43 protein-coding genes (1 of these 43 only partly in view) are annotated in these 47,546 nt (G+C 69.4%); 29 read left to right on the plus strand and 14 right to left on the minus strand.

Features of this window, described 5'->3' with window-relative positions:
- The 13 genes from ACOMD9_RS07415 to ACOMD9_RS07475 form a co-directional block, all read left to right on the plus strand.
- A protein-coding gene (locus ACOMD9_RS07415) for an asparagine synthase-related protein (RefSeq protein ID WP_421413252.1) crosses the window boundary here: on the plus strand, positions 1 to 766 show its final stretch. 851 nt of this gene lie to the left of the window's left edge; 766 of the gene's 1,617 nt are visible here — the last part of the coding sequence; its start codon lies off the left edge, out of view; the stop codon is at positions 764 to 766.
- Between the two features lie 3 nt (positions 767 to 769).
- Complete coding sequence (locus ACOMD9_RS07420) at positions 770 to 1,441, plus strand: GNAT family N-acetyltransferase (RefSeq protein ID WP_421413254.1); 672 nt, start codon at positions 770 to 772, stop codon at positions 1,439 to 1,441.
- Entirely contained in the window at positions 1,438 to 2,364 is a 927-nt protein-coding gene (locus ACOMD9_RS07425) for a GNAT family N-acetyltransferase (protein ID WP_421413256.1), read from the plus strand. Before ACOMD9_RS07420 ends, ACOMD9_RS07425 begins: the two co-directional genes overlap by 4 nt.
- Positions 2,365 to 2,369: 5 nt before the next feature.
- Positions 2,370 to 3,812 (plus strand): polysaccharide deacetylase family protein, encoded by a 1,443-nt coding sequence (locus tag ACOMD9_RS07430; protein WP_421413259.1) that lies wholly within the window; start codon positions 2,370 to 2,372, stop codon positions 3,810 to 3,812.
- Positions 3,813 to 3,843: 31 nt separating this feature from the next.
- Positions 3,844 to 5,163 (plus strand): hypothetical protein, encoded by a 1,320-nt coding sequence (locus ACOMD9_RS07435; protein ID WP_421413262.1) that lies wholly within the window; start codon positions 3,844 to 3,846, stop codon positions 5,161 to 5,163.
- The gene (locus ACOMD9_RS07440; protein WP_421413263.1) at positions 5,123 to 6,256 is read left to right on the plus strand and encodes a glycosyltransferase family 4 protein; all 1,134 of its coding nucleotides are present in this window, start codon (positions 5,123 to 5,125) and stop codon (positions 6,254 to 6,256) included. Before ACOMD9_RS07435 ends, ACOMD9_RS07440 begins: the two co-directional genes overlap by 41 nt.
- Positions 6,253 to 7,509, plus strand: coding sequence for a glycosyltransferase family 4 protein (locus tag ACOMD9_RS07445; RefSeq protein WP_421413266.1), 1,257 nt, complete (start codon positions 6,253 to 6,255; stop codon positions 7,507 to 7,509). The genes ACOMD9_RS07440 and ACOMD9_RS07445 overlap by 4 nt, the downstream gene beginning before the upstream one ends.
- Entirely contained in the window at positions 7,506 to 8,102 is a 597-nt protein-coding gene (locus ACOMD9_RS07450) for a sugar transferase (protein WP_421413268.1), read from the plus strand. Before ACOMD9_RS07445 ends, ACOMD9_RS07450 begins: the two co-directional genes overlap by 4 nt.
- Positions 8,095 to 8,811 carry an acetyltransferase gene (locus ACOMD9_RS07455; protein WP_421413270.1) on the plus strand — a complete coding sequence of 239 codons (717 nt, stop codon included), beginning with the start codon at positions 8,095 to 8,097 and terminating at the stop codon, positions 8,809 to 8,811. Before ACOMD9_RS07450 ends, ACOMD9_RS07455 begins: the two co-directional genes overlap by 8 nt.
- A complete protein-coding gene (locus ACOMD9_RS07460; protein WP_421413357.1) occupies positions 8,811 to 10,007 on the plus strand; it encodes a DegT/DnrJ/EryC1/StrS family aminotransferase in 1,197 nt (398 codons plus the stop codon). The genes ACOMD9_RS07455 and ACOMD9_RS07460 overlap by 1 nt, the downstream gene beginning before the upstream one ends.
- A gap of 48 nt (positions 10,008 to 10,055) precedes the next feature.
- Entirely contained in the window at positions 10,056 to 12,020 is a 1,965-nt protein-coding gene (locus ACOMD9_RS07465; RefSeq protein WP_421413273.1) for a polysaccharide biosynthesis protein, read from the plus strand.
- Between the two features lie 102 nt (positions 12,021 to 12,122).
- On the plus strand, positions 12,123 to 13,976 hold the full coding sequence (gene glmS / locus ACOMD9_RS07470; protein ID WP_421413276.1) for a glutamine--fructose-6-phosphate transaminase (isomerizing): 1,854 nt from the start codon (positions 12,123 to 12,125) through the stop codon (positions 13,974 to 13,976).
- Positions 13,977 to 14,129: 153 nt separating this feature from the next.
- Positions 14,130 to 15,428, plus strand: coding sequence for an O-antigen ligase family protein (locus ACOMD9_RS07475; protein WP_421413279.1), 1,299 nt, complete (start codon positions 14,130 to 14,132; stop codon positions 15,426 to 15,428).
- Between the two features lie 3 nt (positions 15,429 to 15,431).
- Here ACOMD9_RS07475 and ACOMD9_RS07480 read toward each other — a convergent pair whose 3' ends face one another.
- From ACOMD9_RS07480 to ACOMD9_RS07495, 4 genes are all read right to left on the minus strand, one after another.
- Positions 15,432 to 16,046 carry an alpha-ketoglutarate-dependent dioxygenase AlkB family protein gene (locus tag ACOMD9_RS07480; RefSeq protein ID WP_421413281.1) on the minus strand — a complete coding sequence of 205 codons (615 nt, stop codon included), beginning with the start codon at positions 16,044 to 16,046 and terminating at the stop codon, positions 15,432 to 15,434.
- A 56-nt stretch (positions 16,047 to 16,102) separates the two neighbouring features.
- A complete protein-coding gene (locus tag ACOMD9_RS07485; protein WP_421413284.1) occupies positions 16,103 to 17,029 on the minus strand; it encodes a LysM peptidoglycan-binding domain-containing protein in 927 nt (308 codons plus the stop codon).
- On the minus strand, positions 16,975 to 17,847 hold the full coding sequence (locus tag ACOMD9_RS07490) for an acyltransferase (RefSeq protein ID WP_421413285.1): 873 nt from the start codon (positions 17,845 to 17,847) through the stop codon (positions 16,975 to 16,977). Before ACOMD9_RS07490 ends, ACOMD9_RS07485 begins: the two co-directional genes overlap by 55 nt.
- Before the next feature lie 73 nt (positions 17,848 to 17,920).
- Entirely contained in the window at positions 17,921 to 18,826 is a 906-nt protein-coding gene (locus ACOMD9_RS07495; RefSeq protein WP_421413288.1) for a LysR family transcriptional regulator, read from the minus strand.
- A gap of 147 nt (positions 18,827 to 18,973) precedes the next feature.
- On the opposite strand from ACOMD9_RS07495, the gene ACOMD9_RS07500 reads away from it, so the two are divergent.
- Positions 18,974 to 19,675: a CoA transferase subunit A gene (locus tag ACOMD9_RS07500; RefSeq protein WP_421413291.1), complete on the plus strand. Its 702-nt coding sequence runs from the start codon at positions 18,974 to 18,976 to the stop codon at positions 19,673 to 19,675.
- A gap of 51 nt (positions 19,676 to 19,726) precedes the next feature.
- On the plus strand, positions 19,727 to 20,389 hold the full coding sequence (locus tag ACOMD9_RS07505; RefSeq protein WP_421413293.1) for a CoA transferase subunit B: 663 nt from the start codon (positions 19,727 to 19,729) through the stop codon (positions 20,387 to 20,389).
- A 193-nt stretch (positions 20,390 to 20,582) separates the two neighbouring features.
- Here the strand turns inward: ACOMD9_RS07505 and ACOMD9_RS07510 are convergent, their stop codons facing one another.
- The 5 genes from ACOMD9_RS07510 to ACOMD9_RS07530 form a co-directional block, all read right to left on the minus strand.
- Positions 20,583 to 21,350 carry a VOC family protein gene (locus ACOMD9_RS07510; RefSeq protein WP_421413295.1) on the minus strand — a complete coding sequence of 256 codons (768 nt, stop codon included), beginning with the start codon at positions 21,348 to 21,350 and terminating at the stop codon, positions 20,583 to 20,585.
- Positions 21,351 to 21,433: 83 nt separating this feature from the next.
- Entirely contained in the window at positions 21,434 to 22,600 is a 1,167-nt protein-coding gene (locus ACOMD9_RS07515; protein WP_421413296.1) for an acetate/propionate family kinase, read from the minus strand.
- Complete coding sequence (locus tag ACOMD9_RS07520) at positions 22,597 to 23,571, minus strand: bifunctional enoyl-CoA hydratase/phosphate acetyltransferase (RefSeq protein WP_421413298.1); 975 nt, start codon at positions 23,569 to 23,571, stop codon at positions 22,597 to 22,599. Before ACOMD9_RS07520 ends, ACOMD9_RS07515 begins: the two co-directional genes overlap by 4 nt.
- A 115-nt stretch (positions 23,572 to 23,686) precedes the next feature.
- Positions 23,687 to 23,959 (minus strand): GrxA family glutaredoxin, encoded by a 273-nt coding sequence (locus ACOMD9_RS07525; protein WP_421413300.1) that lies wholly within the window; start codon positions 23,957 to 23,959, stop codon positions 23,687 to 23,689.
- 118 nt (positions 23,960 to 24,077) lie between these two features.
- Complete coding sequence (locus tag ACOMD9_RS07530) at positions 24,078 to 24,908, minus strand: inositol monophosphatase family protein (protein WP_465249804.1); 831 nt, start codon at positions 24,906 to 24,908, stop codon at positions 24,078 to 24,080.
- Positions 24,909 to 25,011: 103 nt separating this feature from the next.
- Between ACOMD9_RS07530 and hybE the strand changes: the two genes are divergently transcribed.
- Together hybE and ACOMD9_RS07540 are read left to right on the plus strand one after the other, a co-directional pair.
- Entirely contained in the window at positions 25,012 to 25,425 is a 414-nt protein-coding gene (gene hybE, locus ACOMD9_RS07535; RefSeq protein ID WP_421413302.1) for a [NiFe]-hydrogenase assembly chaperone HybE, read from the plus strand.
- A 76-nt stretch (positions 25,426 to 25,501) separates the two neighbouring features.
- Positions 25,502 to 26,275, plus strand: coding sequence for a 3-hydroxybutyrate dehydrogenase (locus tag ACOMD9_RS07540; protein WP_421413304.1), 774 nt, complete (start codon positions 25,502 to 25,504; stop codon positions 26,273 to 26,275).
- A gap of 49 nt (positions 26,276 to 26,324) precedes the next feature.
- Here the strand turns inward: ACOMD9_RS07540 and ACOMD9_RS07545 are convergent, their stop codons facing one another.
- Together ACOMD9_RS07545 and ACOMD9_RS07550 are read right to left on the minus strand one after the other, a co-directional pair.
- A complete protein-coding gene (locus tag ACOMD9_RS07545) occupies positions 26,325 to 26,864 on the minus strand; it encodes a response regulator transcription factor (protein ID WP_421413306.1) in 540 nt (179 codons plus the stop codon).
- Between the two features lie 39 nt (positions 26,865 to 26,903).
- Positions 26,904 to 28,175, minus strand: a complete 1,272-nt coding sequence (locus tag ACOMD9_RS07550) for an ATP-binding protein (RefSeq protein ID WP_421413309.1) — start codon at positions 28,173 to 28,175, stop codon at positions 26,904 to 26,906.
- Between the two features lie 169 nt (positions 28,176 to 28,344).
- Here ACOMD9_RS07550 and ACOMD9_RS07555 point away from each other — a divergent pair, with 169 nt between their 5' ends.
- The 4 genes from ACOMD9_RS07555 to ACOMD9_RS07570 all read left to right on the plus strand — a co-directional run bounded on the left by ACOMD9_RS07555 (position 28,345) and on the right by ACOMD9_RS07570 (position 35,439).
- Entirely contained in the window at positions 28,345 to 29,577 is a 1,233-nt protein-coding gene (locus ACOMD9_RS07555) for an efflux RND transporter periplasmic adaptor subunit (RefSeq protein WP_421413310.1), read from the plus strand.
- On the plus strand, positions 29,574 to 32,714 hold the full coding sequence (locus tag ACOMD9_RS07560; RefSeq protein ID WP_421413313.1) for an efflux RND transporter permease subunit: 3,141 nt from the start codon (positions 29,574 to 29,576) through the stop codon (positions 32,712 to 32,714). The genes ACOMD9_RS07555 and ACOMD9_RS07560 overlap by 4 nt, the downstream gene beginning before the upstream one ends.
- A gap of 174 nt (positions 32,715 to 32,888) precedes the next feature.
- Entirely contained in the window at positions 32,889 to 34,478 is a 1,590-nt protein-coding gene (gene prfC / locus ACOMD9_RS07565) for a peptide chain release factor 3 (protein ID WP_421413316.1), read from the plus strand.
- Positions 34,479 to 34,674: 196 nt separating this feature from the next.
- Entirely contained in the window at positions 34,675 to 35,439 is a 765-nt protein-coding gene (locus tag ACOMD9_RS07570; protein WP_421413318.1) for a TatD family hydrolase, read from the plus strand.
- On the opposite strand, the gene ygfZ is transcribed toward ACOMD9_RS07570, so the two are convergent.
- On the minus strand, positions 35,440 to 36,492 hold the full coding sequence (ygfZ, locus tag ACOMD9_RS07575; RefSeq protein WP_421413320.1) for a CAF17-like 4Fe-4S cluster assembly/insertion protein YgfZ: 1,053 nt from the start codon (positions 36,490 to 36,492) through the stop codon (positions 35,440 to 35,442).
- A gap of 162 nt (positions 36,493 to 36,654) precedes the next feature.
- Between ygfZ and ACOMD9_RS07580 the strand changes: the two genes are divergently transcribed.
- From ACOMD9_RS07580 to ACOMD9_RS07605, 6 genes are all read left to right on the plus strand, one after another.
- On the plus strand, positions 36,655 to 36,852 hold the full coding sequence (locus ACOMD9_RS07580; RefSeq protein ID WP_421413323.1) for a hypothetical protein: 198 nt from the start codon (positions 36,655 to 36,657) through the stop codon (positions 36,850 to 36,852).
- Positions 36,853 to 36,870: 18 nt separating this feature from the next.
- Positions 36,871 to 37,293 (plus strand): OsmC family protein, encoded by a 423-nt coding sequence (locus tag ACOMD9_RS07585; RefSeq protein WP_421413325.1) that lies wholly within the window; start codon positions 36,871 to 36,873, stop codon positions 37,291 to 37,293.
- Between the two features lie 28 nt (positions 37,294 to 37,321).
- Positions 37,322 to 39,349 carry an excinuclease ABC subunit UvrB gene (uvrB, locus tag ACOMD9_RS07590; protein WP_421413328.1) on the plus strand — a complete coding sequence of 676 codons (2,028 nt, stop codon included), beginning with the start codon at positions 37,322 to 37,324 and terminating at the stop codon, positions 39,347 to 39,349.
- A 208-nt stretch (positions 39,350 to 39,557) separates the two neighbouring features.
- Entirely contained in the window at positions 39,558 to 41,063 is a 1,506-nt protein-coding gene (locus ACOMD9_RS07595; protein WP_421413330.1) for a fumarate hydratase, read from the plus strand.
- Between the two features lie 150 nt (positions 41,064 to 41,213).
- Entirely contained in the window at positions 41,214 to 42,629 is a 1,416-nt protein-coding gene (gene cls, locus ACOMD9_RS07600) for a cardiolipin synthase (RefSeq protein WP_421413332.1), read from the plus strand.
- Between the two features lie 64 nt (positions 42,630 to 42,693).
- Positions 42,694 to 43,611, plus strand: coding sequence for a LysR substrate-binding domain-containing protein (locus tag ACOMD9_RS07605; protein WP_421413335.1), 918 nt, complete (start codon positions 42,694 to 42,696; stop codon positions 43,609 to 43,611).
- Between the two features lie 55 nt (positions 43,612 to 43,666).
- Here the strand turns inward: ACOMD9_RS07605 and ACOMD9_RS07610 are convergent, their stop codons facing one another.
- The gene (locus tag ACOMD9_RS07610; protein ID WP_421413337.1) at positions 43,667 to 44,758 is read right to left on the minus strand and encodes a bifunctional nicotinamide-nucleotide adenylyltransferase/Nudix hydroxylase; all 1,092 of its coding nucleotides are present in this window, start codon (positions 44,756 to 44,758) and stop codon (positions 43,667 to 43,669) included.
- A gap of 134 nt (positions 44,759 to 44,892) precedes the next feature.
- Between ACOMD9_RS07610 and ACOMD9_RS07615 the strand changes: the two genes are divergently transcribed.
- Entirely contained in the window at positions 44,893 to 45,813 is a 921-nt protein-coding gene (locus ACOMD9_RS07615; protein ID WP_421413339.1) for a YihY/virulence factor BrkB family protein, read from the plus strand.
- Between the two features lie 49 nt (positions 45,814 to 45,862).
- Here the strand turns inward: ACOMD9_RS07615 and ACOMD9_RS07620 are convergent, their stop codons facing one another.
- Positions 45,863 to 46,909 carry a Glu/Leu/Phe/Val family dehydrogenase gene (locus ACOMD9_RS07620; RefSeq protein ID WP_421413342.1) on the minus strand — a complete coding sequence of 349 codons (1,047 nt, stop codon included), beginning with the start codon at positions 46,907 to 46,909 and terminating at the stop codon, positions 45,863 to 45,865.
- A 218-nt stretch (positions 46,910 to 47,127) separates the two neighbouring features.
- On the opposite strand from ACOMD9_RS07620, the gene ACOMD9_RS07625 reads away from it, so the two are divergent.
- Positions 47,128 to 47,400 (plus strand): acylphosphatase, encoded by a 273-nt coding sequence (locus tag ACOMD9_RS07625; protein WP_421413345.1) that lies wholly within the window; start codon positions 47,128 to 47,130, stop codon positions 47,398 to 47,400.
- The last annotated feature ends 146 nt before the right edge of the window (positions 47,401 to 47,546 follow it).

Consider the following 47,546-nt stretch of genomic DNA (forward strand, 5'->3'; position numbering starts at 1 on the left):
TGCCAACATGCAGGACTGGCTGGCCGTCAAGCGGCTCACCGAGCGTGGCGAGGTCGAGTCGGGGGCGCTCTTCGTCCCCGGGCACTGTTGCGTGACCGGCTTCGTGCCGCCGGCACTCTTCGCCGCCGAGCGCGAGTCCCGCACGCTGGCGGCGGGCGAGCTCGCCGAGGCGCTGCGCGATCGTCACTTCGTGCTGCGCCAGGGCGAAGGCAGCCAGGCGTGTTTCCACGACCAGGTGCTGCCGCGCCTGGCCGGGAGCTATCCGCTGGACGAGGCCCTGTCGGCCGATGCCTTCCTGCAGGCGTTCGTGCTGTTCGGCTGGCAGGAGCGCCAGGCCAAGTTCATCGTCAACACGGTGCGCTCCTTCGAGTATTTCGGCCACGACTGGTGGATGCCGCTCTACGACCGCGAGTTCATGGCGTTCTGGCAACACGTCCCGCTCCGCTGGCTCGACGGCCGCCAGGCTTATGTGGCCTTCGTCGACCGCGAGTTCGCGGCGGTCAGCGGCATCGACACTCCGCTGGGCAACGCCGCTCAGCAGTCGCGCCGGAGCCTGCGCGCACGCCTGACCCGCCTGGCGGCCTTCCGCCGAGGGCCGGGGGCCCGCGTCAAGCGAGCCGTGAAACGGCTGGTGCCGGGCCTGGCCCGGGGCAACACCCTCGCTTCCGGCGGCCGTTTCCCGCCGGAAACCCTCGAGCGTCTCAGGGCCCGCGGCTACTCCCACAACGGGGTGGCGGCGCAGCTCTTCCTCGAGAGGTTCTCCTGAGCCATGGCCCTTTCCCGGTTGATACGTCGCCTCCAGGGGCCGGTCGCTGCGGCTGCCATGCTGGCGCGCAATCTGCTCCGTGCCCGGAGGCTGGCCCCGGTGGAGCCCAGGACCCAGGGGGACTACCGCTTCGAGGGCATGGGCCGCCGCCACCTGGCCGGGGCGCTGGCCCTCTATGCCGGGCTGCATGACGGCAAGCCGCTGGACCCGGCACGCCGGCTGCTCTACCGCCTCGCGGGGGGGCGCCTGGGCGTGGTGGCCCTGGACCCGGAGCGCCGGGTGGTGGCTGCGGGCTTCTACGGCTTCAGCCCCCGGGACCTGCACGAGGGCCGGGTGCACGCCGCCTTCAGCGGCGTGCTGCCTGCCCACCGCGGGCGAGGGCTGGCCACCGAGGTGCGCCGCACCGCGATCCTGCACTTTCGCGCCAACGGCCTGACCGGCTACTCGTCACGCATCTCCGCGGACAATGTCGCCTCGCTCAAGGCCAGCCACAAGCTGGGCTTCCGCGTGGTGGACCGCTACACGGATGCGGCGAGGGGCGAGGCGCGCTGTTACCTGGTCTGCGACTTCGACAATGACTTTCGCGACTCCAACCCCCGTGATGCCGACCCCACCGGCTCCACAGCAGCCGACAGGGACTCGCGGCTGAACCCGGCAAAGGATTCTGCACGATGAAGAGCGATCCCCTGTTCCATCCGGGATGGATACGTTTCAACGAGCAACGATGGGGCCTCACCGCCGAGACGGTGACGCTGGCGCCTGACAGGGGGGATGCCTGGCGGCTCGACACGGTGCTCTACCGCAACGCTCGCGGTCGCCTGGTGACGCCGCCGCGCAATCCCCACCTGCCGGTCGATTTCCGCTGTGCCAGCGAGCGCCCCGCATCGGTCAACCGGCGCAAGCGCCTGGCCCTGACCCGGCTGGCCGAGTGCCTGCGCGAGAACGGGCTGGGCGGCAGCCTCAGCCTCTCCTCGGTCGCCGACGACGTGCGCCCCTTCGAGTGGGCGCGGATGACGGCACGCCCGCGCTTCACCTACCACCTGGATATCGCCGACCGCGACCAGCGCATCGACCCCAGCGCGCGCAAGAAGGCACGCAAGTGCCGGCGCCTCGACTACGACTGCGAGATCACCCACGACTACGCCGCCGTGGCCGGCTGCCTGGCCGGTCCCGAGGCACGCCGCGGGTTCGACTACCGCCTGGGGGCCGACGAGCTCGAGCGCCTCGCCGGGCTGATGGGGCCCGACCACTTCGTCTGCTTCCTGGCCCGCAACGCCCGCGGCGAGCCGATGGGGACCCGGGTCTGTCTCTACACGCCCGGTGGCCACGCCCTGGCGTGGTCGGCGGGCATGAAGACCGAGGCCATGAAGGATGGCGTCAACAACCTGGTGGCCGAGGAGGCGCTGGCGTTCTTCGCGGACAAGGGCTGCACGGTCTTCGACTTCATCGGCGCCAACATCCCCCCGGTGGCCGAGATGAAGGAGGCCTGGGGCGGACGCCTGGTCTGCCACTACGCGATCAGCCAGCGCGGCGTCCGCCAGCTGGCTCGGGAGGCCTACATCACGGCCCGCACCCTGCTGAAGAGGGAATCCAAGTGAACGACATGACTGCACCGCATGGCTCACTCCCGGCACCCGATCCGGGTGCCTCCCCGATACCCCGTTCCGCCGAGGTAGAGGCGGCCGGCACGGCATGGGCCGATGCCGATCCGCTGCTCGCCTGGCTGGAGCAGGTGCTCGACGAGCGCTTCGGGCTGCCCCTTCGCCTGGAGCGCGATGGCCCCGAGCGACTGGTGCTGTCCCTGGTCGGGGCGCCGGGGCGGCTGCTGTTCGACCGACTGCAACCGGCCTTCTTCCTCCCCGGGGGCGACCTGCCCCACACCCACTGGGACGCTGCCGCCGAGGGCTTCACCGCCCCCCTCGACTCGCCGCTGCCGGCGCCGGGCGCGGAGGGCCTGCCGCGCCCGCTGGTGGAGCCGGCGCCGGGTGGCCTGACCATCCACTACGACATCCTCGGGCTCGCCTACTGGATGCTCAGCCGTCAGGAGGAGGTCGGCGCCGAGCAGCGGGATCGTCACTGCCGCTTCCCAGCCGGCGCCTCCCACGCCGGCCGGCACGGCTACCTGGATCGGCCGGTGGTCGACGAGTGGCTGGCGGTGCTCGGCCAGCTGATCCGCTGCCAGTGGCCGGGCGTGACCCTGCGGCGCCACAGCTTCCGGGTGCGACCCACCCACGATGTCGATCGCCCCAGCCGCTACGGCTTCGCCCGCGACGTCAAGCTGGCCCGGGTGATGCTGGGTGACACCCTGCTGCACCACCGTCCCCAGGCGCTGCTGCTCGGGCCCTGGGTGCGCCTGACCACGCGGCGCCGGCTGCACCCCCTCGATCCGCTCAACACCTTCGACTGGCTGATGGACGTCTCCGAGCAACACGGCCTGACCAGTGCCTTCTACTTCATCTGCGGCCGCACCGACCCGCGCAAGGATGCCGACTACGAGCCGGAGCACCCGGCGATCCGCGAACTGCTCAGGAACATCCATGCCCGCGGCCACGAGGTCGGGCTGCACCCCAGCTACCACACCTTCCGCAACCCCAAGGAGCTGGCCAACGAGGCCGTGCGGCTGCGCCGGGTGTGTGCCGAGGAGGGGATCGAGCAGCCCGAGTGGGGAGGGCGCATGCACTACCTGCGCTGGCAGACCCCGCTGACGCTGCAGGGCCTGGCCCAGGCGGGGATGGACTACGACAGTACCCTGGGCTATGCCGAGGCACCGGGTTTCCGCTGCGGCACCTGCTTCGACTACCCGGCCTTCGATCCGGTCAGGCGCGAGGCACCGCCACTGCGGATCCGCCCGCTGATCGCCATGGAGTCCTCGGTGATCGCGCCCCTCTACCAGGGGCTGGGGACGGGCGAGGCGGCCTTCGAGCGCTTTGCCACCCTCAAGTCCCGCTGCCGTGCCCTGGGCGGGACCTTCACCCTGCTGTGGCACAACTCCGAGCTGACCACCACCGCACAGCGCGCGCTCTACGAGCGCGTGCTGGCCGCATGAGGAGGGCTGTCGTGTCCCGGGAGACCGCCACATGATCCTGTCCGGTGACATCCTGGCCGCGCGCGCCTCGAGCGTCGGCTTCTTCGTGCTCTTCCCGGGGTTCATGATCTACCACACCCTGGTGGCCCTGGGGCTGATCCCGGCCTTCCTCGGTGGCCTGTTCGGGATCGTCACGGTGGTGATGTTCGGCATCTACATGCCGTTGCTGCCGTCGCAGCGCCACCGGATGTTCTCCTGCACGCGGGGCTTCGCGCTGCTGGTCGCGGCCTTCCTCGCCTATGTGCTGTGCTGGTCGCTGGCCAGCTACGGCCTGCAGGGGGGCGGGGCGCTGCGGGCGGCCATGATCCAGTCGCTGGAGACGATGGTGCTGTGGCTGGTGCTGTTCGTGATGGGCTACCGGGTGCCGCTGGATTCGCCGGCCCTGGCCCGGGCCTTCCGGGCCGCCTTCCTGGTGACTGCCGGCTACCTGCTGTTCTTCGTGGCCACCACCGGCCAGCTGATGTTCTTCGCCCGGCAGATGCTCGAGGCCGACGGCGGCGAGGGCGTCTCCACCTACCAGGGCTATGCCCGCAGTGCGCTGGTGATGCTGGTGTTCCTGATCGCCGTGAGCCGTACCGCCTCGGCCCGGGCCGCCCTCATCGCCATGGGGGGATTCGTGATGTTCGTCCTCGGCGCCCGCTCGGAGCTCTACGCCTACCTGGTCCTGGCCACGCTGCTGCTGGTGGTGTGGGCGGGCATGAGCGCCAGGTACCTGCTGACGCTGCTGGCGGTGCTCGCCCTGGCCGTGCTGGTGGTGGTCAACCAGTTCGAGGCGATGTCGGGGACGCGCCAGCTGCAGGTGCTGGACCTCTCCGGGACCAGTTCCTGGCTGGCGCGCCAGCACCTCGAGCAGCGCGCCCTGACGCAGATCGCCGCCAGCCCCTGGCTGGGGCAGTTCGGCGGCCACGTCACGGCTGCAGGGGGGACCGGCGGCTATGCCCACAGCATGCTCTCGGCCTGGGTCAACTACGGCCTGATCGGCTTCGTGCTCTACGTCGGCATGACCGCGGTGGCCTTCCTGGGGGCGGCATACCGCATGGTCTATCGCCGCGACACCGCCGCCTGGTGGGTGTTCGCCTTCTCCATCAACTTCGTCTGCCTGCTGCTGGTCGTGCTCGCCAAGCCGGTGTTCTGGCCGCTGCCGGCACTGGGCTGGGGGGCCTTCGCCAACGCCCTGGCCCGCACCCGGCTGGCCGCCGACGAGGATGACAGCCGTCACGACGACAACGCGCAGCAAGAGGCTGCCGATGAAACACAAGGACGAGACGATCATGAAAGTGGCACACCTGACCTCCGCCCATCCGCGCCATGACACGCGGATCTTCCTCAAGCAGTGTCGGTCACTGGCCGCTGCCGGCCATGAGGTGACCCTGGTGGTGGCCGACGGCCGTGGCGAGGAACGGCGCGAGGGTGTCCGGATCATCGATGTCGGCCACCTGGCGGGACGGATGAACCGCATCCTCAGGACCACGCGCCGGGTCCATGATCGGGCCCGCACGCTGGACGCCGATGTCTATCACCTCCACGACCCGGAACTGATGCCGGTCGGCCGCCGGCTCAAGCGCCAGGGCAAGACCGTGGTCTACGACGCCCACGAGGACCTGCCACGCCAGGTGCTGGCCAAGCACTACCTGGGCGGCCTGTCCCGCCGGCTGCTCTCGCGCGTGACGGAGGTCTACCAGCGCCTGGTGTGCCGGCGGTTCGATGCCATCGTCGCCGCGACACCCCACATCCGCGACGGCTTCCGGACCTTCCACCCGCAGGTGGTCGACGTCAACAACTTTCCCATGCAGGGGGAGCTGAGCGGGGCGCCCGACCCGACCCTGGCGTCCTCGCCCGAGGAGCCCCCGGCGGTCTGCTACGTGGGCGGCATGGCGCCGATCCGCGGCATCCGCGAGATCGTGCGTGCCATGGAGTCGGTGAAGCAGCCGTGCCGCCTGGAGCTGGCGGGCAGCTTCAGCCACCTGGCCGTGGAGCAGGAGGTGATGACCTATGCCGGCTGGGAGCAGGTCGAGGCCCACGGCTACCTGGACCGCGACGGGGTCCGCCGGGTGATGGGGGGGGCGCTGGCGGGCCTGGTCACCCTGCACCCGGTCATCAACTACCTCGATGCGCTGCCGGTGAAGATGTTCGAGTACATGAGCGCCGGCCTGCCGGTGATCGCCTCGGACTTCCCGCTGTGGCGGGAGATCATCGAGGGGAGTGACTGCGGGCTCTGTGTCGATCCCCTCGACCCCGTGGCCATCGCCGGTGCCATCGACTTCCTGGTGGCCAATCCCGTGCGTGCCCGCGAGATGGGAGCCAACGGCCAGCGTGCGGTGGCCGAGCGCTACAACTGGCAGCAGGAGGAGCAGAAGCTGCTGGCGACCTACCAGGCGCTGGCCCGCGGTGGAGTGTCGGCATGAAGCACGTCTGGATACTCAACCACTATGCCAAGCCCCCGGAGGCGGCCGGCGGCGCGCGCCACTTCCAGCTGGCCCGTCACCTGCCGGGCCACGGCTGGCGCGCCACCCTGATCGCCTCCAGCGTGGACCATCCCGGCGGCCACCAGCGCCTGGACAACGGCGAGCAGGCGCGGCTGGAGACCCGCGACGGGGTGCCCTTCCTGTGGCTGCGCACCGCGAGCTACCGCGGCAACGGCGGCGGACGCATGAAGAGCATGCTCGAGTACGCGCGGCAGGCGGTGCGTCCCGGACGGCTTGCCGGGATCGACCGTCCCGACCTGATCATCGGCTCGAGCGTCCACCCCTTCGCCGCCCTGGCCGGCTGGTGGCTGGCCAGGCGCCATCGGGTGCCCTTCGTCTTCGAGGTGCGGGATCTCTGGCCGCAGACCCTCATCGACATGGGGCGGCTGCGGGAGGGCAGCCTGGTCACCCGGGCCATGCGGACACTGGAGACCTTCCTCTATCGCCGTGCACGGCGCGTACTGACGCTGCTGCCTCGGGCGCGGGACTACATCGTCCCCCGGGGCGTGCCCGCCGAGCGGGTGGTATGGCTCTCCAACGGGGTCGACCTGGACGACTACCCGGACCCCGTGCCGCCGCCGGTTCGCCCCCCCGAGATGCCGCTGTCGCTGATGTACTTCGGCGGTCACGGCGAGGCCAACGGCCTCGAGGTGCTGGTGGCCGCCATGGGGCGGGTCCGGGAAGCCTGCGAGCGCAGCGGCGGGGCGGTACCCGTGCAGCTGCGCCTGATCGGCGATGGGCCGGCCAAGCCGGCGCTGCAGCGCCAGGCCACCGAGCTCGGCCTGGACGGTCGCTGGGTGCGCTTCGAGCCGCCGGTCCCCAAGCGCGAGATTCCCCGGCTGGCCCGCGAGGCCGATGCCTTCGTGATCACGGTGCGCGACCTGCCCCGTCTGTACCGCTTCGGCATCAGCATGAACAAGCTGTTCGACTACATGGCCGCGGCGCGGCCGGTGGTCATCGCCTCGGGCGCGGTGAACGACCCGGTCGCCGATGCCGGGGCCGGCATCACGGTACCCCCGGAGGATCCCGCGGCCCTGGCCGAGGCGATCCTGGGCCTGGCGGCATTGCCGGCCGAGGAGCGCGAGGCCCTGGGGCGCGCCGGGCGGGATCACATGGAGGCCGCCTACGACTACCGGATCCTGGCCGGCCGGCTGGCCGGCGTGATGAACGACGTCATGGAAGAAGCGCAATGAAACGACTGCTCGATATCCTCCTGGCCCTGGTCGCCCTGATGCTGCTCTCGCCGCTGCTGGCGGCGGTGGCACTGCTGGTGCGGCTCACGCTGGGCTCGCCGGTGCTGTTCCGCCAGACACGCCCCGGGCTGAACGGCCGGCCCTTTCCCATGATCAAGTTTCGCACCATGCGCGAGGCCGTCGATGCCCGGGGCAACCCCTTGCCCAACGAGGAGCGCATGACCCGCGTCGGCCAGTGGCTGCGTGCCAGCAGCCTCGACGAGCTGCCCGAGCTGTGGAACGTGCTGCGCGGCGACATGAGCCTGGTGGGGCCGCGGCCGCTGCTGATGGAGTACCTGCCGCTCTACGACGCCCACCAGCTCCGCCGCCACGAGGTCAGGCCCGGGGTGACCGGCTGGGCCCAGGTCAATGGGCGCAACGCCCTGACCTGGGACGAGAAGTTCGATCTCGACGTGTGGTACGTGGATCACCGCTCGCTGTGGCTCGACCTGCGCATCCTGCTGCTCACGGTGAAGAAGGTGGTGGTGCGCGAAGGCATCACCCATGACGGGGATGTGGCCATGCCGCGCTTCCGGGGAGGTCGAGGTGAGTAACCGTGGACACCTGGCCATCCTCGGTGCCAGCGGCCACGGCAAGGTGGTGGCCGATATCGCCATGCAGAGCGGCTGGCGCGAGGTGACCTTCTACGACGATGCCTGGCCCGACAGGACCCGCCTCGAGCACTGGTCGGTACGGGGCGACATCGAGGGGCTGCTGACCCGGCTGTCACGCTTCGATGGCGTGGTGGTGGCCATCGGCAACAACGCCGTCCGCCAGGCCAAGCTCGAGCGCCTCGCCGATGCCGATGCGCGACTGGCCACCCTGGTGCATCCGCGGGCCACGGTCAGCCCGCTGGCGCGCCTCGGGGCCGGCACGGTGGTGGTCGCCGGGGCGGTGGTCAACGCCTTCGCCGAGCTGGGCCCGGGCAGCATCGTCAATACCGGCGCCACCGTGGGGCACGACTGTCGCCTGGACGCCTGCGTGCACGTGGCTCCGGGCGCCAACGTGGCCGGCGACGTGAGCGTGGGACGCGGCAGCTGGATCGGCGTGGGAGCCGCGGTGAGGCAGGGCGTGCACATCGGCGAGGCGGTGATGGTGGGGGCCGGGGCCGCCGTGGTCGCCGACATCGCCGATGGCCTCACCGTGGCCGGGGTGCCGGCCCGCCCGCTCTCCGCCGACGCCGCTTCCGCTTCGCTTACGGCCCCCCGGGACGCCTCGACGAGGCGCCGGCTCGGCCTGGCTTCATCGCAAGGGAGATCATGATGCTCAACGGACCCTTTTCCCCCTGGCCCGCCTTCACCGACGAGGAAGTCGCCGCCGTGACGCGGGTGCTGCGCTCCAACCGGGTGAACTACTGGACGGGCCGGGAAGGCCGCGACTTCGAGCGCGAGTTCGCCCGTTTCGCCGACACCGAGCATGCGATTGCCGTGGCCAACGGCACCACCGCCCTGGACCTGGCGCTCAAGGGGCTCGGCATCGGCGAGGGCGATGGGGCGGGGCGCGACGAGGTGATCGTCGCCTCACGCACCTTCCTCGCCTCGGCCTCGAGCATCGTCACCGCCGGGGCGGTGCCGGTGTTCGCCGACGTCGATCGCGACACCCAGAACATCACCGCCGAGAGCGTCGCCACGCAGATCACCCCGCACACCCGGGCGATCATCGCCGTGCACCTGGCGGGCTGGCCCTGCGAGATGGACGCGCTGATGGCGCTGGCCGAGCGGCACGACCTGCACGTCATCGAGGACTGCGCCCAGGCCCACGGCGCCACCTACCGCGGGCGCAGCGTGGGCAGCATCGGCCATGTGGGCTGCTGGTCGTTCTGCCAGGACAAGATCATGACCACCGGCGGGGAGGGCGGCATGGTGACCACCAGCGACCGTGCACTCTGGCAGCGCATGTGGGCCTACAAGGATCACGGCAAGAGCTGGGAGGCGGTCCACGAGCGCGAGCACCCGCCGGGGTTCCGCTGGCTGCACGAGAGTTTCGGCACCAACTGGCGCATGACCGAGATGCAGGCCGCCATCGGCCGGATCCAGCTCGCACGGATGCCGGGGTGGAAGGCCGCTCGCCGGGCCAATGCCCGGCGCATCCGGGAGGCCGCGAGCCAGTGCCCGGGACTGCGCGTCCCCGGGATACCCGGCCACCTCGAGCACGCCGCCTACAAGGCCTACGTCTTCGTCGAGCCGGGGTGCCTGGCGGCAGGCTGGAGCCGCGACCGCATCATGGCCGAGATCAATGCCCGCGGCGTGCCGTGCTTCTCCGGTTCCTGCTCCGAGGTCTATCGCGAGAAGGCCTTCGACGGCACCGGCTGGCGGCCGGCCCGGCCGCTGCCCGTCGCCCGGGAGCTTGGCGACACCAGCCTGATGTTCCTCTGCCATCCCACCCTCACCGAGGCCGAGATCGACAGGACCTGCGCGGTGCTGGGCGAGGTGATGCAGCAAGCCGGTGACAGAGGATAAGCGCCTACCGGGCGGGGAATCCCCCCGCCCCGTCATGGAGGGACGACCATGAGAGACCTGTTGCAACCCCTGTTTCGCCTGTCGCGACCGCGCAAGCGCACCATCCAGCTGCTGGCGGACTGCGCGCTGATCGCGCTGAGCTTCCTGCTGGCGATGCTGCTGCGCCTCGAGGACTGGGCGCCGCTGGCCGAGGCGCGGACCTGGGCGGCCCTGCTGGTGGTGATCCCGGTGAGCCTGGCGATCTTCGTCCGGCTGGGCTTCTACCGGGCGGTGATCCGCTACATGGGCCACAAGGCGAGCCGCGCGGTCTTCATCGGGGTGATCGTCTCGGCGCTGTCGCTGCCGCTGGCCAGCTACCTCTTCGCGCTGGGCATCCCCCGTTCGGTGCCCTTCATCTACACCATGCTGGCGCTGATGACCATCGGCGGGGTGCGTTTCGGCCTCCGGGCGCTCTACCTGCGCAGCCAGATCATCCACAAGCCGCGGGTGGTGATCTACGGCGCCGGGGCCGCGGGGCGCCAGCTGGCGGTGTCGCTGCGCCATGGCCAGGAGTACCTGCCGATCGCCTTCGTCGACGATGCCACGGGCCTGCAGAATACCTTCATCGAGGGGCTCAAGGTCTATCCGCCGCGCCAGCTCGGCTACCTGGCGGATACCTACGGCGCCCAGCGGGTGCTGCTGGCCATGCCCAGCGCGAGTCGGGCACGCCGCCGAGAGATCCTTGCCGAGCTGGCGCCCCAGGGCTTCCCGGTGCAGACCATTCCCGGCGTCGCCGACATGGTGGCCGGCCGCGCACGCATCAGCGAGGTGCGTGACGTGGCGGTGGAGGACCTGCTGGGCCGTGACCCGGTACCGCCCAACCCGGCCCTGATGGACGCCAACCTGCGCGGCAAGGTGGTGATGGTCACGGGGGCCGGCGGCTCCATCGGTTCCGAACTGTGTCGCCAGATCCTGCGCCACGGGCCGAAGCGCCTGCTGCTGCTCGAGACCTCCGAGTTCGGTCTCTACAGCATCGAGCAGGAACTGCGCCAGCTCGCCACGACGGAAGGACTCGCCGTGTGCATCAAGCCGCTGCTCGGCTCGGTGCAGCACCGCTCCCGGCTGGAGGCGGTGATGAAGGCCTTCGCCGTCCAGACCGTCTACCACGCCGCCGCCTACAAGCACGTGCCGATGGTCGAGCACAACGTGGTGGAGGGCATCCGCAACAACGTCTTCGGCACCCTGGAAACCGCCCGTGCCGCCGTCGCCGCCGGGGTGGAGACCTTCGTGCTGGTCTCCACCGACAAGGCGGTGCGTCCCACCAACGTGATGGGGGCCAGCAAGCGCCTGGCGGAGCTGGTGTGCCAGGCGCTTGCCGATCATCAGGAGGCGACCCGCTTCTGCATGGTGCGTTTCGGCAACGTGCTGGGCTCCAGCGGCTCGGTGGTACCCCTGTTTCGCCGCCAGATCCAGGCCGGCGGTCCGATCACCGTGACGCATCCCGAGATCACCCGCTACTTCATGACCATCCCCGAGGCCGCCCAGCTGGTGATCCAGGCCGGCGCCATGGCCCGGGGTGGCGACGTCTTCGTGCTCGACATGGGCGAGCCGGTGAAGATCGCGGAGCTGGCCCGGCAGATGGTGCGCCTCTCGGGCCTCAGGGTCTGCGACGAGGGTCAGCCCGACGGCGACATCGCCATCGCCTACAGCGGCCTGCGCCCGGGGGAGAAACTCTACGAGGAGCTGCTGGTGGGGGACGACGTCTCGCCGACCTCCCACCCGCGCATCATGACCGCCCAGGAGGTGTGCTGGAGCTGGCCGCGGCTGGACGCCTTCCTCGAGCGCCTGTTCGACGCCTGTCGCGCGTTTCGCCATGACACCATCCGCGAGCTGCTGCTGGAGGCGCCCGCCGCCTACCGGCCCCGGGGCGAGATCGTCGACCTGGTCTGGCTGGAGAGGGGCCCCGTGGTCGCCGACACGTCCTCGCCGTCTCCGGTCACTCGCCTGCGCCCGGCGGCAGAGCGCCAGGCCTGACACGACGCTGCGGCCGGGGCGGGAGGACCCGCCGCGCGGCGTCTCGACGCATCACATCACGTCCCGGGATCGGCCCGGGGCGCTGTTCAAGGAGGAGCCAACATGTGTGGCATCGTTGCAGCCGTGGGGTCGGACAATGTCCTGCCCGTTCTAATGGAAGGCCTGAGGCGACTCGAGTACCGGGGGTACGATTCCGCCGGGGTGGCCCTGGTGGAGCAGCCCGGCAAGCTGGGTCGTGCCCGCGAGGTGGGCAAGGTGGCGGCCCTGGAGCAGGTGCTGGCCGGGGTGCCCCTGGTGGGCATGACCGGCGTGGCCCACACCCGCTGGGCGACCCACGGCCAGCCCAGCCAGGTCAATGCCCATCCCCATGTCTCGGGACGGATCGCCGTGGTGCACAACGGCATCATCGAGAATCACGGGGCGCTCAGGGCGCAGCTGGAGGCCGAGGGCTACCCCTTCACCTCCGAGACCGATACCGAGGTGGTGGCCCACCTGATCGAGCGCGAGCACCGCGACGGCGGCAGCCTGGTCGATGCGGTGTCACGGGCGGTCGACCTCCTCGTGGGCGCCTATGCCCTGGGGGTGATCCATGCCGACGAACCCGGCCGGGTGATCGGTGCGCGCCAGGGGAGTCCACTGGTGCTGGGCGTCGGCGACCAGGGCCACTACCTCGGGTCCGACCCGCTGGCGCTGCTGCCGGTGACCGATCGTTTCATCTACCTGGAGGACGGGGACCTGGTGGTCGCCACCCGTGGCGGCTGGGAGGTGCAGGCGCGCTCCACGGAGGGAGACCGGCGGTTGGTGAGTCGCCCGGTGGTCCGCTACGAGCACGACGATCTGTCGGTCGGCAAGGGCGAGTTCGACCACTACATGCTCAAGGAGATCCACGAGCAGCCGGTGGCCGTGGCCAATGCCCTGGAGGGGCGGCTGGGCGATGACAAGGTGCGCATCGAGGCGCTGGGGCCCGGGGCCGAGGCGCTGCTCGCCGCCACCCGCCAGGTGCATATCGTGGCCTGCGGCACCAGTTACCATGCGGGCCTGGTGGCGCGTTACTGGCTGGAGGAGCTGGCCGGCGTGCCCTGCCAGGTGGAGGTCGCCTCCGAGTACCGCTATCGCGAGGTGGTGGCCTCGCCGGGCACGCTGTTCCTGACGCTCTCCCAGTCCGGCGAGACCGCCGATACCCTGGCCGCGCTGCGCCACGCCTGCACCCGCCAGGGCGAGGCGGCCTTCATCGGCAGCCTGGCGATCTGCAACGTGCCCGGCAGTTCCCTGGTTCGCGAGTCGGACCTGGCCGTGATGACCCATGCCGGCCCCGAGATCGGCGTGGCCTCCACCAAGGCCTTCACCACCCAGCTGGCCGCCCTGATGCTGGTGACCCTGGCGCTGCGCCAGGTGCGCGGTGGCGAGGCCGGGCTCACCGCCCGCCTGGTGCATCGCCTGCGCTACCTGCCGACCCTGCTCGGGGACGCCCTGGCCCTCGACGCCGACATCGCCACGCTCGCCGGTCGCTTCCTGGATCGCCGGCACACCCTGTTCCTGGGTCGCGGGGCGCAGATGCCCATCGCCCGGGAGGGGGCGCTCAAGCTCAAGGAGATCTCCTACATCCATGCCGAGGCGTATGCCGCCGGCGAGCTCAAGCATGGCCCCCTGGCGCTGATCGACGCGAGCATGCCGGTGGTGGCGGTGGCGCCCATGGATGGCCTGCTCGAGAAGCTCAAGTCCAACCTGCAGGAGGTGCGCGCCCGTGGCGGCGAGCTGCTGGTATTCGCCGACCCCGATGCCGGGCTGCACGCCGAGGCGGGCATGACGGTGGTCTGCGTGCCGGCGTGCTGTCGCTACCTGGCGCCCATCGTCTACGCCCTGCCGTTGCAGCTTCTCGCCTACCATGTGGCGGCGGCCCGCGGGACCGACGTCGACCAGCCACGCAACCTGGCGAAGTCGGTGACCGTGGAGTAGGGCCGTTCTCCCGCTTGCAGCGCGTGCCCCGTCGACCGCGACGGGGCACCGCCGTCCGCCTATGATGGTCTCAGGGAGTCCCGGGCATTCGCGGACGCTGCCGTTCTCGAATGCCGAGGGACACCAGGAGATTCAGCGGATGACACAGCGGCCATGATCGACGACGGACATCATCGTGCAGCAGCGCAGCCGTTCGTTCGGTTGACCCATGCCCGGCCAGCCCAGTGCCATGCCCGCCTCGCGAGCATGGCACTGGCGTTTCTCGGGGTCGCGTTCCTCGTCCTGCCGTGGTGGACGCTGGCCGCCGTGCCGCTGCTGCTGGGGCTGGCCGCGTGGCCCCGGAGCGGGCGCCCGCCGACCCCCTTTCCCGGACGCCGGGACCTCTGGGTCCTGGCGGTACTGATCCTGTACGGGCTCGGCTGGGTACTGGCGGGGCCCTGGCACGGCGAGGGGGTGCGGGGGCTCAAGGAGGCCTGGCCGGCATGGCTGGCCGCGCTGGCACTGGTCGCGCTGTCCCGGTTCCGGCTGTCGTCGGGCTGGCTGTGGGGTGGCTTCGCCGTGGGCAGCCTGGCCACCGGCGGGTGGGCCGTGTGGCAACGCCTCGTCGAGGGCGTCAGGCGTGCCGACGGGCACGAGCCGCTGCACGCCATCCTGTTCGGCAACCTGGGCCTGCTCGCCGGCCTGATCTGCCTGGCGGGGCTGGGCTGGGCCCTCGGCCGTGAACGGCACCGAGGCTGGGCGCTGCTGCTCGCCGCGGGTGGGGTCGCCGGGCTGACGGTCTCGGCACTCTCCGGCTCCCGGGGAGGGTGGATCGGCCTGCCGCTGGCGCTCTGGGTGCTCTATCGCGGCCATGGCCCCCGGCTGGCGGTGCGCTGGCAGCTGGCCGGGTTCGGCGTGCTGGCGCTGCTGCTGGCGGGCCTCTATGTCGTGCCGCAGACCGGGGTCGAGCGGCGCATCGACAATGCCGTCGGCAGCCTGGAGCAGTACCTGGAGGGGAACCGGGAGATGACCTCGGTGAGCGCCAGGCTGGAGATGTGGAAGGGGGCCATGCACCTGGTCGTCGAGCGTCCGCTGGCCGGCTGGGGGGCGCGGGGGTATCGACAGGCGATGCGCGAACGCAGTGCGGCCGGACACCAGGCACCGACGCTGGGACGCTACTGGCACGCCCACAACGACCTGCTCGATGCCTGGGCGAAGCGTGGCCTGCCGGGGCTGGCCACCCTGCTGGCACTCTACCTCCTCCCCCTGGGGCTGTTTGCCGGGGGGCTGCGCAGCGAGTCGCGGGAGCGCCGGGCCCTGGCGATGGCCGGCGTCATGCTGCCGGTGACCTTCGTCGGCTTCGGGCTCACCTACAGTTTCCTGGCCTACCCCGCGGGGGGGCTGGTCTACGGCCTGCTGCTGGTGGCCCTCTGGGGGCTCTACCGGCAGACGCCGTTGCCGCCCGGGGAGTGACGCTCAGGTGACGATGCGTCGAAAGGTCAGGCTGATGCGCAGCCCGGGCAGCCGACGCGGCAGCAGCGCATGCTGCAGTCGCCGCTGCACGCCGGGTCCCATGACCAGCAGGCTGTCGTGGGGGAGCCAGGCATTGAAAGCCTCGGCCTCCCGCCGCTTCCAGCGGAAGCGCAGCGGGCGTGCGCTGCCCAGGCTCAGTGCGGCGATCAGCGGGTCGGGGCCGAGTTCCCGCTCGTCGTCACTGTGCCAGCCCATGCGCTCCTCGCCGTCGGCATAGCGATTGAGCAGCACGCTGTTGAAGTCGGCCACGATACCGGCCCGGGCGAGCCGGGCGGTGACGGCGTCACGGATGCGCAGGACCTCGGGGTGCCAGGGCTCGGGCGGGAAGTCCCGTCCCGAGTAGCGATACCGGGCGTCACCGTCGCCCATCCACACCTGGCGACGGGGGATCGGGTGCTCGCGCCCGTAGAGTCGCAGGCGGGGCCGCTGCCAGGCGAGCGTACGGTCGAGACACGCCAGCGCCCGGCCGGCATCTGGCTCGCCGAGCAGGGCATCGAAGCGGATGAGCAGGGGGGCGTCGAGCAGCGTTGCGCCGCCGAGCGGTCGGCAGTCGAGCATGGTGCCAGCATGCCACGGGCCGGGAACGGCCGCCAGGTGCTGCCGGGCCGGTCGCGTCAGCGCAGTACCCGGCGCGGGTCGATGGGCTTGCCGCCGTGGCGCAGGTCGAAGAGCAGGTCGAAGCGCTCGGTGGCGTTGCTGTACCCCACCTCGCAGACCTCGTCGCCCCGGCTGACCCGGTTGCCGTTGCTCACCAGGGGGCGCTCGCACAGGGCGTACACGCTCTGCACGTTGTCGGGGTGATGCACGATCACCACCTGGCCGAGCTGGCGCATGCTGTCGGCGAAACGGACTTCGCCGTCGGCGACCGACCTGGCCCGGGCGCCTCGCCCGGTCGCCAGCAGCATGGGTTGCAGGGTGCCGCGGCTGTCGGCACCGAAGCGGCGCACGACCCGGTAATCCTCCAGGGGCCAGGGCCAGTTGCGGGCCGAGGCGGGCAGGTCGCCGGGATCCGGGAGGCTGGCTCGCGCCGGGTTCGCGGCGGCATCGCGGCTGCTGGCGCCACCCGTGCCGGCGCTGTTCCGGGCAACCGAGGAGCCGCCGGTGAGCGGAACCTGGAGGATCTGCCCGATCCGCAGGGCGGTGGGCTCCACCCCCGGGTTGGCGGCCTGGATGCGCGAGGCCCGGGTATTGAAGCGCCGGGCGATGCCGGCGTAGGTGTCGCCGGGGCGCACCTGGTAGCGATAGGGCCCCCCCGAGGGGGCGCGCTCCTGGTGGGTCGGCATCAGCAGCCGCTGGCCCACCGCCAGCCGGCGGGGGTCCACGCCGGGGTTGAAGCGCTGCAGCCGCTCCAGCGGTACGCCGCCGCGCCGGGCGAGCGCACCGAGGGTGTCGCCGCGCTGCACCGTGACCCAGTTCCCGGCCATGCCGGTATCATGGTGACGCTCCACCTCGCCACCGCGACCGGCGCAGGCGGCGAGCAGCATGCTCAGGATGAGTGCGAGAGCGAGGCGTCCTTTTCCTGCCACAGGGCGTTCAGCCATGAGTGGAAGCGTTCCTTGTAGTCCGGATCGTCGTGATAGTCGCCCTCCACCATCCAGGCGGGGACCTCCAGGCGCCTGGCGTCCAGGGTCACCGGGCCCTCCCGGCCGCAGAGGTAGCCCCAGAAGGTGGGCCGCGGGTTGGCGTAGTGCAGGGTCACGTCGAGGATACCACCCAGGCGGTCGCCGAGCAGGCCCAGTACCTGGGCGATGCCGCCGGCCTTGGGGCGCAGCAGGTGGCGGTAGGGCGAGGCCTGGGCGGCATGCTTGGCGGGGGTGAAGCGGGTGCCCTCGACGAAATTGTAGATGGCGATGGGGCGCTCCCGGGCATGGCGACACATGCGCTCGGTGGCCTCGCGGTCACGGCGTGCCAGGTGGGGGTTGCGCTCGCGCTGCTCGCGGCTCAGGCGCCGTAGCATGGGGAACTCCATGGCCCAGAAGGCCAGGCCGACGACGGGAATCCAGATCAGCTGGCGCTTGACGAAGAAGTGGGGCATGGGGATGCGGCGATGCAGGGCGAAGAAGAGCAGGAAGATATCGGTCCAGCTGCGATGGTTGGAGAGCACCAGCCACCACTGCTCGCGGTCGAGCCCCTCGGGGAGGTGGATGTCGAGCCGTGGCTTCAGCCAGTGGCGCATCCACCAGAGGTTGGAGCCCACCCAGTTCAGTGCCACCTCGTTGAGGCCTTTCAGCACCAGGCGGCGCAGGGGGCGTCCCGGGGTGATCAACTTGACCAGGGTGAGCAGGATGAGGGGGACCCCCCAGACCAGGGTAGTGATGGTCAGTAGCAGGATGCTGACGAGCCCCTTGAGGGAGGACATGCCATGACTCCTCGACAGGATGGCCAAAGCGGCAATGCTAATGGATCGGTCGCGGGCTCACCAGCCGCTCGACTCAACGCCGGGGGACAAGTTCCGGCGTGCGGATCGTCTCCGACAGCACTTCCTGCAGGGCCAGGGCGGCCACCGAGAGCTCGTGGGTGCCGTAGGTGAGCACTCCCACGGCACGCTCGATCACCGGGTCCGCCAGGGGCACGCAGCGGGCGCCGAGCTCCTGCATCTGCCGGATGCACAGGGAGGGGATGGCGCTGACCCCCAGGCCGCTGGCGACCATGCGTCCCACCGTGGCCAGCTGGTGGCTCTCGAAGGCGGTGGGCAGGACGATGCCGCGTCCCTCGAGCTGCTGCTCGAGCAGCCGGCGCACCATGGAGGGGCGCTGCAGGGTGATGAAATCATGGGTCAGCAGGGTCGCCCAGTCGAGCCGGTCGCGGTCGGCCAGCCGCGAGTCCTGCGGGACCACGGCGACGAAGCGGTCGACGAACAGGGGGGTGAAGGTGAGGCTGCCGGTGGCCTCGGGTTCGAAGGCGATGCCGAGCTCCACCTGGCGGTTGCGCACCATGTCGATCACCTGCTCGTTGATCACGTCGTGGACGGTGATGTTGACCCGCGGATAGCGGTGGCGGAAGGCCATCAGCGCCGGTGGCAGCAGGTTGCTGGCAAAGGAGGGCATGGTCGCCACCGCCAGCCGGCCCAGCTGGAGGGTGAAGCGCTGGCGCAGCAGTTCCTCGGTGTTGTCCCACTCGGCGAGCAGGCGCTTGCCCAGGGGCACCAGCGACTCACCCTCCGGGGTCAGTCGCACGCTGCGGGTGCTGCGGATCAGCAGGCGCCCCCCGAGGCTCTCCTCCAGCCCCTTGATCGCCAGGCTCAACGCCGGCTGGGAGAGGTGCAGGTGCTCGCAGGCCTGGGTGAAACTCAGTGTCTGGGCCACGGCGAGAAAGGCGCGAAGCTGCTTGACGGTCATGGCATGCTACCAAGGTCAAATTTATTGGCTTATACAATCAATCGATAAGAAAAACAAACTTAACAAATATATCCAGGCGAACAACACTGGCAGGACATCGTCACAACATCCAGGCAAATCCACTCGACAACAACACGAGGCGCCACTATGGCCGGATTCGACAAGCGCGTGTACTCCTACGAAGAGGCAATGGACGGCATCGACAGCGGCATGACCGTGATCGCCGGCGGCTTCGGGCTCTGCGGCATTCCCGAGAACCTGATCGGCGAGATCAAGCGCCGCGGTGTCAAGGACCTGACGGTCTACTCCAACAACTGCGGTGTCGACGGCTTCGGCCTCGGCCTGCTGCTCGAGGATCGCCAGATCAGCCGGATCTTCGCCTCCTACGTGGGCGAGAACGCCCTGTTCGAGCAGCAGATGCTCAACGACGAGATCGAGGTGGTGCTCACCCCCCAGGGCACCCTGGCCGAGAAGATGCGTGCCGGCGGAGCGGGCATCCCCGCCTTCTACACCGCCACCGGCTATGGCACCCCCATCGGCGAGGGCAAGGAGGTCCGCGAATTCCACGGGCGCCACTACATCCTCGAGGAGTCGGTGGTCGGCGACTTTGCCATCGTCAAGGGCTGGAAGGCCGACCGCTACGGCAACGTCGTCTACCGCGACACCGCCCAGAACTTCAATCCCCTGGCCGCGACCGCCGGGAAGATCACCGTGGTCGAGGTCGAGGAGATCGTCGAGCCGGGCGAACTGGCGCCGGACCAGATCCATACCCCGGGCATCTATGTCGACCGCATCATCCAGGGCACCTTCGAGAAGCGCATCGAGAAGCGCACCGTGCGCGAAGCCTGATCACCGACGCTCTCGACGACCGCTTCTCCACCGAACACAAGAGGCAACAAGATGGCACTGACTCGCGAACAGATGGCGCAGCGTGTGGCGCGCGAACTCGAAGACGGCTTCTACGTCAACCTGGGTATCGGGATCCCGACGCTGGTGGCCAACTATGTCCCCGAAGGCATCGACGTGATGCTGCAGTCGGAGAATGGCCTGCTCGGCATGGGGCGCTTCCCCACCGAGGAGGAGGTGGACCCCGACATGATCAACGCCGGCAAGCAGACCGTCACCGCCCGGCCGGGCGCGGCGATCTTCGACTCGGCGGAATCCTTCGCCATGATCCGTGGCGGCCATGTCGACCTGACGGTGCTGGGTGCCTTCGAGGTCGACCAGGAGGGCAACATCGCCTCCTGGATGATTCCCGGCAAGCTGATCAAGGGCATGGGCGGCGCCATGGACCTGGTGGCCGGAGCCGAGAACATCATCTGCACCATGACCCATGCCTCCAAGCACGGGGAGTCCAAGCTGCTCGAGAAGTGCACCCTGCCGCTGACCGGGGCCGGCTGCATCAACCGGGTGCTCACCGACCTGGCCTACCTCGAGATCGAGAACGGCGCCTTCGTGCTCAAGGAGCGCGCCCCGGGCGTCTCCGTCGAGGAGATCGTCGAGAAGACCGCCGGCAAGCTGGTCGTCCCGGATCACGTCCCGGAGATGACCTTCGAGGCCTGATCTCCTGACCCGGCATGCCGCTGCGGCCCGGACGCCTGTCGTCCGGGCCGCGTTCGTTCCGGGGGCGGAAGATGACGGGGGCTCGGCTGTCGAAAAAGTGACCGTTGCATGGTCAGGCCGTCGGGAGAGGCTTTCCCGAGGCTCTTGCACAGCGTTATCCACAGATTCTGTGGATGAATGCGGCGGGGTCGGCTCAGGACATCTCGCAGCGGGTATGATGGGGCAGCAGCAGCTCCGCGGCACGCTCCTGGTTGGCGCTGACCTGCTTCTGCACCAGCGCCAGGCCACCCAGCTCGATGCGGTGCTCATCGCCGTCGGCGAAGGCCAGCCGCCGGGAGCAGGTGGGGTAGAAGCGATAGTCGAGCAGTGGCGAGACAGGGAAGATCCCGTGGTGGCGATCGGAGTTGCCGACCAGCCCCACCTGGCGCATCTGCAGGTCGAGGTCGATGAGGTCATGGCCCAGTCGCTGGCAATCGAAGCCGGCGTGGTGCATGCGCGGGCCCATCACCGCGAGCCATCCGGCCAGCGGATGGGCCTGGCAGAGGGTCTGGTAGGTCGACCAGTCGGGCATCGGCCAGGGCCGGCCCCGACACAGCAGGTTCTGGCCGCGACGCTCCTCGCGCGGGGCCTGGGCCACCAGCGCCTCGAGGCTCTCGCGGGGATGGCGCGACAGGGTGCCGAGCTGCAATTCGGCGAGCACCAGCCAGGCAGCGTCATCGGGCGGGGAGAGCAGCGACACCAGCAGGCCCCGGTCGGCCATGGCATGACGGTGCTGGCGGCGGTAGCCGAAGTGGGCCAGGGTCGGCAGCAGGGCGTCCATGCCGTAGGGGCCGTGATTGAGGGTGAGGATCGCGAGGTACTCTGCCGGCGCCTCCACCGGCCAGAGTCGCAACCCGCCGATGTCCGGGTGCTGGTGGACATAGTCCAGCCACAGTTGCTGGACGAACTCTTCCCGCTGCATCTTGCACTTCCCTCTGTCGTGATGCCTCCGGCCCCAGGGTGGGCGTTCAGCCGAAAGTATAGGCAGAGGGCTTCCGGGAGCTTTCAACGAGGGGAAGACGCTCCCAGGCAGATACGGGTGGCGCGGGCGATCTCGCCCTCCTCGTCGGTGGGGATCACCGCCAGGGCCGGCCCTCTTCCGCGGTCGATGCGCAGGTCGTGGCGGCGGTTGGCCGCCGTGTCGAGGGTGACGCCGAGCCAGTCCAGGCGTTTCGCGGTGCGCAGGCGGATCTCGTCGGCGTGCTCGCCGATCCCGGCAGTGAAGACCAGGGCGTCGAGCCCGCCGAGCAGTGCCACCAGGGCGCCGATCTCGCGCAGCAGGCGTTCGATGAACAGCGCCACGGCTTCCCGGGCGTTGGGGTGGTCGCTCTCCAGCAGGTCGCGCATGTCCGCGGAAATCCCCGAGACGCCGAGCAGGCCGCTGTCGCGATAGAGCAGACGTTCGACCTCGGCCGCGCTCAGGCCGCGCTGCTGCTGGAGGTGGAGCACCACGCCGGGGTCGAGGCTGCCGCAGCGGCTGCCCATCATCATGCCGTCCAGGGCGGTGAAGCCCATGGAGGTGGTCAGGCTGTGCCCGCCCTGCAGGGCGCAGAGGCTGCAGCCCTGGCCCAGGTGGGCGATCACCACCCGACCCCGGGCACGCGTCTCGCCCACCACGTCCGGCAGCCTGCGAGCCACATGGGCGTAGGAGAGCCCGTGGAAGCCATAGCGGAGGATGCCCTCGTCGGCCAGCTGGCGCGGCAGGGCGAAGAGCTGGTGGATCCGGGGCTGGCTGCGGTGGAAGGCGGTGTCGAAGCAGGCCACCTGGGCGAGGCGGGGATGCCGCTCGCGCAGGGTGCGGATGATCGCCAGCGACTGCGGCTGGTGAAGCGGGGCCAGGGGCTCCAGGCTCGCCAGGTAGGCCAGCCGGGCGTCGTCGAGGCGCACGGGATCGGCCAGTTCGGTGCCGCCATGAACCACGCGGTGGCCGACCCCGGCCAGCCCGGCGAGACATCCCCGCTCCTCGAGCCAGGCGAGCAGCGCCTCGGCCACGCCGCCGTGATCGCTGGAGGGCGGCGCGAAGCCGGAGGGGTCGAGCTCGCCGTCGAGCAGGCGCAGGGTGGGGAGCTGGCCGACCCGCTCGACCAGCCCCCGCAGCTCGCCGCCGCCCTCCCCGTAGAGGCCGAACTTGAGGGTGGCGGAGCCGGCATTGAGCACCAGGATCCGGCTCATGGGCCGGCCCCGTCGGCGCGACCCGCCCGGGCCAGGTGCATGGCCAGGGCGGCGGAGGCGAGCCGGGTCTCCACGTCGTCGGACCGACTGGTGAGCATGATCGGCACCCGGGCGCCGGCCACCAGCCCGGCGGCCTGGGCCCCGGCGAGGTGGATGAGCAGCTTGGCGATCATGTTGGCCGCCTCCAGGTCCGGGGCGACCAGGATGTCGGCGCAGCCCGCCACCTGCGAGTCCAGCCCCTTCTGGCGTGCGGCGGTCACGGAGACGGCGTTGTCGATGGCGAGCGGCCCGTCGAGCACGCCCCCCTCGATCTGGCCACGCTCGCTCATCTTGCACAACGCCGCGGCCTCGATGGTGGAGGGCAGGGTGGCGCGCACGGTTTCCACCGCCGAGAGCAGGGCCACCCTCGGGCACTCGATGCCCAGTGCCCGGGTCAGGTCGATGGCGTTCTGGATGATGTCGCGCTTGGCGGCCAGGTCCGGGGTGATGTGCAGGGCGGCATCGCTGATCAGCAGCGGCCGTGGATAGCTCGGCACGTCCAGCGCATACACATGGCTCATCATGCGCTCGGTGCGCAGGCCCGACCGGCGGTTGACCGCCGCGGCCATCAGCTCGTCGGTGTGCAGGGCCCCCTTCATCAACGCTTCGGCGTCGCCCCCGGCGGCGAGCATCACGGCCCGCTCGGCGGAGGCGTGACTGTGGGGGGTGTCGATGAGCTCGAGCTCCCCGATGGACTCGCCCAGTGCCTCGGCGGTGGCCTCGATGCGCTCCCGGGGCCCGACCAGCAGGGGGATGATGATGCCCTCGCGCCAGGCGGCCAGGGCCCCGGCCAGGGAGGGGCCGTCGCAGGGATGGACGACCGCGGTACGCAGCGGTGCCAGTGAGCGGGTGCTGTCGATCAGGCGGCGATGCTGTTCGCCGGTCTGGTGCCAGTGGGCTTGCGGATCCTGCCGGTGAAGGGGGCGATCCATGGCGTGCTCCGGTGGTGACGAGGGACGTCCCAAGGGTAGCACTCGCGCATGGCCCGGTGTCGTCCCCATGTCACCGCCTGGCCGACATCGGGGTGCCGCCGCCCCGCGGGGCCGGTCAGGCGCCGGCCGTCTCCAGCAGGCTGTTGTCGCGCGCGTAGCGGTCGAATTCGGTGAAGCCGCCGACATGCGCCTGGTCGACAAAGATCTGCGGCACGGTGCGCACCGGCTTGCCGATCGTCTTCTCCATGTCGGCCTTGGTGATGCCCTCCTTCTGGATGTCGACGTAGCGGAAGCCGTCGATGGCCTTGGCGGACTCGAGTCGTTCGGCGAGCTGCACCGCACGCACGCAGAAGGGGCAGCCGGGGCGACCGAAGATGACGACGAACATGAGCGATCTCCTGGTGCTCGTCACGAGCACGGACGAATAGTGAGCAGGAAAAGGAAAAATCAGGGCGCCATTGTGACCGATGCCGCCCATTCTGGCCAATAGGGGAGGACTTGGCGTGTCATTGCGGGGGGCTATCGTCGGCACGACGCAGCAGTTCCCCGAGCTCGTGGTGGATGCCGGGACTCGCCACCAGCAGGTTCTCGCCGTGGAGGTCCTCGGGGATGCCCTCGGGGCAGGGGTAGAGGTGGCCGGTGCGGGCGCCGGCCTCGCGGGCGATGAGCCAGCCGGCGGCGCAATCCCAGGGCGATACGCTCTCGTAGTAGGCATCGAGCCGGCCGCAGGCCACGTCACAGAGGTCGAGTGCCGCCGAGCCGTTGCGTCGCACGTCCTGGCAGTGGTCGAGGACGGCAGCGAGCCGACGCAACAGCGGGGGGCGGGCGTCGCGGTGGTACGGGAACCCGGTGCCCACCAGGCTGCGTCGCAGGTCGTCGGTGCGGCTGGCCCGGATCGGGGCCTCGTTGCACCAGGCACCCTGGCCGTCCAGGGCGGTAAAGGTCTCGCCGAGGAAGGGGGCATGGACCACGCCGAGCCGGGTGCGGCCCTCGTGCACCCAGGCGATGGAGACGGCGACATGGCGCAGGCCATGGGCGAAGTTGACGGTGCCGTCGATGGGGTCGACCACCCAGAGCGGTTCGGGACGGGCCAGTCGGCTGGGGTCCGGTGCCAGCTCCTCGCTGAGGCGTGCCTCGTGGCCGAAGTGCTGCTCGAGCCGTTCGGAGATCCGGGTGTCCACTGCCACGTCGACGTCGGTGACGAGTTCGTGTCCGTGCTTGTAGCGATGGCCGAAGGCCTGGCTGCTGCGGGCCTCGACGATCATCCGCCCGGCCTCGCGGGCGATGTCGACGGCGATCCCGAGGCGCTGGAGATGCGTCATGGCGGCTTCACTCATGGGAGTCGTCTCGGCTGATGGGGCCCGTTCATGCTAGCAGCTGGCAGCCGTGCTGCCGAACCCCGGGGCGGTCGGTATACTGGGCGCCCCACAGGAGGAAACGATGCAGCCCCCGAGCCCCGAAGAGTATGCCCGGCTGCGCGAGCTGGCCGCCGCCTGGACGCGCAGCCACCTCAAGGCCGCCAAGCGCGATCCGCGCTTCAATCCCGTGCTGGTGGCCGATGCCCTCTGTTTCCAGCGCCATGGCGACCAGCTGCTGGGCGCCCTGGTCACCCCCCTGTCGCTGTCGCTGGTCGTGCTGCCGGACGCGGAGGCGTCGCCGCCCCCGGAGGGCGAGGCTACCCGGGGCCTCTCGCTGCCGTCCGGCGATTATCGCTTTCATGCCCGGCGGCTTGGCGACGGCCACTGGCTGTGGGCCTGCGAGCTCCTCGACGACCTTTCCGATGTCGCCTCGAGGGAGTCGGCCAGCCGCCTCGCCCAACAGCTGATGGAGCGAGTCATGGCCCCGCGGGAGTGAGCTGGCGCCGGCGGGTCCCGGGCCTTATGCTGGAGGCCGATTCGTTCATCCGACACGACACGCCAAGGAGTCACGCATGACATCGACCGCGTCTTTCACCCCCCGCGTCGCCCTGGTCACGGGTACCAGCAGCGGCATCGGCGAGGCCGTGGTGAACCACTTCTGCGAGCTGGGGCACCAGGTGCTGGCGGTGGATTTCAATCCGGCCGGCCAGGAGGTCGCCGAGGCGGCCGGGGCGGCCTTCTTCCAGGCCGACCTGACCGATGGCGAGGCCTGCAAGGCGGCGGTGGCCGAGGCGATCAAGCGCTTCGGTCGCGTCGACATCCTGGTCAACAACGCCGGTATCCAGCACGTCTCGCCGATCGAGGAGTTCCCCGAGGCCAAGTGGCGCCAGATCATCGACCTGATGCTGACCGCGCCCTTCCTGCTCAGCCAGGCGGCCTGGCCCTCCATGCGCCAGAACGGCTGGGGCCGCATCATCAACATCGCCTCGGTGCATGCCCAGGTGGCCTCGCCCGGCAAGTCGGCCTACATCAGTGCCAAGCATGGGCTGATCGGCCTGACCCGGACCGCGGCACTGGAGGGTGGGTCCCAGGGGATCACCGCCAACGCCATCTGCCCCGCCTACGTGAAGACGCCGCTGGTCGACAACCAGATCGCCGACCAGGCCAGGCTGCACGGCATGGAGGAGCAGGAGGTGATCGAGCAGGTGATGCTCAAGAATGCCGCCGTCAAGCGCCTGATCGAGCCGGGCGAGGTGGCCGGGCTGGTGGCCTATCTCGCCTCGGATGCCGCCGGTGCCGTCACCGGCGCGAGCTGGAACATCGACCTGGGGTGGACGGCGCAATGACCCGGACAAGCCGCGATGTCGGCCACCAGCCGATCTCAGGGGGCAAAGGTTAGCGCCGCACCGGGCGCTTCTGCAGCTTGCGCTGCAGGGTGCGGCGGTGCATCCCCAGGGCGCGGGCGGTGGCGGAGATGTTGCCGTCGTGCTCGTGCAGCACCTTCTGGATGTGCTCCCAGGTGATGCGGTTGATCGATGGCGGGTTGTCCGCCACCTCGGTGTCGGGGTCCCCTTCCTGCTTCTGGAAGGCGGCCAGTACCTCGTCGGCATCCGCCGGCTTGCACAGGTAGTTCACCGCGCCGAGCTTGATCGCTTCCACCGCGGTGGCGATGCTCGAGTAGCCGGTCAGCACCACCACCCGGCACTCCGGTACCACCTCGAGGAGGTCGGGAAGCAGCTTGAGGCCCGATTCGTGCTCCAGCTTCAGGTCCAGGGTGGCCAGTTGCGGCGAGTGCCTGCGGGCCAGCACCATGGCCTGCTCGGCATCATGGGCCACCAGGACCTCGTAGCCGCGACGGGTCAGGGCGCGGTCCAGCACATGGCAGAACATCTCGTCGTCATCGATGATCAGCAGGCGTTGTGTGGTCTCTTGCATGGAGTCCTCGCAGGGGCGTCGTCGAGTCGGTGCAGCGGGTCAGTCCGCGGGTTCTCTGCGTGGCAGGGTCACCTCGGTGAGGGTCCCGCCCTCGGGATGATTGTACAGGCTGACGCCGCCGCCGAAGCGGTTGATGGTGGCGTGGGTCAGGAACAGGCCGATGCCCATGCCCTTGCTCTTGGTCGAGACGAAGGTCTCGCCGAGCTGGTCGGCGATCGACATGGCCACGCCGGGGCCGTGGTCGCGGATGTCGATGACCACGTCCTCGGCATTCCAGTCGAGGCGGATGGTGATGTCGTCGGGGTTGGCATCGGCGGCGTTGTTGAGCAGGTTGGTCAGCGCCTGGTCGAGGGTCGGATCGACGGCCAGCCAGGGACGACCGCGACGCTCGGCGACCTCGAGGCGGTGGCTGACGTCGGGGCGCAGGACCAGCCAGCGCTGCACCACCTCGGCGAGCCACATCTCGGCGTCGAGAATCTGCGGCTCGGCCATGCGTCGCCGGTCGGCGCTCGCCACCAGGTGACGCAGCCGCGACTTGCACGTATCGACCTGGCGGCGCAGCAGGTCGATGTCCTTCTCCAGCACGGCGTTGCCGCGCGCCTCGTCGCGCATCTCGGCGAGCAGCACCGCCATGGTGGAGAGGGGGGTCCCCAGCTCGTGGGCGGTGCCGGCCGCCTGGGTGGCCACGGCCAGCACCTGCTCATTGCGCAGCACCGCCTCGCGGGTGCGGGAGAGGGCCTGGTCACGGCTGCGCAGGGCATGGGCCATCTTGTAGATGAAGAAGGTCACCAGGCTGGCGGAGAGGGCGAAATTGAGCCACATGCCCAGCACGTGCAGGTTGAGCGGGCCGCTGGCATGGCCGTGACCCAGCTGGGGCACCGGATGGTAGAAGCCCATCAGGAAGGTGTAGGCCGCCATGGCCGTGGCGGCAATCGCCCAGGCGTGGCGCCAGGGCAGGGTGGCGGCGGCGATGGTCACCGGCACCAGGTAGTAGTTGATGAAGGGGTTGGTCGAACCGCCGGTGAAGTAGAACAGCAGCGTCAATCCGGCCACGTCGGCCAGCAGGTGGGCGAGGTATTCGCTGTGGGTGACCGCCCGCGGGCGTCCCAGGCGCCACCAGGTGACGACGTTGATCATGGCCATGGCGATGATCACCGCGATCACCGCCGGCACCTCCAGCTCGAAGCCGAGGAGCTCGATGCCGATGATGATGGCGGCCAGGAAGCCGGTCCAGGTGATGCCGCGAACGATGGTCAGGCGTACCAGGTTGCGGTTGGGGGTGGACAGCGGCAGGGGCAGGGCGGCGGGCATGGTGTCTCCATGGTTCATGGCCGGTCGATGATAACCGATCTCGACCGGACCGCCGACACGGCCGATGGTGGTGATGCGCCGATTTGTCGCGTCCGGTGTTCGCGACGTCAAAGTTGTTCGTAATAAGGTTATATTGTCACAGGTTTCTCTGCACCGGTGTTGCACATCCATGTTCAAGCGCATGCTCCCCCTGGCCATCCTGGCACTGGGCGTGGCGGTCTTCGTGCTGCTGCGCGCCACCCGTCCCGAACCCGATAGCGTCGCCCCCAGCGAGCGCAGCTGGCGCGTCGAGACCCTGGCGATCTCCCTCGCGGAACGGCAGCCGACCCTGCCGCTGTTCGGCGAGGTGGTCTCGCCGTCCTTGACCGTGGTGGTGGCCCCGGTGGCCGCTCGGGTCGCCGAGCGGCCGGTACGCGACGGCCAGCGGGTGACGCGGGGGGCGTTGCTGGTGGCGCTCGACGACGCCGACGTCTTGCCGCTGGTGGCCCAGGCCGAGGCCGACGTGGCGGATTTCGAGGCCCAGCTCGAGGCCGAGCGGATCCGCCACGACAATGACCGTCGGGCGCTGGTCCGTGAGCGGGAGCTGCTGGAAAACGCCCGCCGCCAGCTCGAGCGCAACGAATCGCTGGTGACTCGCAACCTGGCTTCCCGTGCGGACGTCGATGCCGCCCGTGACGCCCTGACCGGTGCGCAGCTCACGGTCACGGCCCGTGAGGGCAGCCTGGCCGAGCATCCCGCCCGCCTGGCGCGCCTGGAAGCCGGCCTGGCCAGGGCGATGGCGGCCCTGGCGATCGCCCGGCGCGATGCCGAGCGCAGCCGCGTCACCGCCCCCTTCGATGGCGTGGTGACGCGGCTGCAGGTCGCCCCGGGCGACCAGGTGGCGGCGCGGGCGGCGCTGCTGTCGGTGTATCCCCTGGATGACCTGGAACTGCGCGCGCGGCTGCCCCGACGTTACCAGCGAGAGCTGCTGGCGGCACTCGATGCAGGCCAGCGGCTCGAGGCCAGGGACGACAACGGCAACCGCTTCACACTGGTCGGGCTAGCCGGTGAGGGCGACCCCTCCGGCACCGAGGCGATCCTGCGCCTGGCGGGTGAGGCCGGTGACCTGCGCCCCGGCAGCCTGGTGCCCATCGTCCTCGAGCGGCCAGCCGTCGGCGAGTCGCTGGCCGTGCCCTACAGCGCCCTCTACGGCGACGACACCCTCTACCTGATCGATGACGAGCAGCGCATGCAGCGCATCAGGGTGACCCGCCACGGCGAGGTGACCGGTCCGGGCGGGGAACCCTGGCTGCTGGTCTCGGGCGAGGCCCTGGCGCCAGGGCGCCGGGTGGTGGTCACCCACCTGCCCAATGCCATCGAGGGACTGCGCCTCGAGGACGCCGGCCACGGGGAGGAGCGATGAGTGCACGACGAGGCGTGATCGGCTTCTTCGTCCATCACCGGGTGGCGGCCAACCTGGTGATGCTGGTCATGCTGCTCGGGGGGCTGCTGGGCCTGTCGCGGATGAACATCCAGTTCTTTCCGACCTTCGCCCTCGATGTGGTCAGCGTGCGTACCGCCTGGAGCGGTGCCTCCGCGGAGGACGTGGAACAGGGGATCACCAACCCGCTGGAGCAGCGGCTGCGCGGTATCGACGGTCTCAAGCGGATGACCTCCACCTCGGCCCAGGGGGTCTCGAGCATCACCCTGGAATTCCACGAGGGCAGCGACCCGGTGCTGGCGCTGGACGACGTGCGCCAGCAGGTCGACGGTTTCACCAACCTGCCGACGGAGGCCGAGTTGCCCCGGGTGTCGCGGGCCGAGCGCTTCGAACCGGTGGCGCGCCTGCTGCTGCATGGTCCGGTGGGCGAGGAGGAGCTGCGCCACCTGGCCCACCGCTTCGAGGACGAGCTCCTGCAACGTGGCATCGACCGCGTCTCCATCGATGGCTTGCCCGAGCGCCAGATCAGCATCGAGGTTCCCGCCGAGCGACTGCATGGCCTGGAACTGAGCCTCGAGCAGATCGCCACGCGGCTGCAGGGCATGTCCCGGGACCTGCCGGCGGGCCTGCTGGGGCAGCAGGACAGCACGCGCGAGCTGCGCGCGGTGGAGCAGCGCCGCGACCCCCTGGCCTTCGCCGATGTGCCCATCCTCAGCGGTGACCGCGTCCACCTGCGCCTGGGCGACATCGCCACGGTGCGCAGCGAGCCCCGCGAGCAGCAGGTCACCCTGCAGCGGGACGGCAACCCGGCGGTGGAGCTGATGCTGCAGCGCGCCGAGCAGGGGCACTCCCTGGAGGCCGCCCGGGTGCTGGAGGCCTGGCTCGAGGAGGTACGCCCGACCCTGCCGCCCACGGTCGAACTGGAGGTGCACGACGAGACCTGGCAGCTGATCGACGAGCGCATCCGCCTGCTGGTCAGCAATGGCCTGGGCGGCTTGCTGCTGGTGCTGCTGCTGCTGTACTTCTTCCTGCCCTCGCGGGTGGCCCTCTGGGTGGCCATCGGGATTCCCACCGCCTTCCTGGCCGCCATGGCGGTGTTCTGGGGGATCGGTGGCACCATCAACATGATGTCGCTGTTCGCGTTGATCATGGCCCTGGGCGTGATCGTCGACGATGCCATCGTGGTGGGGGAGGATGCCGATGCCCACTTTCGCATGGGCGAGCACCCGCGCCACGCGTCCGAGGGGGCCGCCAAGCGCATGCTGTGGCCCGTGCTCGCCTCCTCGTTGACCACCGTGGCGGCCTTCATGCCGCTGCTGCTGGTGGGGGGAGTGATCGGCAACATCCTCGGTGACATTCCGGTCATCATGATCTGCGTGCTGATCGCCTCGCTGCTGGAGTGCTTCGTGGTCCTGCCGGCCCACCTGCGCAACGCCTTCATGCCGGCCAGGCGCGAGCGTCGGCACCCGCTGTCTCGGCCCCGGCAACGCTTCGAGGCGGCCTTCGATCGCTTCCGGCAGGGGCCCTTCCGGCGCTTCTCCGCGCTGACCCTGCGTCACCGCGCCGCCACCCTGGCCACGGCGCTGGCGGTGACCCTGTTTACCCTGGGGCTGCTGGCCGGTGGTCGGCTGGACTTCAACTTCTTCCCCACCCCCGAGCCCAACGTGCTCTATGCCAACGCGAGCTTCGTGGCCGGTACCGACCGCGACCGGGTCGGCCAGGCCCTGGACGAGATGCGGCGCGCCCTGGAGGAGACCGAGGCGGCCCTGGGCGGCGACCTGGTCAAGCATGCCGTGGTGAGGCAAGGTGCCACCCTGGCGGCCGGGGCGCAGGGGCGCGCCGGCGACAACCTGGGTTCGATGATGATCGAGCTGATCTCGTCCGATGAGCGGGACGTGCGCAACACCGAGTTCATCCGCGAGTGGCGTTCGCGCATCACGCTGCCGGCCGGTGTCGACACCCTCAGTATCAGCGAGCGGGCGGCCGGTCCGCCGGGCCGCGACGTCAACGTGCGGCTGGTCGGCGACGATGCCGTCGCGCTCAAGGAGGCCGCCGACTCGCTGGCCCAGTCGCTCGCCGAACTGCCCGGCGTGTACGACACCGAGGACGACATGCCCTGGGGGCGCGAGCAGCTGGTCTATCGGGTCAACGCCCACGGCGAGGCGCTGGGCCTGACCACGGCGGATCTCGGCAACCAGCTGCGCGCGGCCTTCGACGGCCACCTGGCCCAGGTCTACCAGGACGGCAAGGACGAGGTGGAGGTGCGGGTGATGCTGCCCCGGGAGCAGCGCGAGCGGCTGGGCGCTCTGTCCCAGCTGACCATCCGCGTGGCGGACGGTCACTTCGTGCCCCTCGACCAGGTCATGGCGCTCGACCATCGCCAGGGCTTCGAGGCGCTGCGTCATGCCGACGGCCGCCTGGCGGTGGAGGTCAGTGCCGCGGTGGACAGCGAGATCAACTCCGCCGACCGGGTCCGCGAGGCTCTGGAGCGTTCGGTACTGCCGGCACTGATGCAGGCGCATCACCTCACCTACAGCTTCGAGGGGCGCGCCGCCGACCAGCGCGAGACCTTCGCCGACATGCGCACCGGCCTGCTGATCGGGCTGGGCCTGATGTACGTGGTGCTGGCCTGGGTCTTCGGTTCCTGGAGCCTGCCGCTGATCGTCATGGCGATCATCCCCTTCGCCCTGGTGGGGGCCTTGCTGGGGCACTGGATGATGGGGTTGAACCTGACCATGCTGTCGCTCTTCGGCCTGTTCGGCCTGTCGGGCATCGTGGTCAACAACGCCATTATCCTGGTCTCCTTCTACCGTCGCGAGCGGCGACAGGGCCGTGACATCGACACGGCCCTCAACGAGGCGGTGGTACAGCGGGTGCGGGCGGTGCTGCTGACTTCCCTGACCACCATCGGCGGGCTGTTGCCGCTGCTGTTCGAGACGTCACTGCAGGCCCAGTTCCTGATCCCCATGGCGACCTCCATCGCCTTCGGCCTGGCCTTCTCCACCCTGCTGGTGCTGGCGGTGATCCCGGTGCTGCTCAGCTACGTGGAGCCCCTGCGCGAGCGTTTCGGCAGGCCTGGCGACGACCCGCAGGGCAAGCGACACGGCCAGGACGCCTGACCTGGCCGGCGCCCGGCATCCTCCGGACAGGTCCGCCGCCGCGGTCGCGCCGTGTGGCAGGGTGCAGGCACGGGGCCTGCCGCGTTATCATGGGCGTTTCGGCGCCCCGGCAGCGGGGCCATCCTCTTCGATTCCTCAAGATCACATTCGAGTCCTGACCAGGCGACAGCATTGATGTCAAACCCCACCCTGGCCCGTGAAGTCGGGCTTCGACGCACCTTCGCGATCATCTCGCACCCCGACGCGGGCAAGACCACCATCACCGAGAAGATGCTGCTGTTCGGCAACGCCATCCAGATGGCCGGTTCCGTGAAGAGCAAGCGCGCCGATCGCCACGCCACCTCCGACTGGATGAAGATGGAGCAGGAGCGGGGGATCTCGGTGACCACCTCGGTGATGCAGTTCCCCTATGGCGGGCGCATCGTCAACCTGCTCGACACGCCGGGCCACGAGGACTTCTCCGAGGACACCTACCGCACCCTGACGGCGGTGGATTCGGCGCTGATGGTGATCGACGGCGCCAAGGGCGTCGAGGCCCGCACCATCAAGCTGATGGAGGTGTGTCGCCTGCGTACCACGCCGATCCTCACCTTCATCAACAAGATGGACCGCGACATCCGCGACCCCATCGAGGTGATGGACGAGGTCGAGACGGTACTGAACATCCAGTGCGCCCCCATGACCTGGCCGATCGGCATGGGCCGCCACTTCAAGGGTGTCTACCACCTCTACAACGACGTCATCCATCTCTACACCCAGGGGCAGGGCAGCCGCATTCCCGACGACCGCCGCATCGAGGGACTCGACAACCCCGAGGTGGACGCGGTGCTCGGCGAGGACCAGGCCGAGGAGCTGCGCATGGAGGTGGAACTGGTGCGTGGCGCCTCCCACGAGTTCGACCATGCGGCCTACCTGCGCGGCGAGCTCACGCCGGTCTACTTCGGTACCGCCATGGGCAACTTCGGCGTGCGCGAGATGATGGACGGCTTCGTCGAGTACGCGCCGCCGCCCCAGCCGCGGGAAACCGATACCCGCACCGTGGAGGCCGAGGACGGTCGCTTCACCGGCTTCGTCTTCAAGATCCAGGCCAACATGGACCCCAACCATCGCGACCGCATCGCCTTCCTGCGGGTCTGCTCGGGCAAGTACGAGAAGAACATGAAGATGCGCCACGTGCGCATCGGCAAGGACGTCAAGATTGCCGATGCCCTGACCTTCATGGCCTCGGACCGCGCCCAGGTGGAGGAGGCCTGGCCCGGCGACATCATCGGCCTGCACAACCACGGCACCATCCAGATCGGCGATACCTTCACCCAGGGCGAGGACATGCGCTTCACCGGCATCCCGCACTTCGCCCCGGAGCTGTTCAAGCGGGTGCGCCTCAAGGACCCGCTGAAGATGAAGGCGCTGCAGAAGGGCCTCCAGCAGCTCTCCGAGGAGGGCGCCACCCAGGTGTTCATGCCGCTGGACAACAACGACCTGATCCTCGGCGCCGTGGGTACCCTGCAGTTCGATGTGGTCGCCCACCGCCTCAAGGAGGAGTACAAGGTGGAGGCCGTCTACGAGGGAGTGAACGTCAACACCGCCCGCTGGGTCTACTGCGACGACGCCAGGAAGCTCGAGGAGTTCAAGCGCAAGGCCAGCACCAACCTGGCCATGGACGGCGGCGGCTACCTGACCTATATCGCGCCCACCCGGGTCAACCTGCAGATGACCCAGGAGCGCTGGCCGGAGATCCGCTTCCAGCCCACCCGGGAGCATTGAGCTACAAGCGCCGAGCAGGATAGTGCCAAGCCGAGCGGCGCCGGGGATAGCCCGAAGCGGAGGTCCTATGCCAGGGATGGCATCGGTAGCGCCCAGGGATGGGTTTACAGCGCCTCCGCGAAGGGCTGTCGCCGGGAAAGCCGCGATTCAGACTCCCCTGTGAAGCCCCTCTCGTCGCGACCGAAGGCCTATAGCGATGCATCCGCTGATCGACGCCCACTGCCACCTGGACTTCCCCGATTTCGACGCCGACCGCGAGGCGGTGTTCGAGCGGGCCAGGGCGGTGGGCGTTGCGCATTTCGTGGTGCCGGGCACGACGCGCAAGCGCTGGCCCGATGTGCTGGCGCTGGGGAGGCGCGACGACGTCAGCGTCTGCCTGGGGCTGCATCCCTACTTCATGGATGACCACCGTGACGACGATATCTCGGCGCTGGAGAGTGCTCTGGATGAGCGCACGGACGTCGTGGCGATAGGCGAGTGCGGGATCGATGCCCGCTTCGAGCAGACCCTCGACGCCCAGTGGCGGCTGTTCGACGCCCAGCTCAGGGTGGCCAAGGCGAGGGCGCTGCCGGTGGTGATCCACTGCGTGCGGGCCAACGACAAGGTCGCCAGGCGGCTGCGCCAGCTGGCGCTTCCCGCCGGCGGGCTGATCCACGCCTTCGCCGGCTCCCCCGAGCAGGCGCACAGGTTTCTCGATCTGGGCTTCGTCGTCGGCATCGGTGGGGCGGTGACCTTCGAGCGGGCCAGGCGCCTGCAGCGCGCGGTGGCGGCGCTGCCGGATGACGGCTATGTGCTGGAGAGCGACAGCCCCGACATGCCGCTGGCCGGCCACCGGGGCGAGCGCAACGAGCCGGCGCGGGTGGCGGAGGTGTGCCGGGTCGTCGCCGAACTGCGCGCCCAATCCCTCGAGGCGGTAGCGGCGGCGAGCACCGCCACCGCCAGGCGGCTCCTTGGCCTCTGATCAGCTCCTGGCCGCCAGGCTCTCCGGGTCCAGGCGTTCGATGGGATAGGGCAGTTTCAGCTGCTTGAACGCCTGGCCGGCCACGCTCAGGGGACCCAGGTCCTCCTTGGTGCTCAGCACCGCCAGGATCTCCGCCTGGTCATAGGCGTCGAGCTCGGCGGCCAGCACCTCGCCCACGGCCTTGCCGTCGGCGGTCTCCACCGGGCTGCCGAGGGTGGGCAGCTCGCTCCCCTCCAGCTGGGCACGCACCAGCCGCTTCTTCACCTGGCCACGGAAGTGGGCCCGGGCGACCACCTCCTGGCCCGTGTAGCAGCCCTTCTTGAAGCTGATGCCCCCCAGCGCCTCCCAGTTGATCATCTGGGGCAGGTAGGTATCGCCCTGGCTGGCGTCCAGCCAGGCCAGGCCGGCCTGGATGTCGTGCAGCCGCCAGACCGCATTGCCCACCGGCAAGGCATGCTCGGCGAGGCGTCGCCAGGTCGCGATGGCCCTGTCGGCGGGAAGGCAGGCCAGCACGCGAGGACGCGGCCCGGGGTGGGCCAGGACCTGGAGTTCTTCGCTGTCGGCCTGGTGCCACGGCTTGGGGGCGACGACATCGAAGCGTACCTCGGCCAGCGCCGCTGCCTCTCGGCCGATCAGGCCGATCAGCGCCAGGTCGTCGCGTGCCTCCAGCTCCACCTTGTAGAAGGCAGCGAACTTCTTCAGATGGTCGGCCAGGCTCGCCACCAGGCTGCGGTGCATCATCAGCCGGTAGTGTTCCGACGCCACCCGCCACAGCTGGGCATTGGCCAGCATGCGTCCCTTGGGGGTGCAGAAGGCGGTGAGGGGCGCGAAGTCGCCATCGGCCAGGGTCACCTGGGCGCTGGTCTGGCCCTGGAGGAATCGCTCGGCATCGGGGCCCGTCACGTCGAGCACGGCGAGATGCACCAGGGGAGCCATCACGGTGGCTTCCATGGCCCGCCTTGCCGGCTCGGGCGAGGCCAGCGATCCACTCTCGAACTCGACCCGGTCCTCGGCCTCCTGCCGACCCCCCAGGGTGGCGATCCATTCGTTCATTCGGGCGCTCCTGTCATCGGTCTCGCGCGTTCATCATCTACCAGCGTAATGCGGGCAGCGGTGCGACATTGCAACCGCTGCTGCCTTGTCGGGGCCATGTTAGACTCGGTCCTGCTTACATGCGGACAGCTCACCTCACGCCTTCCGGGCCAGGAGTCTTACATGGCGCACCAGTCGCTCAGCTTCAAGGGCGTCGAGAACGCCGACCAGATCAACCGCATCACCACGGCGTTGATGATGCTCGACGGCGTCGACAGTGTCGAGGTCGGGCGTCACGGCGCCGAGGTCGAGGGACAGGTCAGGCGCGAGGCACTGCTCAAGGCGTTGCAGGCCCTCGGGCTGCCCATCGAAGTCAAGTGATCAACACGAGGCAAGGCAATGAAGAAGACCATCGAGGTCATCAGCGAACGCAACAGCATCTATCGCCAGCGGGTGGAGCTCGATGGCTTCGACTACCTCCATGTCGATGTTCCGGAGGCCTACGGCGGCGAGGGCACTGCGCCCGACCCCCACGACTACTTCGACCTCTCCCTGGGCGCCTGCAAGGCGATCACTTCCCAGATGTACGCCCGGCGCAAGAAGTGGCCCCTGGAGGGCGTGAGCGTCAAGGTGAACCGTGACGACAGCGAGGAACGCCAGGGCATCTATCGACTCGAAGTGGTCATGACCTTCCACGGCATCGAGGACCCTGAGCAGCTGGCCCGGCTCGAGGAGATCAGCCACAAGTGCCCGATCCACCGCCTGATGACCGCCTCCACCGTGGAGGTGGCGACGCGGACCACCACCGCCGCCGAGGCCTGATCCCGGCCCGATCGACCCCGGAGACCCCATGAGCAAGCCCTTTCGCCTCGCTTCGAAGTTCCAGCCCGCCGGTGACCAGCCCACGGCCATCGACAGCCTGGTCAAGGGGCTGGAGGCGGGGCTGGCCCACCAGACGCTGCTCGGTGTGACCGGGTCGGGCAAGACCTTCACCATGGCCAACGTGGTGCAGACCCTGCAGCGGCCGACCATCGTCATGGCCCCCAACAAGACGCTGGCGGCCCAGCTCTACGGCGAGTTCAAGGCATTCTTCCCCGACAACGCCATCGAGTACTTCGTCTCCTACTACGACTACTACCAGCCGGAGGCGTACGTCCCCTCGTCGGACACCTTCATCGAGAAGGACGCCTCGATCAACGACCACATCGAGCAGATGCGCCTTTCGGCCACCAAGGCGCTGCTGGAGCGCCGCGATGCGCTGATCGTGGTCTCGGTCTCGGCGATCTACGGCCTGGGCGACCCGGACCAGTACCTGAAGATGCGCCTGCACTTCACCCGCGGCGAGCTGATCGACCAGCGCCGTTTCCTGCGGCGCCTGGCGGAGCTGCAGTACACGCGCAACGACATGGACTTCAAGCGTGGCACCTACCGGGTGCGCGGCGACGTGATCGATATCTACCCGGCCGACTCCGACGAGGAGGCGGTGCGGGTCGAGCTGTTCGACGACGAGATCGATTCGATCCGTCTGTTCGATCCGCTCACCGGCGAAACGCGGGGCGAGGTGCCGCGCATGACCATCTACCCCAAGAGTCACTACGTGACGCCGCGGGAAACGATCATCTCCGCCGCCGAGGCGATCAAGGCCGAGCTGGTCGAGCGCCTGGAATGGCTGCGCAAGAACGACCGGCTGGTGGAGGCGCAGCGCCTCGAACAGCGCACCCTCTACGATCTGGAGATGATGAACGAGCTGGGCTACTGCAACGGCATCGAGAACTACTCGCGCTACCTGTCGGGGCGCAACCCGGGGGAGCCGCCGCCCACCTTCTTCGACTACCTGCCGGCGGATGCGCTGCTGTTCATCGACGAGTCCCACGTCAGCGTTCCCCAGGTGGGAGGCATGTACAAGGGCGATCGCTCGCGCAAGGAGACCCTGGTGGAGTACGGCTTCCGGCTGCCCTCGGCGCTGGACAACCGCCCGATGACCTTCGAGGAGTGGGAGGCGATCTGCCCGCAGACGATCTTCGTCTCCGCCACCCCGGGGCCCTACGAAGCGGAGCATGCCGGTCAGGTGGTGGAGCAGGTGGTGCGCCCCACCGGCCTGCTCGACCCCGAGCTGGAGGTGCGGCCGGCCAGCACTCAGGTGGACGACCTGCTCTCGGAGATCCGCCTGCGCAGCGCGGTGGGCGAGCGGGTGCTGGTGACGACCCTGACCAAGCGCATGGCCGAGGACCTCACCGAGTACCTGGACGAGCACGACGTCCGCGTGCGCTATCTGCATTCGGACATCGACACCGTGGAGCGGGTGGAGATCATCCGCGACCTGCGCCTGGGCAAGTTCGACGTGCTGGTGGGCATCAACCTGCTGCGCGAGGGCCTCGACATCCCCGAGGTGTCGCTGGTGGCGATCCTCGATGCCGACAAGGAGGGGTTCCTGCGCAACGAGCGCTCGCTGATCCAGACCATCGGCCGCGCGGCGCGCAACGCCCACGGCAAGGCCATTCTCTATGGCGACCGGGTCACCGACTCCATGCGCCGCGCCATGGACGAGACCGAGCGGCGTCGCACCAAGCAGATCGCCCACAACGAGGCCCACGGCATCACCCCGACCACCGTGACCCGTTCGGTGGCGGATATCCTGGAGGCCGCCCAGGCCCCCGGGAAGAAGGGCAAGGGGCGCAAGGCGGAGCGCAGGGTGGCCGAGCGCGAGGCCCTCTACGACCCCGCCGAACTGTCCCCCGGCGAGCTGCTCAAGGAGATATCGCGGGTCGAGGACGGGATGCACGAGGCGGCGCAGAACCTGGAGTTCGAGGAGGCGGCACGCCTTCGCGACCGGCTGCACGAGCTGAAGGAGCGCCAGCTGCTGCTGGGCACGGCCTGATTCCTCGCCGCCGTCTCACGGGTCGGGGCAAGGCTATTTATACCGTTATCTTCCTGGCGCCCTCGGCGAAACCGCCACCCTTTGGTGGTAGAACGCTGCCGGCAGGGCAGGGGGTGAGGTATAATCCGCCCCCGTTCGAGCCCGTCACGCCGGCCATGCCGCCGGCCCGCGAGCGGGCAAGCCGACAACGCCAAGGAGTCCCTTGCTGATGACCGTGATTCGCCAGGACGATCTGATCCAGAGCGTCGCCGATGCCCTGCAGTACATCTCCTACTACCACCCGAAGGACTTCATCGACGCCATGGCGGCGGCCTACGAGCGTGAGGAGAATCCCGCCGCCAAGGACGCCATCGCCCAGATCCTGATCAACTCGCGCATGTGCGCCCTGGGTCACCGCCCGATCTGCCAGGACACCGGCATCGTCACCGTCTTCGTGCATGTGGGCATGAACGTGCGCTGGGACGCCGAGATGAGCCTCGACGACATGATCAACGAGGGCGTGCGTCGCGCCTACCGGCTGCCCGACAACGTGCTGCGCGCCTCGGTGCTGGCCGACCCGGACGGCGCCCGCAAGAACACCGGCGACAACACCCCGGCGATCATCCACCACAAGATCGTCCCCGGCGACAACGTCGAGGTGCACGTGGCGGCCAAGGGCGGCGGCAGCGAGGCGAAGTCCAAGTTCGCCATGCTCAATCCCTCCGACAGCGTGGTCGACTGGGTGATGGAGCAGCTGCCCAGGATGGGGGCCGGCTGGTGCCCGCCCGGCATGCTGGGTATCGGCATCGGCGGCACCGCCGAGAAGGCCATGGAGATCGCCAAGGAGGCGCTGCTCGATCCCATCGACATCCAGGAGCTGCAGGCGCGTGGTCCCGCCAATCGCGCCGAGGAACTGCGCCTGGAGCTGTTCGACAAGGTCAACCGCAGCGGCATCGGCGCCCAGGGGCTGGGCGGCCTGACCACGGTGCTCGACATCAAGGTCAAGGACTACCCGACCCATGCGGCCAACAAGCCGGTGGCGATCATCCCCAACTGCGCCGCCACCCGCCATGCCCACTTCACCCTGGACGGCAGCGGTCCAGCGGCCCTGCCGGCGCCGAAGCTCGAGGACTGGCCGGAGATCACCCGCGAGGCGGGCGACAACGTCAGGCGCGTCGACCTCGACAGCGTGACGCCGGAGGAGGTGCGGACCTGGCAGCCCGGCGACACCCTGCTGCTCAACGGCAAGCTGCTGACCGGCCGTGATGCCGCCCACAAGCGCATGGTCGACATGATCGCCAGGGGCGAGCCGCTGCCCGTGGACATGAAGGGGCGCTTCATCTACTACGTGGGCCCGGTAGACCCGGTGGGCGACGAGGTGGTCGGCCCGGCCGGCCCCACCACCGCCACCCGCATGGACAAGTTCACCCGCACCATGCTGGAGGAGACCGGCCTGCTGGGCATGGTCGGCAAGGCCGAGCGCGGCCCGGCCGCCATCGAGGCGATCCGCGACAACCAGGCGGTCTACCTGATGGCCGTGGGCGGCTCTGCCTACCTGGTCGCCCAGGCGATCAAGAAGTCCCGGGTGGTGGGCTTCGAGGACCTGGGCATGGAGGCCATCTACGAGTTCGAGGTGGAGGACATGCCGGTCACCGTGGCGGTGGACAGCCAGGGCACCTCGGTGCACCAGACCGGTCCCGCCAAGTGGAAGGAGATCATCGCCGAGCGCGCCTGATCGCGTTCCTCGCCGAAACGCGCGACCCCGCCACCTGGCGGGGTCGCGCGTTTCGGGGGTATGCTGTAGCCCACTGTTTTCGTGGGGCGAGTTTTTCCCGATACCGATGGCCGTCGATGGAGCCGGCGGCCGGTGACAGATGGAGTGCGCATGGCCTCGTGGCTGATCGGTTGGGCGATTTTCCTGTTGCACCTGCTGGGCATCCTCTCGGCGGTACTGGCCCTGATGTCGAGCCGCACCTCCCAGGGTGCCATCGCCTGGATCCTCTCCCTGATCACGCTGCCCTACCTGGCCGTGCCCGCCTACTGGATCTTCGGCCGGCCGCGCTTCTACGGCTATGTCTCGGCACGCGGCGAGCGCGACAGCGTGCTGCGCCGGGTGCTGGCACGCTATCGGGAAAGGGTGGAACCCTTCGTCGCCGAGGCGAGGGATCCCGATATCCGGGCGGTGGAACAGCTGGCCATGATGCCACTGACCAGCGGTAACCGCGCGGAGCTGCTGATCGACGGCGAGGCCACCTTCGACAGCCTCTTCGACGGCATCGAGCGGGCCGAGGAGTACATCCTCATCCAGTTCTTCATCGTGCGCAACGATGCCCTGGGCGTCGAGCTCAAGCACCACCTCCAGCGGGCCGCCGAACGCGGCGTGCGGGTCTATTTCCTGTATGACGAGATCGGCAGCCACAAGCTCAACGAGGGCTACCTGCGCGACCTCGCCGCCTATGGCGTCGAAGTGAGCGCCTTCCGCTCCTCCCGCGGGTTTCGCCATCGCTTCCAGCTCAACTTCCGCAACCATCGCAAGGTGCTGGTGACCGATGGCAGGGAGGGCTGGCTGGGTGGCTTCAACGTCGGCGTGGAATACCTGGGGCTGGGGCGGCATGGCCCCTGGCGGGATACCCACCTCAAGCTCGTCGGTCCCGCCGTGCTGGGCCTGCAGGAGGCATTCTGGGAAGACTGGCACTGGGCCACCGGCGAGGTGATCAACCTGGCCTGGACCCCACGGGAAACCTGCGAGGCGTGCCAGGACGTGGTGATCGTGCCCTCGGGGCCCGCGGATCGCCAGGAGACCGCCAGCCTGCTGGTGCAGCACGCCATCCACAGCGCCCATGAGCGCTTCTGGGTGACCAGTCCCTACTTCGTGCCCGACCAGGGGGTCCAGGACGCCCTGCGTCTGGCCGCGATGCGCGGGGTCGACGTGCGCATCATGATGCCCGAGCGGCCGGATCACCTGCTGGTGTTCCTCTCGGCGTTCTCCTTCCTGCCGGACATGCTGCGGGCCGGGGTCAGGGTATATCGCTACCAGCCGGGCTTCCTGCACCAGAAGGTGATGCTGATCGACGATAGCGCCGCCAGCGTGGGAACCGTCAACCTCGACAATCGCTCCTTCCGGCTCAACTTCGAGATCACGGCCTTCGTGCCGGACCGGCGCTTCGCCGCCGAGGTGCGGCTGATGCTGGAGCGGGATTTCGCCGATTGCCGGCGAATCACCCGCGACGAGCTGGTCGCACGGCCGCTGTGGCGCAGGATCGTCTCGCGGGCCGCCTACCTCCTGTCGCCGATCCAGTGATACATTACCGCCTGCGATGGCCCGCAGGATGCGGCCGGTATTACACCAGTGATCGGGAGCCCCGGTGAACCTCGAGACTAAATGGCTGGAAGACTTCGTTGCCCTGGCCAACACCCGCAGCTTTTCCGCCTCGGCGCGGCAGCGCCATGTCACCCAGCCGGCCTTCAGCCGCCGCATCCGCGCCCTGGAGCAGGCCGTCGGGGTGACCCTGGTGGATCGTTCCACCACGCCGGTGGACCTCACCTCCGAGGGGCAGCTGTTCCTGGTCACCGCCCGTAACCTGGTCGAGCAGCTCAACGAGAGCCTGGGCCACCTGCGGGGGCTCTCCATGGCCAACGAGGCGCTGGATATCGTGGCCGCCCACTCCCTGGCGCTGAGCTTCTACCCGCAGTGGATCTCGCGCCTGCAGCAGGGACTGGGCGAGCTCCCCACCCGGCTGGTGGCGATGAACGTCGGCGAGGCGATCCATGTGCTGCGCGAGGGCAACTGCGACCTGATGCTGGCCTACTACGACCCCTATGCCAGCATGCAGCTCGATGCGGAGGTGTTCCCCTCCTTCTCCATCGGCCAGGTGAAGATGGTGCCGGTATGCCTGCCCGACGAGGCCGGCAAGCCGCGCTTCCCGCTGGAGGGGCACGACCCCATTCCCTATCTCTCCTACACCCAGGGAGCCTTCCTCGGTCGCAGCGTGCGCATGCTGCTGAAGAACGACCCGCTGCGCATGCGTCTGCGCACCGTCTACGAGACGGCCATGGCGGAGGGGCTCAAGGGCATGGTGATGCAGGGGTTGGGCATGGCCTGGATCCCCGACTTCTGCATTCGCGAGGAACTGACCAGCGGCCGGCTGGTGCGCGCCGGCGGGGAGCAGTGGGACGTGCCGCTGGAGATCCGTCTCTATCGCTGTTCGCTGGTGCACAAGCCCGGCGTCGAGAAGCTGTGGCGGCAGATGCAGAAATTGCCGCGCGACTTCCTCCAGGCGTGAAAGAGGTGCGATTGCCTGCTGCGCTCGTGGCGGAAATCTCGTCCTTTTCCCCGAACTAGGCTCCGAGGTCGGCGGGAAGGCCCAGGAAGTTCTGGATGATGAAGAAGTGGTCCTCGAACAGGCTTTCCGGTTCGAGGTCGGCCAGGGCGACCCAGCGGGCATGGTCGCCGCCCTTGACCGGCTTGAGTTGTGGCAGCTGCTGCTCGGGGCGCAGGGCGAAGTAGAAGGCCTCGGCCAGGGTGCGGCCGCGCCAGCTGCGGTGGGGCTCGTCGAACAGCCGCTGGCCGCGCAGCGAGCCCTTCAGCACCGCTTCGGGCACCTTCAGGCGCACGCGCTCGCGCAACTCGCGCAGGCAGGCGTCGAGCAACCGCTCGTGGGGGTTGATGAAGCCGCCGGGCAGGGCGAAGAGCCCCTTGCCGGGGGCGGCGGTCCGGCGCACCAGCAGCACGTGGCCCGACTGCACCACCACGGCGTTGACGGTGACGAAGATCGGCGGGTAGGGGGCCTGGGCCCAGGCGCTGCGGTACTGCTCGAGCAGCTGCTGCTCCTCGATCAACTGCCGGTAGCTGGCCTGCGAGCAGAAGTGGCGAACCTCCTCGAGCACGCCGGGGGGGAGGTCGTGGGCGGCGCCGGTGCTCAGGTAGTCCTCCGCGGAGGAGGCCGAACGGAACAGGCGCTCGCGGATCTGGCTGGCCGAGATGCCCTCGACCAGCGGCACGCTCACCGACTCCCACTGGGGGAACAGCGAGAGGTAGTAGCTCGACTGGCCGCGGCTGGCCCCGATCAGGCCGATGCGCGGCAGGCGGGCATGGTCGTGGCTGGCGATGTCGCGGACCTTGCGCTGCACGTCCCGCACCCAGACGTCGTTGTTGTAGAGCGCATCCAGCAGCGGCACGATCTCCAGCCGGGCGTTCTCCTCCTCGTCGAAGGCGCTGCGCAGCATGCGCTGGCGCTCCTCGAAGCGCCATGGGTTGCGCAGCGAGCGGGCCTGCCAGGCCGAGCCCGCCAGCACGATGACCTGGCGCGCTCGCTTGAGTGCCTCGTGGATCACCGCCAGGTGGCCGAGGTGAGGCGGCTGAAAGCGTCCGATGAAGACCAGACAGTCGAAGTCGCAGGCGGGCAATTCGGTGTCCGGTCGTGCGGTCATGGGAGGTCCTTGCAGCTGGGAGTGCGCGACCCATTATGGTCAGCGCCGGGGGCGGGTGCAATGCGCCCGGGTGGCAGCACACCCGGTTACATTCGCGTATGCTGAAGGGCACGACAGGAAAGCGTGGGGGCGTTGTGCTCGAGTCTACCGTGATCAGGGTGCGGGTGGTGTTCTGGTGGAACGTGACCCACCGGGCCATCCGGCTGTGGCTGGAACGCAACGCCTTCAGTTACGCCGGGTCGCTGGCCTTCTATACGCTCTTCTCGCTGGCCCCCACGGTGATCATCGCGGTGACGGTGATCGGCGTGGTGCTCGGCGAGGAGGCCGCCCAGGGGCAGATCGTCGCCCGGTTGCAGGCCACCATGGGCGAGGAGGCCGCCCGGGCCATCGAGCAGGCGGTCGCCCAGTCGCGTATCGAGGAGTCGGGCCTGCTGCCGACCCTGCTGGGTGCCGGGGCCCTGCTGGTCGGGGCCACCACGGTGTTCGCCCAGATGCAGTTCTCCCTCAACACCATCTGGGGTGTCACTGCCCGGCCGAGCAGCAACAGCCTGCTGGTCTTCCTCAAGAATCGGGTGCTGTCGCTGACCGTGGTGCTGTCGATCGGCTTCATCTTGCTGGTCTCGCTGGTGTTCGGCGTCCTGATCCGCGCCATGCTCCAGGCCGCCGACGACCTGCTGCCGTTCGTCGGCCTGCTGACCACCGGTGCCGAGTTCCTGGTCTCCCTGGCGGTGATCGCGACCCTCTTCGCCACCATCTTCAAGGTGCTGCCCGACGTGGTACTGCGCTGGCAGGAGGTGCTGGTCGGTGCCGTGGTCACTGCCCTGCTGTTCGCCGTCGGCCGCTCGGCCATCGCCATCTACCTGGCCCACACCGCCACGGCCTCCACCTACGGTGCCGCCGGCTCGGTGGTGATGATCCTGCTGTGGGTCTACTACAGCTCGCTGATCCTGCTCTTTGGCGCGGCCTTCACGCGCTGCCACCTGGAAGCCAGGGGCAGGGCGATCGTGCCCCGCAATACCGCGGTTCTCGTCAAGCGGGAGCTGGTGGATACCTGAGCAGGGTGCCCGGCACGAGGCCGGCGAGTGCCGGCCCCGTGCACGCCGATCAGCCGCGGCCGAAGCGCTCCCGGGCCAGGTCGTCGGCCACCCGGGCGGGGCTGCGTTGCTCGCGGTTGGCCCGGGCGAAGATCTCGTCCAGGGTGTCGCCGATTCGCTCGATATGGGCCATGACGTCCTCCCGCCGGTAGGCGTCACCCCGGCGCTGCCAGGCGATCTCGATCACGCCGCCGGCATTGGCCACGTAGTCCGGGGTATAGAGGATGCCGCGCTCCATCAGCCGATCGGCGATGCCGGGACTCGCCAGCTGGTTGTTGGCGGCACCGCAGACCACCCTCGCCCGCAGCCGTTCGACCACATCGGCCGTGAGGGCGGCTCCCATGGCGCAGGGGGCGAAGAGATCCACCTCGGCGTCGAAGATCGCCTCGGGAGCCACGGCTTCGGCGCCCAGCGTCTCTGCCAGGTGGGCGAGGGCCTGGCGGTCGACGTCGGTGAGCACCAGTTCGGCGCCGGCATCCTTGAGATGGCGGGCCAGGTGCGCGCCCACATGACCCACGCCCTGGACGGCCACCCGCAATCCGGCGAGGTCATCCCGGCCCAGGCCGTGGCGCACGGCGCTCTTCAGTGCGCAGAACACCCCCCAGGCGGTGAAGGGGGAGGGATCCCCGGATTCCCCGCCGTGATGGCGGAGCCCGCCCACGTGATCGGTGACCTCGGCGATGACCTGCATGTCCGCCTCGCTGGAGCCGGAGTCCTCGGCGGTGATGTAGGCACCGCCCAGGGAGTCCACCAGGCGCCCCATGGCGCGCAGCAGCGCCGGGGTCTTGTCGCTGCGCGGGTCGGCGATGATCACCGCCTTGCCGCCGCCCAGGGGCAGGTCGGCCAGGGCCGACTTGTAGGACATGCCGCGGGAGAGGCGCAGCACGTCGGTGAGGGCCTCGGCGTCGCTGGCATAGGGGAAGATGCGCAGGCCGCCCAGGGCGGGGCCGCGGTGGGTATCGTGGATGGCAATGATGGCGCGCAGGCCGCTCGCCTCGTCGCTGCCGAAGACGACCTGCCGGTGATGGTCGAACTCGGGGTGTTCGAAGACCGTCATGATGGACACTCCCTCGTGAGGATGATCGTTGTGGTTGTGGTTGCCCGGGTAGGGCGATGCCCTGCGACATGCGGCTTGTGGCCGTGAATCGTCCAGGGTCACTCATCAGACTAATGCATCGCGGTGACAGCGGGAAGCCCGGGGAAGGCTGGTCCGGGGGGCCGTCGTGCTGGTAGAAAGAGAGGCGAGCGCGACTCCCCCCGGAACAGGAGATGGACATGGACAAGTGCTGCGTGAAGGCCCTGGTGGTGGGCAAGGTGCAGGGCGTCTGGTATCGCCGGGCGGCCCAGGAGCAGGCCCTGCGACATGGCGTCACCGGTCATGCGCGGAACCTTCCCGATGGCCGCGTGGAAGTGCTGATGTGCGGTGACCGCGAGGCGATCAAGGCGCTCAGCGAGTGGCTGTGGAAGGGGCCGCCCAATGCCCGGGTGACCCATGTGGAACTCGAGGTGATCGAGACCCATGACCCCGACACCTTCACGACCCTCTAGGAGCCTGTCTGATTTGACCGATCGTCACGAGAGATTCGGATTTCGAGACAAGTTTATCGATCTGATGAGGCGAATAGCCCGCTATTTAACGAATCAGATCGAATGAAATTGGCCGAAAGACCGGATCTCGCAGTAGATCAGCGTTA

This window comes from Halomonas terrestris (assembly GCF_049166755.1).
Taxonomy (GTDB): Bacteria; Pseudomonadota; Gammaproteobacteria; order Pseudomonadales; family Halomonadaceae; genus Halomonas.

What these genes read in the sequence shown, in the direction of transcription:
- ACOMD9_RS07445 (WP_421413266.1), top strand. Translation starts at nt 6,253, where the DNA reads ATGAAGCACGTCTGGATACTCAACCACTATGCCAAGCCCCCGGAGGCG.
- ygfZ (WP_421413320.1), bottom strand. Translation starts at nt 36,492, where the DNA reads ATGAACGAATGGATCGCCACCCTGGGGGGTCGGCAGGAGGCCGAGGAC.
- hybE (WP_421413302.1), top strand. Translation starts at nt 25,012, where the DNA reads ATGCAGCCCCCGAGCCCCGAAGAGTATGCCCGGCTGCGCGAGCTGGCC.
- ACOMD9_RS07505 (WP_421413293.1), top strand. Translation starts at nt 19,727, where the DNA reads ATGGCACTGACTCGCGAACAGATGGCGCAGCGTGTGGCGCGCGAACTC.
- ACOMD9_RS07540 (WP_421413304.1), top strand. Translation starts at nt 25,502, where the DNA reads ATGACATCGACCGCGTCTTTCACCCCCCGCGTCGCCCTGGTCACGGGT.
- ACOMD9_RS07465 (WP_421413273.1), top strand. Translation starts at nt 10,056, where the DNA reads ATGAGAGACCTGTTGCAACCCCTGTTTCGCCTGTCGCGACCGCGCAAG.
- ACOMD9_RS07555 (WP_421413310.1), top strand. Translation starts at nt 28,345, where the DNA reads ATGTTCAAGCGCATGCTCCCCCTGGCCATCCTGGCACTGGGCGTGGCG.
- ACOMD9_RS07440 (WP_421413263.1), top strand. Translation starts at nt 5,123, where the DNA reads ATGAAAGTGGCACACCTGACCTCCGCCCATCCGCGCCATGACACGCGG.
- ACOMD9_RS07495 (WP_421413288.1), bottom strand. Translation starts at nt 18,826, where the DNA reads ATGACCGTCAAGCAGCTTCGCGCCTTTCTCGCCGTGGCCCAGACACTG.
- ACOMD9_RS07580 (WP_421413323.1), top strand. Translation starts at nt 36,655, where the DNA reads ATGGCGCACCAGTCGCTCAGCTTCAAGGGCGTCGAGAACGCCGACCAG.
- ACOMD9_RS07545 (WP_421413306.1), bottom strand. Translation starts at nt 26,864, where the DNA reads ATGCAAGAGACCACACAACGCCTGCTGATCATCGATGACGACGAGATG.
- ACOMD9_RS07515 (WP_421413296.1), bottom strand. Translation starts at nt 22,600, where the DNA reads ATGAGCCGGATCCTGGTGCTCAATGCCGGCTCCGCCACCCTCAAGTTC.
- ACOMD9_RS07420 (WP_421413254.1), top strand. Translation starts at nt 770, where the DNA reads ATGGCCCTTTCCCGGTTGATACGTCGCCTCCAGGGGCCGGTCGCTGCG.
- ACOMD9_RS07425 (WP_421413256.1), top strand. Translation starts at nt 1,438, where the DNA reads ATGAAGAGCGATCCCCTGTTCCATCCGGGATGGATACGTTTCAACGAG.
- ACOMD9_RS07520 (WP_421413298.1), bottom strand. Translation starts at nt 23,571, where the DNA reads ATGGATCGCCCCCTTCACCGGCAGGATCCGCAAGCCCACTGGCACCAG.
- prfC (WP_421413316.1), top strand. Translation starts at nt 32,889, where the DNA reads ATGTCAAACCCCACCCTGGCCCGTGAAGTCGGGCTTCGACGCACCTTC.
- cls (WP_421413332.1), top strand. Translation starts at nt 41,214, where the DNA reads ATGGCCTCGTGGCTGATCGGTTGGGCGATTTTCCTGTTGCACCTGCTG.
- ACOMD9_RS07595 (WP_421413330.1), top strand. Translation starts at nt 39,558, where the DNA reads ATGACCGTGATTCGCCAGGACGATCTGATCCAGAGCGTCGCCGATGCC.
- ACOMD9_RS07570 (WP_421413318.1), top strand. Translation starts at nt 34,675, where the DNA reads ATGCATCCGCTGATCGACGCCCACTGCCACCTGGACTTCCCCGATTTC.
- ACOMD9_RS07430 (WP_421413259.1), top strand. Translation starts at nt 2,370, where the DNA reads ATGACTGCACCGCATGGCTCACTCCCGGCACCCGATCCGGGTGCCTCC.
- ACOMD9_RS07485 (WP_421413284.1), bottom strand. Translation starts at nt 17,029, where the DNA reads ATGGCTGAACGCCCTGTGGCAGGAAAAGGACGCCTCGCTCTCGCACTC.
- glmS (WP_421413276.1), top strand. Translation starts at nt 12,123, where the DNA reads ATGTGTGGCATCGTTGCAGCCGTGGGGTCGGACAATGTCCTGCCCGTT.
- ACOMD9_RS07460 (WP_421413357.1), top strand. Translation starts at nt 8,811, where the DNA reads ATGCTCAACGGACCCTTTTCCCCCTGGCCCGCCTTCACCGACGAGGAA.
- uvrB (WP_421413328.1), top strand. Translation starts at nt 37,322, where the DNA reads ATGAGCAAGCCCTTTCGCCTCGCTTCGAAGTTCCAGCCCGCCGGTGAC.
- ACOMD9_RS07435 (WP_421413262.1), top strand. Translation starts at nt 3,844, where the DNA reads ATGATCCTGTCCGGTGACATCCTGGCCGCGCGCGCCTCGAGCGTCGGC.
- ACOMD9_RS07610 (WP_421413337.1), bottom strand. Translation starts at nt 44,758, where the DNA reads ATGACCGCACGACCGGACACCGAATTGCCCGCCTGCGACTTCGACTGT.
- ACOMD9_RS07480 (WP_421413281.1), bottom strand. Translation starts at nt 16,046, where the DNA reads ATGCTCGACTGCCGACCGCTCGGCGGCGCAACGCTGCTCGACGCCCCC.
- ACOMD9_RS07625 (WP_421413345.1), top strand. Translation starts at nt 47,128, where the DNA reads ATGGACAAGTGCTGCGTGAAGGCCCTGGTGGTGGGCAAGGTGCAGGGC.
- ACOMD9_RS07620 (WP_421413342.1), bottom strand. Translation starts at nt 46,909, where the DNA reads ATGACGGTCTTCGAACACCCCGAGTTCGACCATCACCGGCAGGTCGTC.
- ACOMD9_RS07585 (WP_421413325.1), top strand. Translation starts at nt 36,871, where the DNA reads ATGAAGAAGACCATCGAGGTCATCAGCGAACGCAACAGCATCTATCGC.
- ACOMD9_RS07550 (WP_421413309.1), bottom strand. Translation starts at nt 28,175, where the DNA reads ATGCCCGCCGCCCTGCCCCTGCCGCTGTCCACCCCCAACCGCAACCTG.
- ACOMD9_RS07560 (WP_421413313.1), top strand. Translation starts at nt 29,574, where the DNA reads ATGAGTGCACGACGAGGCGTGATCGGCTTCTTCGTCCATCACCGGGTG.
- ACOMD9_RS07450 (WP_421413268.1), top strand. Translation starts at nt 7,506, where the DNA reads ATGAAACGACTGCTCGATATCCTCCTGGCCCTGGTCGCCCTGATGCTG.
- ACOMD9_RS07510 (WP_421413295.1), bottom strand. Translation starts at nt 21,350, where the DNA reads ATGCAGCGGGAAGAGTTCGTCCAGCAACTGTGGCTGGACTATGTCCAC.
- ACOMD9_RS07475 (WP_421413279.1), top strand. Translation starts at nt 14,130, where the DNA reads ATGATCGACGACGGACATCATCGTGCAGCAGCGCAGCCGTTCGTTCGG.
- ACOMD9_RS07490 (WP_421413285.1), bottom strand. Translation starts at nt 17,847, where the DNA reads ATGTCCTCCCTCAAGGGGCTCGTCAGCATCCTGCTACTGACCATCACT.
- ACOMD9_RS07500 (WP_421413291.1), top strand. Translation starts at nt 18,974, where the DNA reads ATGGCCGGATTCGACAAGCGCGTGTACTCCTACGAAGAGGCAATGGAC.
- ACOMD9_RS07530 (WP_465249804.1), bottom strand. Translation starts at nt 24,908, where the DNA reads ATGAGTGAAGCCGCCATGACGCATCTCCAGCGCCTCGGGATCGCCGTC.
- ACOMD9_RS07525 (WP_421413300.1), bottom strand. Translation starts at nt 23,959, where the DNA reads ATGTTCGTCGTCATCTTCGGTCGCCCCGGCTGCCCCTTCTGCGTGCGT.